This window comes from Amycolatopsis lexingtonensis (genome assembly GCF_014873755.1).
GTDB lineage: Bacteria > Actinomycetota > Actinomycetes > Mycobacteriales > Pseudonocardiaceae > Amycolatopsis > Amycolatopsis lexingtonensis.
Window position 1 is genome coordinate 7,226,376 of sequence record NZ_JADBEG010000001.1, and the last position, 55,686, is coordinate 7,282,061.

55 protein-coding genes and 1 tRNA gene (2 of these 56 running past the window's edge) are annotated in these 55,686 nt (G+C 70.6%); 26 read left to right on the plus strand and 30 right to left on the minus strand.

Features of this window, described 5'->3' with window-relative positions:
* Window positions 1-210: the final stretch of an SDR family NAD(P)-dependent oxidoreductase gene (locus H4696_RS33250; RefSeq protein WP_086857314.1), read on the plus strand. The gene continues 549 nt to the left of window position 1, outside the view; 210 of the gene's 759 nt are visible here — the last part of the coding sequence; its start codon lies beyond the left edge, outside the window; the stop codon is at window positions 208-210.
* A gap of 47 nt (window positions 211-257) precedes the next feature.
* On the opposite strand, the gene H4696_RS33255 is transcribed toward H4696_RS33250, so the two are convergent.
* From H4696_RS33255 to H4696_RS33265, 3 genes are all read right to left on the minus strand, one after another.
* Window positions 258-911, minus strand: coding sequence for a class I SAM-dependent methyltransferase (locus tag H4696_RS33255; protein ID WP_086857313.1), 654 nt, complete (start codon window positions 909-911; stop codon window positions 258-260).
* Window positions 912-1,042: 131 nt separating this feature from the next.
* Complete coding sequence (locus tag H4696_RS33260) at window positions 1,043-1,675, minus strand: PadR family transcriptional regulator (RefSeq protein ID WP_192782668.1); 633 nt, start codon at window positions 1,673-1,675, stop codon at window positions 1,043-1,045.
* 82 nt (window positions 1,676-1,757) lie between these two features.
* On the minus strand, window positions 1,758-3,398 hold the full coding sequence (locus tag H4696_RS33265; RefSeq protein ID WP_169734861.1) for a TM0106 family RecB-like putative nuclease: 1,641 nt from the start codon (window positions 3,396-3,398) through the stop codon (window positions 1,758-1,760).
* Window positions 3,399-3,489: 91 nt separating this feature from the next.
* On the opposite strand from H4696_RS33265, the gene H4696_RS33270 reads away from it, so the two are divergent.
* Window positions 3,490-3,951, plus strand: coding sequence for a DUF6474 family protein (locus H4696_RS33270; protein WP_086857311.1), 462 nt, complete (start codon window positions 3,490-3,492; stop codon window positions 3,949-3,951).
* Window positions 3,952-4,003: 52 nt separating this feature from the next.
* Here H4696_RS33270 and H4696_RS33275 read toward each other — a convergent pair whose 3' ends face one another.
* Genes H4696_RS33275 through H4696_RS33290 form a run of 4 tightly spaced genes read right to left on the minus strand, consistent with a single transcriptional unit; the run spans window position 4,004 to window position 7,551 of the window.
* On the minus strand, window positions 4,004-4,972 hold the full coding sequence (locus H4696_RS33275) for a glycine betaine ABC transporter substrate-binding protein (RefSeq protein WP_086857310.1): 969 nt from the start codon (window positions 4,970-4,972) through the stop codon (window positions 4,004-4,006).
* Entirely contained in the window at window positions 4,969-5,748 is a 780-nt protein-coding gene (locus H4696_RS33280; protein ID WP_192782669.1) for an ABC transporter permease, read from the minus strand. The genes H4696_RS33275 and H4696_RS33280 overlap by 4 nt, the downstream gene beginning before the upstream one ends.
* Window positions 5,745-6,911: an ATP-binding cassette domain-containing protein gene (locus H4696_RS33285; RefSeq protein ID WP_192782670.1), complete on the minus strand. Its 1,167-nt coding sequence runs from the start codon at window positions 6,909-6,911 to the stop codon at window positions 5,745-5,747. Before H4696_RS33285 ends, H4696_RS33280 begins: the two co-directional genes overlap by 4 nt.
* Complete coding sequence (locus tag H4696_RS33290) at window positions 6,904-7,551, minus strand: ABC transporter permease (protein ID WP_086864436.1); 648 nt, start codon at window positions 7,549-7,551, stop codon at window positions 6,904-6,906. Before H4696_RS33290 ends, H4696_RS33285 begins: the two co-directional genes overlap by 8 nt.
* 304 nt (window positions 7,552-7,855) lie before the next feature.
* Between H4696_RS33290 and H4696_RS33295 the strand changes: the two genes are divergently transcribed.
* From H4696_RS33295 to H4696_RS33310, 4 genes are all read left to right on the plus strand, one after another.
* Window positions 7,856-8,350, plus strand: a complete 495-nt coding sequence (locus H4696_RS33295; protein WP_086864437.1) for a hypothetical protein — start codon at window positions 7,856-7,858, stop codon at window positions 8,348-8,350.
* A 74-nt stretch (window positions 8,351-8,424) separates the two neighbouring features.
* A complete protein-coding gene (locus H4696_RS33300; RefSeq protein ID WP_192782671.1) occupies window positions 8,425-9,186 on the plus strand; it encodes a YcnI family copper-binding membrane protein in 762 nt (253 codons plus the stop codon).
* Window positions 9,187-9,738, plus strand: coding sequence for a copper resistance CopC family protein (locus H4696_RS33305; protein ID WP_169734989.1), 552 nt, complete (start codon window positions 9,187-9,189; stop codon window positions 9,736-9,738).
* On the plus strand, window positions 9,738-10,766 hold the full coding sequence (locus H4696_RS33310) for a copper resistance D family protein (protein WP_086860442.1): 1,029 nt from the start codon (window positions 9,738-9,740) through the stop codon (window positions 10,764-10,766). The genes H4696_RS33305 and H4696_RS33310 overlap by 1 nt, the downstream gene beginning before the upstream one ends.
* A 211-nt stretch (window positions 10,767-10,977) precedes the next feature.
* On the opposite strand, the gene H4696_RS33315 is transcribed toward H4696_RS33310, so the two are convergent.
* The gene (locus H4696_RS33315) at window positions 10,978-11,865 is read right to left on the minus strand and encodes a phosphotransferase family protein (RefSeq protein WP_086860444.1); all 888 of its coding nucleotides are present in this window, start codon (window positions 11,863-11,865) and stop codon (window positions 10,978-10,980) included.
* 31 nt (window positions 11,866-11,896) lie between these two features.
* Window positions 11,897-13,282: a helix-turn-helix transcriptional regulator gene (locus H4696_RS33320; RefSeq protein ID WP_086860445.1), complete on the minus strand. Its 1,386-nt coding sequence runs from the start codon at window positions 13,280-13,282 to the stop codon at window positions 11,897-11,899.
* A gap of 306 nt (window positions 13,283-13,588) precedes the next feature.
* Here H4696_RS33320 and H4696_RS33325 point away from each other — a divergent pair, with 306 nt between their 5' ends.
* Together H4696_RS33325 and H4696_RS33330 are read left to right on the plus strand one after the other, a co-directional pair.
* Complete coding sequence (locus H4696_RS33325; RefSeq protein ID WP_086860447.1) at window positions 13,589-13,933, plus strand: hypothetical protein; 345 nt, start codon at window positions 13,589-13,591, stop codon at window positions 13,931-13,933.
* Window positions 13,934-13,946: 13 nt separating this feature from the next.
* Complete coding sequence (locus H4696_RS33330; protein WP_086860450.1) at window positions 13,947-14,360, plus strand: hypothetical protein; 414 nt, start codon at window positions 13,947-13,949, stop codon at window positions 14,358-14,360.
* A gap of 428 nt (window positions 14,361-14,788) precedes the next feature.
* Here the strand turns inward: H4696_RS33330 and H4696_RS33335 are convergent, their stop codons facing one another.
* Together H4696_RS33335 and H4696_RS33340 are read right to left on the minus strand one after the other, a co-directional pair.
* Complete coding sequence (locus H4696_RS33335; protein ID WP_086860452.1) at window positions 14,789-16,048, minus strand: MFS transporter; 1,260 nt, start codon at window positions 16,046-16,048, stop codon at window positions 14,789-14,791.
* Window positions 16,041-17,363 carry a GH1 family beta-glucosidase gene (locus H4696_RS33340; protein WP_086860454.1) on the minus strand — a complete coding sequence of 441 codons (1,323 nt, stop codon included), beginning with the start codon at window positions 17,361-17,363 and terminating at the stop codon, window positions 16,041-16,043. Before H4696_RS33340 ends, H4696_RS33335 begins: the two co-directional genes overlap by 8 nt.
* A 130-nt stretch (window positions 17,364-17,493) precedes the next feature.
* Between H4696_RS33340 and H4696_RS33345 the strand changes: the two genes are divergently transcribed.
* The gene (locus H4696_RS33345; RefSeq protein WP_086860456.1) at window positions 17,494-18,141 is read left to right on the plus strand and encodes a TetR/AcrR family transcriptional regulator; all 648 of its coding nucleotides are present in this window, start codon (window positions 17,494-17,496) and stop codon (window positions 18,139-18,141) included.
* 592 nt (window positions 18,142-18,733) lie between these two features.
* Here the strand turns inward: H4696_RS33345 and H4696_RS33350 are convergent.
* On the minus strand, window positions 18,734-19,918 hold the full coding sequence (locus H4696_RS33350; protein WP_086856161.1) for an amino acid deaminase/aldolase: 1,185 nt from the start codon (window positions 19,916-19,918) through the stop codon (window positions 18,734-18,736).
* Window positions 19,919-20,003: 85 nt separating this feature from the next.
* On the opposite strand from H4696_RS33350, the gene H4696_RS33355 reads away from it, so the two are divergent.
* Entirely contained in the window at window positions 20,004-21,299 is a 1,296-nt protein-coding gene (locus H4696_RS33355) for a D-arabinono-1,4-lactone oxidase (protein ID WP_086856201.1), read from the plus strand.
* Here the strand turns inward: H4696_RS33355 and H4696_RS33360 are convergent.
* The 3 genes from H4696_RS33360 to H4696_RS33370 are packed head-to-tail and all read right to left on the minus strand — an operon-like array spanning window position 21,296 to window position 23,554.
* Complete coding sequence (locus H4696_RS33360; RefSeq protein ID WP_086856162.1) at window positions 21,296-22,246, minus strand: ribose-phosphate diphosphokinase; 951 nt, start codon at window positions 22,244-22,246, stop codon at window positions 21,296-21,298. The genes H4696_RS33355 and H4696_RS33360 overlap by 4 nt on opposite strands.
* On the minus strand, window positions 22,243-22,893 hold the full coding sequence (locus H4696_RS33365) for an NAD(P)H-binding protein (RefSeq protein WP_086856163.1): 651 nt from the start codon (window positions 22,891-22,893) through the stop codon (window positions 22,243-22,245). Before H4696_RS33365 ends, H4696_RS33360 begins: the two co-directional genes overlap by 4 nt.
* Before the next feature lie 10 nt (window positions 22,894-22,903).
* Complete coding sequence (locus H4696_RS33370; protein ID WP_086856164.1) at window positions 22,904-23,554, minus strand: hypothetical protein; 651 nt, start codon at window positions 23,552-23,554, stop codon at window positions 22,904-22,906.
* 421 nt (window positions 23,555-23,975) lie between these two features.
* Here H4696_RS33370 and H4696_RS33375 point away from each other — a divergent pair, with 421 nt between their 5' ends.
* Window positions 23,976-25,046, plus strand: coding sequence for an HpcH/HpaI aldolase/citrate lyase family protein (locus tag H4696_RS33375; protein ID WP_086856165.1), 1,071 nt, complete (start codon window positions 23,976-23,978; stop codon window positions 25,044-25,046).
* Window positions 25,043-25,894, plus strand: a complete 852-nt coding sequence (locus tag H4696_RS33380) for an HpcH/HpaI aldolase/citrate lyase family protein (RefSeq protein ID WP_086856166.1) — start codon at window positions 25,043-25,045, stop codon at window positions 25,892-25,894. Before H4696_RS33375 ends, H4696_RS33380 begins: the two co-directional genes overlap by 4 nt.
* A 15-nt stretch (window positions 25,895-25,909) precedes the next feature.
* On the opposite strand, the gene H4696_RS33385 is transcribed toward H4696_RS33380, so the two are convergent.
* The 10 genes from H4696_RS33385 to H4696_RS33430 form a co-directional block, all read right to left on the minus strand.
* The gene (locus H4696_RS33385) at window positions 25,910-26,746 is read right to left on the minus strand and encodes a CU044_5270 family protein (RefSeq protein ID WP_086856167.1); all 837 of its coding nucleotides are present in this window, start codon (window positions 26,744-26,746) and stop codon (window positions 25,910-25,912) included.
* A complete protein-coding gene (locus tag H4696_RS33390; protein ID WP_086856168.1) occupies window positions 26,739-27,254 on the minus strand; it encodes an RNA polymerase sigma factor in 516 nt (171 codons plus the stop codon). The genes H4696_RS33385 and H4696_RS33390 overlap by 8 nt, the downstream gene beginning before the upstream one ends.
* A 62-nt stretch (window positions 27,255-27,316) precedes the next feature.
* Entirely contained in the window at window positions 27,317-28,702 is a 1,386-nt protein-coding gene (locus tag H4696_RS33395; protein ID WP_086856169.1) for an amidase, read from the minus strand.
* A gap of 9 nt (window positions 28,703-28,711) precedes the next feature.
* A complete protein-coding gene (locus H4696_RS33400) occupies window positions 28,712-29,467 on the minus strand; it encodes an SDR family NAD(P)-dependent oxidoreductase (protein ID WP_086856170.1) in 756 nt (251 codons plus the stop codon).
* Window positions 29,464-30,876 carry an aldehyde dehydrogenase family protein gene (locus tag H4696_RS33405; RefSeq protein WP_086856171.1) on the minus strand — a complete coding sequence of 471 codons (1,413 nt, stop codon included), beginning with the start codon at window positions 30,874-30,876 and terminating at the stop codon, window positions 29,464-29,466. Before H4696_RS33405 ends, H4696_RS33400 begins: the two co-directional genes overlap by 4 nt.
* Window positions 30,869-31,642, minus strand: a complete 774-nt coding sequence (locus H4696_RS33410) for an ABC transporter ATP-binding protein (protein WP_086856172.1) — start codon at window positions 31,640-31,642, stop codon at window positions 30,869-30,871. The genes H4696_RS33405 and H4696_RS33410 overlap by 8 nt, the downstream gene beginning before the upstream one ends.
* Entirely contained in the window at window positions 31,639-32,370 is a 732-nt protein-coding gene (locus H4696_RS33415; RefSeq protein WP_086856173.1) for an ABC transporter ATP-binding protein, read from the minus strand. The genes H4696_RS33410 and H4696_RS33415 overlap by 4 nt, the downstream gene beginning before the upstream one ends.
* Entirely contained in the window at window positions 32,367-33,173 is an 807-nt protein-coding gene (locus H4696_RS33420; protein WP_169734803.1) for an ABC transporter permease, read from the minus strand. The genes H4696_RS33415 and H4696_RS33420 overlap by 4 nt, the downstream gene beginning before the upstream one ends.
* A complete protein-coding gene (locus H4696_RS33425; protein ID WP_086856175.1) occupies window positions 33,173-34,117 on the minus strand; it encodes an ABC transporter permease in 945 nt (314 codons plus the stop codon). The genes H4696_RS33420 and H4696_RS33425 overlap by 1 nt, the downstream gene beginning before the upstream one ends.
* On the minus strand, window positions 34,114-35,604 hold the full coding sequence (locus tag H4696_RS33430) for an ABC transporter substrate-binding protein (RefSeq protein ID WP_192782672.1): 1,491 nt from the start codon (window positions 35,602-35,604) through the stop codon (window positions 34,114-34,116). Before H4696_RS33430 ends, H4696_RS33425 begins: the two co-directional genes overlap by 4 nt.
* Window positions 35,605-35,669: 65 nt before the next feature.
* Here H4696_RS33430 and H4696_RS33435 point away from each other — a divergent pair, with 65 nt between their 5' ends.
* Both H4696_RS33435 and H4696_RS33440 read left to right on the plus strand, forming a co-directional pair.
* Window positions 35,670-36,416 carry a FadR/GntR family transcriptional regulator gene (locus H4696_RS33435; RefSeq protein ID WP_086856176.1) on the plus strand — a complete coding sequence of 249 codons (747 nt, stop codon included), beginning with the start codon at window positions 35,670-35,672 and terminating at the stop codon, window positions 36,414-36,416.
* A 10-nt stretch (window positions 36,417-36,426) separates the two neighbouring features.
* Window positions 36,427-37,467, plus strand: coding sequence for a patatin-like phospholipase family protein (locus H4696_RS33440; RefSeq protein WP_086856177.1), 1,041 nt, complete (start codon window positions 36,427-36,429; stop codon window positions 37,465-37,467).
* On the opposite strand, the gene H4696_RS33445 is transcribed toward H4696_RS33440, so the two are convergent.
* The 4 genes from H4696_RS33445 to H4696_RS33460 form a co-directional block, all read right to left on the minus strand.
* A complete protein-coding gene (locus H4696_RS33445; protein ID WP_086856178.1) occupies window positions 37,453-38,028 on the minus strand; it encodes a class F sortase in 576 nt (191 codons plus the stop codon). The two genes, H4696_RS33440 and H4696_RS33445, sit on opposite strands and share 15 nt — an antisense overlap.
* Window positions 38,025-38,756, minus strand: a complete 732-nt coding sequence (locus H4696_RS33450) for a hypothetical protein (protein WP_249026827.1) — start codon at window positions 38,754-38,756, stop codon at window positions 38,025-38,027. Before H4696_RS33450 ends, H4696_RS33445 begins: the two co-directional genes overlap by 4 nt.
* 60 nt (window positions 38,757-38,816) lie before the next feature.
* On the minus strand, window positions 38,817-39,857 hold the full coding sequence (locus H4696_RS33455; protein ID WP_086856179.1) for a trans-sulfuration enzyme family protein: 1,041 nt from the start codon (window positions 39,855-39,857) through the stop codon (window positions 38,817-38,819).
* Window positions 39,858-39,930: 73 nt separating this feature from the next.
* Window positions 39,931-43,149 carry a penicillin acylase family protein gene (locus tag H4696_RS33460; RefSeq protein WP_192782673.1) on the minus strand — a complete coding sequence of 1,073 codons (3,219 nt, stop codon included), beginning with the start codon at window positions 43,147-43,149 and terminating at the stop codon, window positions 39,931-39,933.
* A gap of 140 nt (window positions 43,150-43,289) precedes the next feature.
* Here H4696_RS33460 and H4696_RS33465 point away from each other — a divergent pair, with 140 nt between their 5' ends.
* From H4696_RS33465 to H4696_RS33485, 5 genes are all read left to right on the plus strand, one after another.
* On the plus strand, window positions 43,290-43,664 hold the full coding sequence (locus tag H4696_RS33465; RefSeq protein ID WP_086856180.1) for an FKBP-type peptidyl-prolyl cis-trans isomerase: 375 nt from the start codon (window positions 43,290-43,292) through the stop codon (window positions 43,662-43,664).
* Between the two features lie 146 nt (window positions 43,665-43,810).
* On the plus strand, window positions 43,811-44,563 hold the full coding sequence (locus H4696_RS33470; protein WP_086856181.1) for a S1 family peptidase: 753 nt from the start codon (window positions 43,811-43,813) through the stop codon (window positions 44,561-44,563).
* Window positions 44,564-44,670: 107 nt separating this feature from the next.
* Entirely contained in the window at window positions 44,671-45,402 is a 732-nt protein-coding gene (locus H4696_RS33475; RefSeq protein ID WP_086856182.1) for a S1 family peptidase, read from the plus strand.
* 67 nt (window positions 45,403-45,469) lie between these two features.
* Window positions 45,470-45,820: a type II toxin-antitoxin system RelE/ParE family toxin gene (locus tag H4696_RS33480; protein WP_086856205.1), complete on the plus strand. Its 351-nt coding sequence runs from the start codon at window positions 45,470-45,472 to the stop codon at window positions 45,818-45,820.
* Window positions 45,817-46,101, plus strand: coding sequence for a helix-turn-helix domain-containing protein (locus H4696_RS33485; protein ID WP_086856183.1), 285 nt, complete (start codon window positions 45,817-45,819; stop codon window positions 46,099-46,101). Before H4696_RS33480 ends, H4696_RS33485 begins: the two co-directional genes overlap by 4 nt.
* A 185-nt stretch (window positions 46,102-46,286) precedes the next feature.
* Here H4696_RS33485 and H4696_RS33490 read toward each other — a convergent pair.
* Window positions 46,287-46,369 (minus strand) — tRNA-Leu (locus tag H4696_RS33490).
* Between the two features lie 130 nt (window positions 46,370-46,499).
* On the opposite strand from H4696_RS33490, the gene H4696_RS33495 reads away from it, so the two are divergent.
* The 7 genes from H4696_RS33495 to pknB form a co-directional block, all read left to right on the plus strand.
* Window positions 46,500-47,729, plus strand: a complete 1,230-nt coding sequence (locus tag H4696_RS33495; protein ID WP_086856184.1) for an FhaA domain-containing protein — start codon at window positions 46,500-46,502, stop codon at window positions 47,727-47,729.
* Between the two features lie 100 nt (window positions 47,730-47,829).
* On the plus strand, window positions 47,830-48,291 hold the full coding sequence (locus H4696_RS33500; RefSeq protein WP_003079002.1) for an FHA domain-containing protein FhaB/FipA: 462 nt from the start codon (window positions 47,830-47,832) through the stop codon (window positions 48,289-48,291).
* Window positions 48,288-49,685 carry a PP2C family protein-serine/threonine phosphatase gene (locus H4696_RS33505; RefSeq protein WP_086856185.1) on the plus strand — a complete coding sequence of 466 codons (1,398 nt, stop codon included), beginning with the start codon at window positions 48,288-48,290 and terminating at the stop codon, window positions 49,683-49,685. The genes H4696_RS33500 and H4696_RS33505 overlap by 4 nt, the downstream gene beginning before the upstream one ends.
* Entirely contained in the window at window positions 49,685-51,172 is a 1,488-nt protein-coding gene (locus H4696_RS33510; protein WP_086856186.1) for an FtsW/RodA/SpoVE family cell cycle protein, read from the plus strand. The genes H4696_RS33505 and H4696_RS33510 overlap by 1 nt, the downstream gene beginning before the upstream one ends.
* Window positions 51,169-52,638 carry a peptidoglycan D,D-transpeptidase FtsI family protein gene (locus H4696_RS33515; protein ID WP_086856187.1) on the plus strand — a complete coding sequence of 490 codons (1,470 nt, stop codon included), beginning with the start codon at window positions 51,169-51,171 and terminating at the stop codon, window positions 52,636-52,638. The genes H4696_RS33510 and H4696_RS33515 overlap by 4 nt, the downstream gene beginning before the upstream one ends.
* A gap of 3 nt (window positions 52,639-52,641) precedes the next feature.
* Complete coding sequence (locus tag H4696_RS33520; RefSeq protein ID WP_086856188.1) at window positions 52,642-53,964, plus strand: serine/threonine-protein kinase; 1,323 nt, start codon at window positions 52,642-52,644, stop codon at window positions 53,962-53,964.
* Window positions 53,961-55,686, plus strand: partial view of a Stk1 family PASTA domain-containing Ser/Thr kinase gene (gene pknB / locus H4696_RS33530; protein WP_086856189.1) — the 5' portion only. It continues 248 nt past the right edge of the window; the window shows 1,726 of its 1,974 coding nt (coding positions 1-1,726); its start codon is at window positions 53,961-53,963; the stop codon falls past the right edge of the window. The genes H4696_RS33520 and pknB overlap by 4 nt, the downstream gene beginning before the upstream one ends.

The following is a 55,686-nucleotide window of genomic DNA, read 5'->3' on the forward strand; positions in this document are numbered from 1 at the left end:
CTGACCATCGCGCCGGGCATCGTGGACACCCCGATGCTGGCCACGGTCAGCGACGAGTTCCGCGCGGCGCTCGCCGCCGGCATCCCGTTCCCGAAGCGCCTCGCGCGGCCGGACGAGTACGCGCAGCTCGCGCTCTCGCTGATCGACCACGACTACCTGAACGGCGAGGTCGTCCGCATGGACGGCTCGCTCCGCATGGCCCCGCGCTGACCCGCGAAGGGCGGCACTTTCCCTACGAAAGTGCCGCCCTGGGGCGGTCAGCGGGCGAGGCGGACTTCCAGGCCGATGCCGTTCGTGGTGACCGAGCAGCCGCCGAACGCGCTTTGCGCGGCCAGCTCCTCGAACTGCGCCGGGGTGAACGCGCGGCGCCGCAGCCAGCCGAGCGTCTGCCGGACGGTGAAGCCGCTGACCACGCCGACGTTCATCGACGCGACCTCGCGGCCGATGTCCGCGCCGGTGGCCTCGTGGTTGAGGTCGTGGATCACCGCGTGCCCGCCCAGGCGCAGCACCCGGTGCATTTCGTTCAACGCGGCCACCGGCTGCCGGAAGTTCTTGAACGCGGCCTGGCAGACCACGAAGTCGAACGACTCGTCGGCGAAGGGCGCGTGCGTGATGTCCCCCTGGCGGAAGTCGATCTCCAGGCCGGCGCCGGTTTCCCGGGCGATCTCGACCATCGTGTGGCTGATGTCCAGCCCGGTGACGCGGAAGCCGCGCTTCGCCAGCTCGACGGCGAAGAAGCCGGGCCCGGGCGCCACCTCCAGGATCTCGGCGCCGTCCGCCAGCCCGGCCGTCGTCTCGGCCGCCTGCCGCCGGTACTGCGCGAGCTGCGCCTCGGTGCCGCGGTTCTTGGCGTACCAGCGCGCCTGCCGGCCTTCCATCTCGGGCACTTTGTGCTTGCGGGTCGTCTCCATGGATCTCTCCTCTTCGGTGTGCCGAACCGAAGAGCCGCCCGGTTATCCTTTTCGTGCCACCTCGGGGCCGGGCGTGCTCGGTTCGGGGTCGAGGACCCCGGGCGGTGTGCCAGCACCACCCGGGGTCCGTGCTATCTCTCTTCCACGAACTCCCCCAGGTCAGCCGGGAGTTCGCCGGTCTCGTACCAGCGCCGCCAGGCCTGCGTGCCGGGCAGGGAGCCGCTGGTCAGTTCGTCGAGGAAGCCGCGCACCCAGCGCGCCTCGGCCTCCGTCATCGCGATGTCGTATTCGACCTCGATCAGGAACACCCGCGGCATCAGCGGACGCAGCCGGTCGAGCGCGGCCCGTTGCTTCCCGGCCCGGTCCTCGAGCCGGCCGAGCCGCCGCCGGAGCTCGTTGATCGCCTGGTCCGGGCCGAGGACGCCCATCATCGACAGCCCGGACCGGAACCGCGGGGGTTCCGGGTCGAGCGTGCCGACGAGCTCGCGGACCCAGTCCTCGAACTCGGCACGGCCGGCCGGGGTGATCCGGTAGACGGTCCGCTCGGGCCGCCCGCCGTCCTTGACGCTCTCGACGGCCTCGATGAACCCGTGCTTTTCGAGGTTCGCGACGACCGTGTAGAGCGAGCCCCACTTGATCGGCAGGTCGGCGTCCTTGCCGCGCCGCTTGAGCAGGGCCGCCATCTCGTACGGGTGCATGGGGCGTTCGAGCACGACGGACAGCACGGCCAAGCCGAGCATGTTGCCGACCTTCCGCCGCTTCATCACCACTCCTCGTCCACGAGTACTCGTCGACGAGTATACGCAGGACGTGTCAGCGGACAAGTGTCTTAGTCGACAAAGCACCTCAGAGGTCGAACATGTACGGGACCTCGGTCTGGGCCCGCGCGCTGATCCACTCGCGCAGCGCCCGCGTCGCGAGGACGTCGTCCTCGTTGTAGCGCAGGAGCCGCTCGCGCTGCTCGTCGTCCGGCTTCTCGCCGTCCATGCCCACGGCGTCGCGGTACCACCGCATCGACGCCTCGCCGCCCGCCTCCGGGTCGCGCCACGAGAACCCGGCCACCGGGGCGATCACCTTCAGGCCCTTGCCGTGGGAGCACAGGAACTGGTCGGTGACGCTGCGGAAGAGGTCGACCCACTCCGCGGAGTCCACAAAGGACTGGATGTCCTTCTTCACGGGGATGCCGGGGTGGTCGCCGAAGCGCTCGACGGAGCCGAAGAGCCAGCGGTTCTCGGCGAGCGCGTTGTAGCAGTAGGCGCGGAAGGTCAGCCCGGCCGCTTCGGTGCGCTCCCGGACGTCGGTGAGCCAGGCCCAGAACTCGGCGAACGAGCGGGCCTCGTCGTCGGTCGGCAGCGGATCCCACGTCGCGAAGGCGCGGTAGCCCTGCGGCACGCCGATGTCGGCGCCGGTCAGCAGGCAGCCCCAGAGGTACGCGCCGGCGTCGCCGAAGCTCTCCATGTCGACGTCGACCTCGACGTCACCGCGCGGCACGTCGACCGCCTCGACGCGGCGCACCAGGGTGAGGTCGGCCAGCCAGGCGCGGGCGAGCACGACCGCGTCCGGGAAGGTGACGCCCGTCCAGTTCACCGCCGGCGGCTCGCCCGCCGGGTCGAGCGCGGCCAGCTTGTCCACAGTGGACACGCCGGCGCGGCGCAGCTCCACGGCGTCCTCGCCGCGGACGACGAGGCTGACGTCCCGGCTCTCGGTGAGCACCACCTCGCACGTCGGCCACCACGGGCAGCGGCGGCACTCCAGCACGCGCGACGGCTCGGCCAGCGGCTCCTCGCCGTTCGCGGCCGCGCTGGCGATGGCGAGCCGGTCGGCGAACCGGACCTGGTACTCGGTCAGCGCGCTGCGGCCGCCGGGCCAGGTGCCCGCGGCGAGGTCGTGCCAGACGACGACGTCGGCGTCGAGGCCGATCACGCCGCCGGTGGCGAGGCCCTCGTCGGCCTGCCCGAGCGTCTGCAGCATGCGGCGGATGTGCACGAGCCGGAGCTGGTCACGCGGCTGCGAGCGGACCTTGCGGCCGTCGTCGGCCTTGCGGTGCCCCGGATCGAGGTCGGTCAGCTCGGTGACGATCGCGCCGGTGCCGCGGTCGGTGATGCGGTGGCGCACGACGAGCACCGGGACGTAGCCGCGGCCGGTGCGCACGAGCAGGTCGATGCCGCCGCGGCGGTGCCCGGCCGGGTCCACCGGCAGCAGCGCGCCCCAGATGTACTGGGCTTCGGCGGCGAAGGCCCGCTCGGTGCGTTCGACGCGTTCGTGGGCGGGCAGGTCGCGGCCGATCTTCACCCAGTGGCCGGGGTTCGCGGCCATCAGCCTGCTGACGATGTCCTCGCGGTGCGCGGTGGCGTCGTCGATCCGCTGCTGCGCGGTCGGGTCCGGCGGGGAAAGCGGTACCTCGCGCATCGCCGGGTCGTGTTCGAGGTGCACACGGCGACGGCAGCGGCTGACCGCGCCCGCGTCGAGTACCACCTCACCTTGCATGGAGATCACTCTAGTTTCCCACCGCCGAGCCGACATGCCCGCCACCCTGGCTACCAGTAAGTTCGACGTCGACACGTCGCAGGGAGGTGCCATGGCGCGCAAGGCCAAGGTCGAGGGTGAAGCCAGGTTCACCCCCAAGAAGGCGAAGAACGCGGTCGCGGTGGCGAAGGTGCTCGGCCCGGTCGTGATCCCGGTGGTCGCGCCGTTCGCCGTGCGCGCGGCGGGCGCCGCGCGAGAGGCGTACGACCGCTACCAGGCGCGCAAGCTGGGGGTCTCGGTCGACAAGCTGGGCGAGTACACCGGCCGCGGCGCGGCCCTGCACGCCCGCATCGCCGGCGTCGCCGAGGGCTGCCGAGAACTGCAGAAGTCCGAGAAGGCTTCGAACGCGGACCAGGAGTTCGCGAAGGACTCGCTGGGCACGCTGGAGCAGCTGTCGGCGTCGGTCCGCGCGGCGGAGCGGATGCCGGCGGCGCGGCGCAAGTCCGTGCACCGCGCGGTGGCGGGCGAGCTGGAGCGGCTGGAAGGTCAGCTGCTGCACCGGCTGGGCCTCTGACCCGAGACAGCGAGAAGCCCCCGGCGCCGCGCACCGGGGGCTTCTCGTCGTCCTACTTGATGAAGCCCTTCTTGACCATCCAGTCGTGGGCCACCTTGCCCGCGTCCTGGCCGTCGACGTCGACCCGCTTGCACAGCTCGACCATCTGCTCGTTGTCGATCGCCGCGCTCACCTTCTCCAGCGGCCCGCGCAGCTCCGGGTGGGCCTTGATGAACTCCGTGCGCAGCGTCGCCACCGCGTTGTACTGGGGGAACGCTTTCTTGTCGTCCTCCAGCACCCGCAGGTTGAGCCCCGAGATCCGGCCGTCGGTCGTGAAGACCTCGCCCACCGGGCACGTGCCGCTCGCCACCGCCGAGTAGATCGTGCCGATGCCGAAGTTCTTCACCGTCGGCTTCTGGAAGCCGTACGCCTTGACCGCGGCCGGGAAGCCGTCCTGACGGCTGGTGAACTCCGTCTCCAGGCAGAACACGGCCTGGTCCGGCTTCTGCTTGATGAACGCCGCCAGGTCGGACGTCGTCTTCAGGTTGTTCTGCGCGCCGTACGCCTCGGTGACGGCGAAGGCGTACTGGTCGTTGAGCGGCGAGTAGTTCAGCCACGTGACGCCGAACTTCTCTTCGTCCGCCTTGGCCGTCGCCTCGTACTGGGCCTTTTCGCCGCCGGGCACCGGGAGCTCGTTGCCCTGGTAGTTGATCCAGCCGGTGCCGGTGTACTCCCACGTGACGTCGGTCTGGCCGGACAGCAGGGCCTGCCGCGACGAGTTGGAGCCCTTGATGTCGGACAGGTCGACGACGTCGGCGCCCGCCGCGGTCAGGGCCATCTCGGCCATGTACGCCAGGATGATGTTCTCGGTGAAGTCCTTCGACCCCACCGTCACCTTCAGCCCCTGCAGCGCCGGGATCGGCTCGATCGTGCCCGGCCGGATGTCGTAGGGCACCGCCTGGTTGACGGTCAGGCCGCACGCCGAGAGCGTCGCGCCGAGCACGGCCGCGCCGAGGACTGCCGTAATGTGCCGGAGTTTCATCGCAGCCCCTTCGGTCCGAAGAACTGTTCGGCGACCGCGCCCAGCCAGTCCACCAGCAGCGCCAGCGCGACCGCCAGCACCGAACCGGTGACCAGCACCGACGTCAGGTTCAGCTTGTAGCCGGTGTCGATGAGCAGGCCGAACCCGCCGGCGTTGACGAACATGCCGAACGTCGCCGTGCCGACCGCCAGCACCAGCGACGTGCGCAGGCCGGCCAGGATCAGCGGCACGGCGAGCGGCAGCTCGACCCGCCAGAGCACCGCGGCCGCCGACATCCCGATGCCGCGGCCGGCGTCGATCAGCGACTCGTCGACCTGCTGGATGCCGACCATCGTGTTCCGCAGCACCGGCAGCAGCGAGTAGAAGGCCAGCGGCAGCGCCGCCACCCACAGCCCGCCGACCGCGCCGGTGACGATGAACCACAGCACCAGCACGCCGAGCGCGGGCGCGGCCTGGCCGATGTTGGCGATCGCCAGGAAGACCGGCGCGAGGAAACGGGCCCACGGCCGCGTCACGATCACGCCGAGCGGCACGGCGACCAGCACGACGATCGCGGTCACCACGATCGTCATCAGCAGGTGGTCCCACAACGCCGTGAACAGCGAAGACGCGTTGAGCGTCTCCTTCTCGGTCGCGGTCAGCCCGCTGGAGAACACCCAGATCAGCGTGACGGCGACGATCACCAGGACCGCGACGGGCTGGGCGAACAGCCGGACGCGTTCCGCGCGTTTCGAACCGGACTCGGTGCTGAAACCGGTGTCGACGGCAGCCGTCATGCGGACACCTCTTCACCGTTCGTGTGCTCGTCCCGCAGCTGCTGGATGGTCCCGATCACGGTGTCGAGCTGGATGGTGCCCGCGTACTCGCCGCGCGCGCCGGTCACCGGCACCGAGCCGCCTTCGGCGAGCATCGCCTCGAGCGCGTCCTGCAGCGTCGACTGCAGACTGACGATGTCCCGCAGCGGCTTGCCCAGGTTGGCCAGCGAAGCCGCCGAAGTGAGCTCGCGGACGTGCACCCACCGGGTCGGCCGGCGGCGCGCGTCCAGCACGAGCGCGAAGTGCTTGCGGGACTTTTCGAGCTTCTCCCGGACCGCCGCGGGCGTCTCGTCGACGGTCACGGTGAGCGCGTCCTGTGCCAGCTCTACGTCTCGGACCCGCAGCAGGGTCAGCTGCTTCAGCGACGCGCCCGCGCCGACGAACCCGGCGACCGTGTCGTTGGCCGGGTTGGCCAGGATCGCCTCGGGGGTGTCGTACTGCATGATCGACGACTGGTTGCCGAGCACCGCGATCTTGTCGCCGAGCTTCACGGCCTCGTCGAAGTCGTGCGTGACGAACACGATCGTCTTCTTGAGTTCGTCCTGCAGTCGCAGCAGCTCGTCCTGCAGGTTGCCGCGGGTGATCGGGTCGACCGCGCCGAACGGCTCGTCCATCAGCAGCACCGGCGGGTCGGCGGCGAGCGCCCGCGCGACGCCGACGCGCTGCTGCTGCCCGCCGGACAGCTGGCGCGGGAAGCGGTCGCGGAAGTCGGCCGGGTCGAGCCCGACCAGGTCCATCATCTCCTCGACCCGGTCGTTGACCTTCTTCTTGTCCCAGCCGAGCAGGCCGGGCACCACGCCGATGTTCTGCGCGACGGTGAAGTGCGGGAACAGCCCGGCCTGCTGGATCGCGTAGCCGATCCGGCGGCGCAGGGTGTCGACGTCGAGCTTCAGCGCGTCTTCGCCGCCGATGGTGATCTTGCCGGAGGTCGGCTGCACCAGCCGGTTGATCATCCGCATCGTCGTCGTCTTGCCGCAGCCGGACGGGCCGACGAACACGACGATCTTGCCGGCGGGCACGACCATGGAGAAGTCGTCGACCGCCGCTTCACGGGTGCCGGGGTACCGCTTCGTCACGTGCTCCAGCTCGATCTCGACGCCGGAGACTTCCTCGTTCTCAGCCACGGACACCCCTAGATACGGTGAAGCGCTTGATCAGGACGTAGATGCCGTCGAGGATCAGGGCGAGGATGACCACCCCGACCGTGCCCGTGACGGCTTGGTTCAGGGAGTTCGTGCTCCCCGCGTTGGTGAGCCCGGAGAAGACCTCGGCGCCGAAGCCCGGACCCTTCGCGTAGGCGGCGATCACCGCGATGCCCATCAGCATCTGCGTCGCCACCCGCATGCCGGTGAGGATCGCCGGCCACGCCAGCCGCAGCTCGACCCGCGTGAGCACGCCGAAGCGGCTCATCCCGATCCCGCGCGCGGCGTCGGTGATGGCCGGGTCGACGCCGTCGAGCCCGACGATGGTGTTCCGGACGATCGGCAGGAGGCCGTAGAGCACCAGCGCGATCACGGCCGTCGTCGGTCCGAGCCCCGAAAGCGGGATCAGCAGCCCGAGGAGGGCGAACGACGGGACCGTCAAGATCGTGCTCGCCAGCGCCGTGGCCACCGCCGAACCGATCGGGCTGCGGTAGACCGCGATCCCGATCAGCACGCCGAGGACCGCGGCGAGGATCGTGCACTGCACGACCATGCTGGTGTGCAGGTAGGCCTCCAACCAGAGCTTGCTCGCCCGGTCGGAGATGTAGTCGAAGAGGTTCATCCGTGTCCGCTCTCCCGCCCTTCACGCCGGCCTTCACCCGAACGGGCTAGTTGCTGACCGACGGCTCAGTACCCAGCGCGCAGCCGGTCCAAACCCCCGTCATCGGCTACCGGTTCCGCCCACCGTGGCCCAACCGGCGCAGATCGGCAAGAAATGATCTGAACCACGGCGTGGCGTGGGACGTGCTCTCGGTGTGTGCTCACCGCACGAGATCACACGCTCACCCCGGGGCAGGTCCCTTAAGCTGCTGCTCATGAGCGTTCCGGCACGGCGACCCGCTGTGCTCGGCGCCACCCGGGGTGTATTGCTCGCCGTGAGCACTGCGGCACTTTCCGTCACCGCGCACCGGCTCGCCGACGGCGGCCTGCCCGACCCGGCGATGACTCTGCTGCTCACCGGCCTGTTCGGCTGGACGGCCACCGCGCTGGCCCGCAAGGCCCGCGGCCCGGTCGCCACGATCACCCTGCTCGGGGCCGCCCAGCTGGTGATGCACCTGCTGCTCACCACGCTCGCCGGGCACGACGACATGTACGCGATGCCCGGTCGCGGCGGAGCCGGCATGCTCGCCGCGCACACGGTCGCGACCCTGCTCACCGCCCTCCTGCTCGCCCACGCGGACGCGACGCTGCTCACGGTGCTGGCCGTGCTGCGCGCGATCCTGCCCCGGCTGCTCACCCCGCTGCCGGTACCGGCCGCGGCTCCCGCGCTCGTCCCCGCCCGCGTAGGCGGACCGGACCACCTCGTCGGCGTCGACCTGCGCCGGATCCACGGGCGGCGCGGCCCGCCCGGCCACTCCTGAAACCCCAGCTCACCCCCGACACAGCGGACCCCCGGGTCCGCTGCCCTTTCCTTGAGTTCATCAGGAGTGAACCCATGTCCCAGCACGTCTTCAAGCGCGCCGGTTTCCTCGCCGCCACCGTCGGTGCCGCCGGCCTCCTCGGCGCGGGCGTCGCGTCCGCGCACGTCACCGCCAACGTCTACGGCCCGCAGCCCACGAAGGGCGGCTACGCGGCCGTCGTCTTCCGCGTGCCGAGCGAGGAGAAGGACCCCGTCAAGACCACGAAGGTCGTCGTCGACTTCAAGGCGGACTACGGCATCGGCTCGGTGCGGACGAAGCCGGTCCCCGGCTGGACCGCCGAGGTCACCAAGTCGAAGCTGCCGGCCCCGATCACCAAGGACAACGGCACACAGGTCACCGAAGCCGTCACCGCGGTGACGTGGACCGCGCAGCCGGGCAGCGAGCTGAAGGCCACCGACTACCAGGAGTTCTCCGTCAGCTTCGGCCCGCTGCCCACCAACGTGGACCAGGTGGAGTTCCCGGCGCACCAGACCTACAGCGACGGCAAGGTCGTCGACTGGACCCAGCCGACCCCGGCGGGCGGCGAGGAGCCGGAGCACCCGGCGCCGACCGTGAAGCTGGCCGCGAAGGCGGCCGAGGGTGACGACCACGCCGCGATGGGCGCGAACACCGCGGCCACCACCGGCGAGCAGACTGAAGCCGCGGCGACGTCCGACAGCACGGCCCGCTGGCTCGGTGGAGCCGGCCTGCTCGTCGGCGCCATCGGCCTCGGGGTCGGGGCCGGCGCGACCATCCGGGCCCGCAAGGCCACGGCCAAGTCGGGAGGCAACAGCTAAATGCGGAAGGCGCTCGTCGCGCTGGCGTTGACGGTGGTGGCCGTGCTCGGCACGGCCACCCCGGCGCTGGCGCACAACGTGCTGATCTCCTCGGACCCGGCGAACGGCTCGTCCGTGGCCGCCGGCCCGCAGAAGATCAGCCTGACGTTCGACCAGTACGTGCAGGGCGCGGACGTCAACCAGATCGCGGTGACCGGACCGGGCGGCGGCCAGTGGGCCGAGGGGCCGATCAGCGTCGTGAACAACGTCATCAGCGCGCCGCTGCGGCCGCTCGGCCCGGCGGGCAAGTACACCGTCGGCTACCGGGTGCTGTCCGCGGACGGCCACCCGGTGACCGGTGAGCTCACCTTCACCCTGACCGCGGCGGGCACCGGCACACCGGCGACCGTCGACGCGGCCCGCTCGCCGGGCGGCGCGTCGTCGGCGTCCCCGCAGCAGTCGTCGTCCACCGGGGTACCGATCTGGGTCTGGATCGCCGGCGCCGTCGTGCTGCTGGCCATCGGGCTGACCGTCGCCCTGCGCTCGGGCGGCAAGATCGAAGAGAAGAACTGATGACGCAGGCCGAGACCACCACGAACGTCCGCTATTCGACGCTGCTGTGCGTCGTGACGGCGGGACTGCTCGGCGCCCTCATCGGCGTCGCGCTCACCGCCACCGCGCCGGTCCCCGGCGTGGTGCAGCCCGACGCGGTGGTCTCGGCCGGCATCCCGGTCGTGCGGGTCCTGCTCGACCTGGCCGCGGTCACGACCATCGGGCTCGCGCTGCTGTCCGTGCTCGTCGGCTACGACCGGCCGAAGCTCACCGAGCCGATCATGCGGCTGGCCCGCCCGGGCGCCGTCGCCGCCGCGCTCGTCTGGGCGACGACGGCGGTCGTCGCGCTGATCCTGCAGACCGCGGAGTACAAGCCGGGCTCGTCGACGCTCTCGCCGTCGGACATCGGGCAGTACATCGCCGACGTCGGCGCCGGGAAGGCGCTCGTCATCGTCGCCGTGCTCGCGCTCGCCCACGCCGGGATCGGCGCGCTGGCGCTGCGGTTCGGCGAGAAGGTGCCCGCCGAGGTGCGCGTCGGGCTGGGCCTGTTCGCGCTGCTGCCGCTGCCGGTCACCGGGCACGCGTCGAACTGGAACTACCACGACTACACGATGATCTCGATGGAGCTGCACGTCATGAGCGCCGTCGCCTGGACCGGCGGCCTCGGCGCGATGGCCGTGCTCCTCGTGGCGAACCGGACGCTGCTGGCGCACGCGCTGCCCCGGTTCTCGAAGCTCGCGACGCTCTGCCTGGCCATCTCCGCGGCGACCGGCCTGTTCAACGGGCTGGTCGAGGTCTCGCTCAACCCGACCATCGGGTTCTGGGCGGCGATCTTCACGACGCCGTACGGGCAGCTGCTCATCCTGAAGGCGGTGTGCACCGGCGTCATCGCGCTGCTGGGCGCGCACGTCCGCTGGCGGCTGCTGCCGCGGATCGTCCGGCACCAGCGGACCGCGCTCGCCGCGTGGGCGACGCTGGAGCTGACGGTGATGGGACTGGCCTTCGGGTTCGCCGTCGTGCTGACGCGGGCGCCGGTCGTCGCGTCCTGAAAGCCCTTCCCCGCAGGTGAGACCGGTGCGGAGTCACGGCGAGTAGCTGCAACTTGCGCATTGGGATGACGGGTAGACCATTGGGGGCGACCGGTCGGACCGAACTTTCTACCCTGAGCGGACCGCATTTCCGAAGCGACGAACGGTCATTTGCAGTCGGCGAATGCACGTGCAGATTGTGGCCCCGGTCACATGATGTGACAGTCCCGGCTCAGCGGTAACGCGTCCAGCGCACGTCCGTCCGGCCGCTCCGAAGATCGGCCAACCGGCGGAACAGCTCGGGCCGCACCTGCGGCCGGCTGCGCAGGATGGGCAGCACGCTCGTCGTCAGCTTCAGCTCGCGGATGCCGCGGAGCACCGCGAACCCGGACCACGACGTCACGTCGAAGCCGTACGCCGCGGCGAACGTCCGGTAGTGCACCGGCGGGTCCCCGAACCGCTCGCGGCCGACGGCCAGCGGCGTCAGGTCCCACTCCGGCGGGCCGACGCACGAGGAATCGAAGTCACAGAGCACCGGGCCGTCCGGGCCGGGGATGACGTTGCCGGGGTACGCGTCGCCGTGGACCAGGCCCCTGGGCAGCGGGAAGTCCAGCCCGGCCAGCCGGTCTTCGAGCTCGGCGCAGCGCTCGAGCAGGAATTCGCGGTCGGCGTCGCTGATCTCTTCGGCGTCGGACACCCGGGCCCGCACCGCGGCGAACGGCGCCCACTCGGCGAGGCCGTCGGGCGCGGGGAGCGCGTGCACCTGGCGCAGCAGCCGGGCCAGGTCGGTGGCCGTCGCCGGGCGGCCGATGCTCGGCACCTGGTGCCACGCGGTCACCAGGTGCCCGCCGACTTCCAGGGGCTGCTCGATGCCGCCGAGGAGCCGGATCGCGGGGACGCCGTGGCGTTCGAAGTGCCGGGCCACGCGCACGACGGTCCCGACGCGGTGCCGCAGCTGCGTCGAGCCGACGATCCGGATCACGAGCGGGGCGCTGACCAGCGCGTACACCGCGTTGTTGGTGAACCGCAGCAGCCGCGCGCCCGCCGGGTCGACCCCCAGCAGGGCGCACGTCTCCGCCAGCACGCCGCGCAGCTTCCCGGCTGTGAACCGGCCGGCCAAGACGGCCCCGGTGTCCCCGCCGCCCCCGGCGTTATGCGGCGTAGAAAGCGTGGAGGCGATCGGCGAGGTCACGCGCGTCGGCGTTGTTGCGGCGGCGCTCCGCCTCTTCCTGCAGCGGCCGCATCCGGTCCTTGACCCGCTCGGACTTGATGCCCTCGGCGCAGTCGATGGCCTTGCCGCCGACCTTGGCCCCGTGGTCGAGGTCGCCGTCGAGCAGGTGGTTGGTGGCCAGCGCACTCAGCATGAACGTCTTGGACCGGGCCATTTCGTCGTCGTAGGAGTCGACGGCCCTGGTCAGCGCCGGGATCGCGTACTTGGTGTGCTCGGCGTTCTTCTGCGCGAGGACCGTGTGGACGGTGCCGACCATGGCGTAGACGTCGGTCTCGGTGAAGAACTTCACCCAGGACTCGGCCTCGGCCAGGTTGGCGCGCTCGAACTCGTCCTTGCTCCGGCCGAGCAGCTTCACCGCCTGCTCTTCGTTGCCCATCATCGCGTAGGCCCACGCCTCGTTGGCGCACAGCACGGAGACCGCCAGCTCGGAACCGCTTTCCTGGGCGGCGATCTGGCCGAGCTGGAACAGCTTCAGCGCGTCGTTCGGGGCGTCCTGGTGCAGGTAGACGCGGCCCATCCGGTAGAGGACGTTGGCGACCAGCGGGTGGTTCTCGCCCTGCTTGGCCAGGTCCAGCGCGTTCGCGAAGTGCCCGCGGGCGGAGTCCATCAGGCCGGTGTCGAAGGAGGTCCAGCCGGCCAGCGAGTGGAGGTCGGCCAGCGCCACGTACAGGCGGTTCTTGACGATTTCCGTGCCGTGCGCCTCGAGCATCTGCTGCCCCCAGGACAGCTGCGCCACGACGGCGTCGCGGCAGAACCCGCCGCCGTACTGGTAGTCCAGCGCCCGGAGCGCGCGCGTCGCGGCCTCCACCTGGCGCACGTCGGTCATGCCGATGCGACCGGGCGCCGGCGTGCGCGCCGGTCCCGCCGACCAGGTGCCCGATTCCGGACCGAACACCGCCGCACCCATCGTGACCTGGGCGGCGTGCGCGAGGAACCTCCGTCGCTTCACGGACTCGTCCTCCTCAGCCTGCTGGCCGTCGGCGGAGCCGACGACGCGTATCGCCGTGGCCTCGTCGTAGGCGAGGCCCATGTATCCACGCGGGACACCCAGGCCGTCGGCGATCCTCGTGAGGACGTCGTAGGCCATGACCTGGCGACCCTTGAGGATCTCCGACACCTCGGACTGGGACTGTCCGGTCATCGCGGCGATCTGGCGCTGCGAGACACCGTGCTTGCGCAAGAGGCGGTAGACGCCGCTGATCTCGCGCGTTGCGAGAGCAGCTCTCATCTCCGGCTGCTCCCACGCGTCAGCGGGAACCGTGTGGCTCTGCCGGGCTTCGGCACTGCCACCGTTACTGGCGTCCATCGCGCCCCCTCCACTGTCCGGTCGGGCGTCTGTGAAACAGCGTAGGCAAACCTGGTGAACCGTGTGAACTGCCGAACTGGCGGCCTGATCGGTCCGGCCGAAGTCCGTTGACCGCTTACCGTGGAACCGAGTCCGGTCACCGCTATGACGCCATTTCGACCTTCTATCGCAGCCGGTTGCACCTCACTGTAGTTGTCAGATCTCCGTCACCGCCCGGACACCGGCAGCGATCACGGAGAGCTACGAAAACCGCAGGGATGTTGCAGAAGGCATCTTCGAAGGACTTTCGACAGAGCGGAGAAGGGCGTGGAGTTCGTGGACTCGTTCGCAGGAGGACATGCCGGCACGGCCACCCGCGCCGTGCGGCCGGCGATCGCGACGGTCTCTCCCGTCTCCGCCGTCCGTCCCGTCACCCCGGCCGCCGCGGTGGACCCCCGCACCGCGAGCGTCCGCCACTACGAGGGCGGTCAGCTCGTGTGGCGGGTGCAGTGCGGCGACCTGATCAGCCGGGAACGCGCGGTGACGGTGTTCGTCGAAGACAACCAGGTGGTACTGGTCTCGCCCCCCGGCGAGACCGCGCGGCTGACGTCCGGACAGCTCGGCCAGCTGCGCGCCGCGCTCAACGAAGCCGCCAAGATGGCGGAAAGGTAACGGTGAGCTGAACATGGATCAGGTACTCGGGCAGGTCCTCCGCAATGCGGTCTGGGAGCGCCTCGACATGCTGACCGACCTGGCGAACCGCGCCGACGCCCAGTCGCTCGTCTCGGTCGCGCGCTCCGAACTGCCCCGGTTGACGGAGGCCTGGCGCGCGATGCTGAAGATGCACGAGCCCGACGAGCGCGGCGACTGCCCGACCTGCTCGACCCGGTGGCACCGCTGCAAGGCGCCGTGCTCGGTCTGGCAGGTCGCGCACGAACACTTGGTAGCCGGCGGGCTGGCCCCGCAGCAGCAGGCTCCGTCGGACCGGCGCCTGCAGGGCCGCCGCAAGAGCCCGGTTCCGGTCCACCCGGCCCCCACCGCGGCGGAGACCACCGGTCGCCACGCGCTCGTGAACCCGCGCCGAGCGGTCACCGCCTGACCCCGTCAAGTGAAGACCGCGTGAGGACGCGCATCTTTCCTAGGGAAAGTGACGTCCTCCCCGGCAGGAAGCGCAACTTTCCTGGAGAAAGTGGCATCCTCCCCTGATCCGGCGAGCGCGGCCGGCCGATCGCCCCATCGGACCCGCGCCGGCACTCGCCCCGGCCGAGGGCTGTTTCGCCCGCACCCCCGAGCAGTGCGAACCAGCCCTCGGCCATCATCCCGGTCCCCACCGCGATTAATCGAAAAAATTACGCGTTAGCCCTAGCCGGGGCCGTAATCCCCCGCTAGATTGATCATCAAGCCCCGGTATGGACCACTGGTTCGACCGTGGCGATCCGCTCCGCTGAGCGGTCCCCGAATTCCGCGGGCCGGTGCCGTTGCACTCCCCTCCCCCGACCGGCACCGGCCCGCGGTTCCAAACTTCGTTCAGCGAACCGCCTTCACGCGCAGCACGAGCACCGCGGCCAGCAGCGTCGCGACGGCCGAAGCCGCGAACAGGCCCGGGTAGCCGCCCAGGTAGGACAGCACCAGCGGCGTCACCAGCGGAGCCACCACCTGCGGCAGCGAGTTCGCGATGTTGATGACGCCCAGGTCCTTCGCCCGGTCCTGCGCCGTCGGCAGCACCTGCGTCAGCATCGCCAAGGCGACCGCCATGTACGCGCCGAACCCGACCCCCAGCAGCGGGGACGCGGCGAGCGCCACCGGCCAGCTCTGCCACACCACGAGCAGCAAGGCGGCCAGCGCCATCACGCCGGAGGCCGCCAGGACGTACGGCTTGCGCCGGCCGGACCGGTCGGAGAAGTGGCCGGCGAGCACGGCACCGATCACGAGCGCGACGCCGTACAGCGCCATCATGATGAGCAGCCCGGTGTCGGGGTCCGGGTAGTGCACCGCGTCCTTGAGGAAGAACAGCAGGTAGAGCGTCCCGAACGCGTTGCCGAGGTTGATCATGAAGTGGCACGACCACGCCCACGCGAAGTCCGGGTGCCGCCGCGGCGAGACCCAGAGGTTGCGCAGGACCTCGCCGGCTTTCGACGATGGCCGGAACTCGACCGGCAGGCGCGCGTCCGGCGTCCGGAGCACGAAGAACGCGGCCCCCACCAGGACGATCCCCGCGCAGGCCGCGTACGCCAGCGGCAGGCCGGCGATGCCGAGCATCACGACGACCACGACCGCGCCCAGCACGGTGCCGAGCATCTGCGCGATGCCGACGAGCCCGCCGACCTGCGCGCGCTGGCCGACCGGGACGCGGTCGGCGATGGCGGACATCAGGGTGGCGAGCATGCCGTTGAGCCCGGCCTGCACCAGGCACCAGCCGGTGATCATCAGGGCGACGTCGGGCGCGAACGCCAGCACCAGCAGCCCGACGGCGGCGACCGCGGCCCCGATCACCGTCCACGGGTGACGGCGGCCGAACCGCGAGCACGTCCGGTCCGACAGCAGCCCGACCGCCGGGTTGACGACCAGCGCCACGATCGCGCCGACGCCCATCACCAGGCCGAGCACGAACTCCTTGTTCACCTGGTCGAGCAGCTCGGCCTGCTGCGGCAGCAGCACCTGGATCGGCGCGTAGATCCCCAGCCAGAGCGCGATGTTCGCGAAGAACAGCAGGCTCATCCAGCCGGGCCGCACCCGCACGACGGGTTCGGCGAGCGCCTCCGGGACGGCTTGGGTCGTTTCACTCATGGCGCACCAGCTTCCGGTACCAGTGGAACGAGTCCTTCGGCGTCCGCCGCAGGGTCTCGTAGTCGACGTGCACCAGGCCGAAGCGCGGCGCGTAGCCCTTGGACCACTCGAAATTGTCCAGCAGGGACCAGCAGAAGTAGCCACGGACGTCGACGCCGGCGTCCATCGCCTCGCGTAGCGCGACCAGGTGACTGTGCAGGAAGTCGATCCGCTCAGGGTCGTGCACCCCGCCGTCTTCGGCGACTTCGTCGGCGAAACTGCACCCGTTCTCGGTGATGTGGATCGGCGGCAGCTTGTCGCGGTAGCGGGCGTGGAAATCGAGCAGCAGCTCGCGCAGGGCGTGCGGGACGATCGGCGAGTCGTTCGTCGTCATCGGGTAGCCCTCGATCGGGCGAAGGTCGAACGGCAGCGGGTTCCCCGGGCTGGGCTTCGCAACCCCCTGCGGCTCGTAGTAGTTGACGCCGTAGAAGTCGAGCGGCTGCGCGATCGTCGGCAGGTCGTCGGCGAACCCGGCGGGCAGGTGCGGGTGGAGCTGCTCGGGATAGCTGCCGAGCAGCACGGGATCAGCGTAGAGCCGGTTGATGAGCGCGTCGAGCCACTCGCCGGCGGCGTCGTCTTCGGGGGTGTCGTCGCCGGGCCAGATGGGAGAGTGGTTGTTGGCGGTGCCGATGTTCGTGGCCCCGGCCGCCCGCAGGGCCTGGACGGCGAGGCCGTGGGCGAGGTTCTGGTGGTGCGCGGTCGGAATGGCGTCGAGGAGCAGCGTCTGCCCGGGCGCGTACTCGCCGATGCCGTAGCCGTAGATCGACATGACCATGGGCTCGTTGAGCGGAATCCACAGTTTCACCCGATCGGCGAAGCGCTCTCCGAGGATGCCGGCGTATTCGGCGAAGCGCTCAGCGGTAGCCCGGGAGAGCCAGCCGCCCTCGTCTTCGACCGCCTGCGGGGTGTCCCAGTGGTAGAGCGTGACGGCGGGGGCGATGCCCGCCTCGCACAGGGCGTCCAGGAGCTTGTCGTAGAAGCCGAGCCCTTCGGGGTTGGGCGCGCCCTTCCCGTCCGGCTGGATCCGGGGCCAGGCGATGGACATCCGGTACGCGCCGACACCGAGTTCCGCCATCAGCGCGATGTCTTCGGGGTAGCGGTGGTAGTGGTCGGCGGCTACGTTGGCGGTCTCATCGCGGGCGATCTTGCCCGCGGTGGCGGTGAAAGTGTCCCAGATGGACGGTCCGCGCCCACCTTCGCTGGTGGCGCCCTCGATCTGGAACGCCGAGGTCGAAACGCCCCAGAGGAAGTCGGGCGGGAAGTTCGGGTTCTGCACCGGCTGCTGACCCCTTCGTCAGGACACCCGTACGGGTGAACATGAAAAGTTCTCATATACTAGGTCTTCACTCGTCCGTGGGGAACCCCGTCGGCACGATAAAGTCCCAGATCAGACGAGGAGGAGCGCCGTGTCCGACATCCAGGCCGCGAAGGTGCCGGCAGAAGCCACCCCCTTACGCCGCCAGCCGGTTCAGCAACGCAGCGCCAAGCGCGTCGAGCAGATGCTCGACGCGAGCGCGGCGTTGATCGACGAGCTCGGTTACGACGCGCTGACGACCACCCTGATCGCGAAGCGCGCCGGGGTCGCCGTGGGGTCGCTGTACCAGTTCTTCCCCGACAAGCGCGCGGTGGTGCAAGCGCTTACCGCCCGCAACCTGGAACGGTTCGTGGGCGCGGTGAACGAGCGCCTGAAGCAGCTCGGCCCGGAACACTGGTGGGACGTCGTCGACTCGATCCTCGACATCTACCTCGAGATGCACCGCACGGTCCCGGGTTTCTCGAAGGTCCACTTCGGCGACATCATCGACCGCCAGCTGCTGGACGAGACCCGCGACAACAACGCGGTGATCGTGGATTCGCTGACGGACCTGGTGGCCACGCAGGTGGACCGCCCGGTGGAGGACCTGCGGTTCGCGATCGGCATCGCCAACGAGGTGGCCGACGCGCTGCTGAAGCTGGCGTTCCGGAAGGAGCCGAGGGGGGACGAGAAGATCGTCGCCGAGGCCAAGTACGTGGTGAAGGGGTATTTGGCGGCTCGGTTCGGGGAACAGTCGTAGTTGTCCACAGAAGTTGTCCACAGGTATGCACAGCTGTGGACAACCCTGTGGTTCGGGCCCGGGTCGTCGGTGGGCGCCGATAGACTGGAAGCGGGGGTTCCCCCAGGGAAGGGCGGGGTGCGCGCGGGGGCCGATTGCCGGGGAAGGACGCTCGAGCGGACCGGATTACCTCCGCGCCGACGCCGTGAACGACTCCTTTATGTGGCCACGACAGGAGCCCCGGCGAAGTCGGGTCAGTACGGCCGATCCGGCCGCGCGCACGTCATGAACGGGTCGTTCACCTCACCAGACGACATGAACGAGTCGTTCACGACATCACGGCCGGGATCCCGACAAAGTCACCGGCGGCCGCGCCACTCTGCCGCCGGTCAACCGCTCGCCCCACGTCCTGAATGACTCATTCAGGTCTTCGGAGGTCCTGAATGAGTCATTCAAGACGCTGGCGCAACCCTGCGGGCTGCACTGACGCGACTTTGCCGGGACCATGACATCCGAGCCGATTCGCGCGCGAACTCACCTGTCCGGGGGCTGGGACAAACACGGCGCTCGCGCGCCCAGGCCGGTGTTCTGCCGCGCGGACGCGGTACCGGCGTCAGCCGAAGTTCTGGTGCTCGCCCCGGTAAGTCGGGACCGTGCGCTCCACCCGGTCGCCCTGCACCAGGTGGTAGTGCGTGAACCGCTCCGCCAGCTCGCCCGCCTTCGCGTGGCGCAGCCAGACCCGGTCGCCCAGCTTCAGGGTGCGGGCGGCGCGGCCGGTCACCGGGGTCTGGACCTCGCCCGCGCCTTCGAAGCCCAGCAGCTTCAGGCCCGTCGGCAGGTACGGCTGCGGGACTCGCGAAGCGCCCGCGGGCCCGGAAGCGATGTAGCCGCCCGAAAAGAGGGTGGCGATGGTGCGGGTCGGGCGGCGGACCACCGGCAGGGCGAACAGCGCCGCCGGGCGGGGCTTGAACTTCGTGTAGCCGTCGAACAGCGTGGGGCCGATCAGGCCCGAGCCCGCCGCGATCTCCGTGACGACCGCGTCCGCGCCCGTGGACTCGATGCTGCCGGTGCCGCCGCCGTTGACGAACTCCAACGGCGTCACGGCCTCGACCGCCCGGATCGCTTCGCCGCGGCGGCGGTTCAGCTCGGCCGCCGAACGGCGTTGCATCCAGCCGATCACCGCTCGCTTGAGGCGGGCGCCCGCCGCGTCGCCGAGGCCGGCGATCTGGCCTTCGTACGCCATCGCGCCCACCAGGCGGAAGCCCGGGCGGGCGAGGATCTGGCGGGCCAGCGTCGACGCCTGCTTCGGGGTGAACACCGGTGAGCGACGCGTGCCGACGTGGACGCCCGGCACCGGGCGCCAGGACGCGTCGAGTTCCAGGCACACGCGGATTTCCGGGTGGCTGTGCCCGAGGGCCGCGTCCACCAGGTCCAGGTGCTCCGGCGAGTCGACCATGATCGCGATCGCGGCCCGCGCCGCATCGGACGCGGCCAGGCGGCGGAGAGCTTCGTGGTCGGCCGTCGGGTAGGCGACGACGATGTCATCGGTCGTGCCCTGCTCGACGTGCCAGACGGCTTCGGCGAGCGAGTAGCACATCAGGCCTTCGAAGCCCGGCATCGCGAGCACGCGCTCCAGCAACGCCCGGCAGCGGACCGACTTGCTGACCACGCGGATCGGCTTGCCCGCCGCGCGGCGGCGGAGGTCGTCCGCGTTCGCGTCGAAGGCCGCCAAGTCGACGACGGCCAAGGGCGGATCGAGGTCCTTGGTCGCCAAGTCGTACACCGTCGCACTGGTCACGAGGTCTAAAGTACGACACGAAGGCTTGAAACGCGAATACTATTCACTTACTGTTTCGGGCACTCGACCGATGGAGGGCGCGCGGATGACCCGGTGGACCAACTGGGCGGGCACGGCGTCCGCCTCGCCGCGGCACGTTCACCAGCCGCGCAGCGCGGCCGAGATCGCGGCGGCCGTCGAACGCGTCGCCGCGGCCGGCCGGACCGTGCGGCCGTGGGGCAGCGGGCACTCCTTCACCGCGATCGCCGTCGCCGACTCCGACGCGCTCGACCTGCGGTACTGGACCGGCATCGAGCGCGTCGACCTCGAAACCGGGCTCGTCACCGTCCGCTCCGGCACCACGATCAAGCAGCTCAACGCGGCCCTCGACGCGGTCGGGCTGGCCATGACCAACCTCGGTGACATCGACGCGCAGACCATCGCCGGCGCGATTTCCACCGGCACCCACGGCACCGGCGCGAAGCTCGGCGGCATCGCCACCCAGATTGCCGCGCTCGAGCTCGTCCTCGCCGACGGCTCGGTCGTCACCTGCTCGGCGGACGAGCGGCCCGACCTCTTCGCCGCCGCCCGCGTCGGCCTCGGCGCGCTCGGCGTCATCACCACCGTCACGCTCCAGTGCGAACCGTCGTTCGTGCTGCGCGCGCAGGAACGGCCGGAGCCGCTGGAGCAGGTCCTCGAGGGCTTCCACGACTTTGCCGAGGAGAACGAGCACTTCGAGTTCTACTGGTTCCCCTACGGCAAGAACGCACTGGTCAAGCGCAACAACCGGTGCGAGACGGCGGAACCGCTGAGCAAAGTTCGCGAGTTCGTCGACTACCAGATCATGGAGAACGTCGCCTTCGGCGGGCTCTGCCGGACCGGACGGCTGATGCCGCGGCTCGTGCGCCCGCTGAACAGCTTCGCGTCGAACATGCTCTCCGCGCGCGAGTACAGCGACACCTCGCACCGCGTCTTCGTCACCGCGCGCAACGTCCGTTTCACCGAAACGGAATACGCTGTTCCACGTGAATCAGTGCTCGACGTGCTCGCCGAGCTACGGTCCGTGGTGCCGAAGCTGAAGGACCCGGTGATGTTCCCGGTCGAGGTGCGGGTCGCCGCGGCCGACGACATCTGGCTGTCGACCGCGCAGGGCCGCGACTCCGCCTACATCGCCATCCACCAGTTCGTCGGCATGCCGTACCGCGAGTACTTCAGCGCGTTCGAGAAGATCGCCGGCGCGGTCGGCGGCCGCCCGCACTGGGGCAAGATGCACGACCTCGACGCCGGCATCCTCCGCTCGCGCTACCCGCACTTCGACGACTTCCTGCGCGTGCGCAAGGAAACCGACCCGAACCGCGTCTTCACGAACACCTATCTGGACCGGGTACTGGGCACGGCCTAGAACAGGGCCGACACCGATTCGCCGTTGTGGATCCGGCGGATCGCCTCGGCCATGGCCGGCGCGATCGACAGGATCTTCAGCTTCTCGGTGCGCTCCTCTTCGGGCACCGGGACCGTGTTGGTGCAGACGATCTCCAGCACCTCCGGCCGGCCGCCGATGCGCTCGATCGCCTTCGCCGCGAACAACCCGTGCGTGCAGGCGACTCGGATCGACCGCGGCTTCAGCTCGGCGAGCTTGTCCAGCAGCTCCAGCACCGTGCTGCCCTTGGCGATCTCGTCGTCGAGCACGATGACGTCGCGGCCGGTGATCTCGCCGATGACCGACGTGATCTGGACGCGGTCGTCCGGGAAGCGCTCCTTCGCGCCGGCCGCGACCTCGACGCCGAGGAGCCGCGCGAAGTGCGACGCCTCCTTCGCGTTCCCCAGGTCGGGCGAGACGACGGTGGTGCGGGACAGGTCGTACTGCCGGAAGTGCTTCGCCAGCTCCTGCAGCGCGTGCAGGTGGTCGACCGGGACGCTGAAGAAGCCGTGCACCTGCGGCGAGTGCAACGTCATCGCGAGCACGCGGTTGGCGCCGGCCGTGGTCAGCAGGTCGGCGACCAGGCGGCCGCCGATGGAGATGCGCGGCGCGTCCTTCTTGTCCGAGCGCGCGTACGAGTAGTGCGGCATCACGGCGGTGATCCGCGACGCCGACGCGCCCCGCGCCGCGTCGAGCATCAGCAGCAGCTCGACCAGGTGCTCCTGCACCGGCTTGACCAGCGGCTGGATGATGAAGACGTCCCGCTCGCGGCAGTTCGCCTGCAGCTGCACCTCGAGGCAGTCGTTCGCGAACCGCCGGACCTCGGCGGGGCGCAGCGGGATGCCGAGGTGGGCGCAGATCTCTTCGGCCAGTTCGGGGTGCGCGCTGCCGCTGAAGACGGCGATCTCTCGCGAAGCCTGGTTGATCACAGCGCGGCGATCGCTTCGGCGATCGCGAGCTCACCGGAGATCAGCGTCAGGGTGCGCCGCGCGGTCTCGGGCGCGTCGAGCAGAGCGACGAGCACCGCGGCGACGTCGTCACGCGGGATCGGGCCGCGGTCGGTCCGTTCGGCGAGCAGCACGAGGCCGGTGCCCGGGTCGTCGGTGAGCGCGCCCGGCCGGAGGATCGTCCAGTCGAGGTCGCGGGCCTTGAGGTCGTCTTCCGCCGCGCGCTTGGCACGGAGGTAGTGCCGGAATTCCTCGGTGACGTCGGGGTTCTCCGGGTTGTCGGCACCGATCGAACCGACCTGGATGTGCCGCCGGACCCCGGCCCGCTCGGCCGCTTCGGCGAACAGCGCCGCGGCGCCGCGGTCCACAGTGTCCTTGCGGGCGGTACCGCTGCCCGGGCCGGCACCCGCCGCGAAGATCGCGGCGTCGGCGCCCTTCAGGACCTCGGCGACGGCGTCCACATCGGAGTTTTCGAGGTCGAGCACGACGGCTTGGGCGCCGGCGGCTTCGAGGTCCGCCGTGTGGGCGGGATTCCGGATGATCCCGACCCCTTCGTCCCCGCGCGCGGCGAGCAGCCGCTCCAGCCGCAGCGCGATCTGACCGTGTCCACCAGCAATGACGACTCGCATGGAGCCGACCCTAGTGCGAAGCGGGCGCCTCTGCGGTCCGGAGCAGGTGGTCGTAGACCAGCTCGTTCACCAGCCGGGAGACCGGGTCCTCGGCCAGCAGCACGCGCTCGGTGCGGCCCTCGAGGTCGAGGTCGACGACCGCGTTCGGGTCGGCGGTCACGACGGCGAGGCCGTACGCGCGGGCGCGCGGGAGACAGTTGCCGACGTAGTCCTCGGTGAGGACCGCCGGCGACGGGAGCACCATCGCGGCCTCGCCGTAGCGGGCGAACGGAACCGCGGAGGCCATCGCGGTGCGCCAGTGGCGCGCGACGGCCAGGACGCCGATGATCTCGGCGGCCGGGGCGGGGGCGGTTCCGGCCAGCTCCGGCCAGGTCCAGGTGTCGACGGTGGCACGGTCGGCCACCGGGCCGGCACCCATCGCGATGCGCTCGGCGTGCACGTCGGTGCGAAGCTTGGCGACCACGCAGACCTTGCGGCCGAGGATCGTGGTCTCGGGCAGGACGATGCCGTTCCAGCCCAGCTGGGCCGCGGCGGCGGTGGCGAGCTCGTCGACGCCCGCGGGGAGCTCGATCGGCGGCACCACGCGGCTCGGCATCGACCGGCTGCGCTTCGCGCCACCGGCGACCGTCGAGCGCTCGGTGTTCTGAGGTGTAGCCGCCACGAGTCCGCCTCCTTCTTACCTGCACCGCTTCGTGACCGGTGAAAACCGGCACCTCACTTGTCTAACAGCGCGGCGGCGCGGCGTCGCCGGGTAAGGCGCGTGGCTGCGATCGGCGGCGCTCAGCGATCGATGACCGGTCGGTAGGCGGTCATCCGACTTCGGTCGAACGGTGCGGCCAACCGAGTGATCGCGAGGTGAGTGGCACTACCGTCCGCCCGCGGCCGACTACCGCGGGCAGCACACCCCCACCCGGCCCGACTAGCCCGTTCGGCGCAACCACGCCAAAATCCACAGTGGACGCGGGGCGCTGAGCTGCGGTTGTCCGCCGTCACCCGGCCGGCGGTGAGCTACGCCGCAGCGGTGACGGGCGCCCGCGACTAAAGTTACCGATCAGTCACTTAGTCGTCGCCGTGGAGGACCGATGCGCTCCCCGAAGGACTTCTTCGCCCCGCTCGCCCTGGGCGCGCCCGCACCGGTGCGCGAAATCCCGGTGACGCCGTCCCGGATGATCCACTTCTTCGACCCCGGCAACGAGAAGATGGCCGCGAAGGTGCCGGACATCGCCAAGAAGGTCGACGTCCTGCTCGGGAACCTCGAGGACGCCGTTCGCGCCGACCGCAAGGAGGCCGCGCGCGCCGGGCTGGTGTCGATCGCCAAGGCGAACGACTTCGGCAAGACGCAGCTGTGGACGCGGGTCAACAGCCTGGACTCGCCGTGGGTCCTCGACGACCTGGTCACCCTGGTCACCGAGATCGGCGACAAGCTCGACGTGATCATGGTGCCGAAGGTCGAGGGCGCGCAGGACATCCACTACGTCGACCGGCTGCTGGCCCAGCTCGAAGCCCGGGCCGGCCTGACGAAGCCGTTGCTGGTGCACGCCATCCTCGAAACGGCGAGCGGCGTGGCCAATGTGGAGGAGATCGCCGGCGCGAGCCCGCGCATGCAGGGCATCTCCCTCGGCCCGGCCGACCTGGCCGCGAGCCGACGGATGAAGACGACCCGCGTCGGCGGCGGCCACCCGGGCTACCTGGTGCGCACCGACCCGACCGGCGAGGACCTCAACGCGGGCCGGACGACCTACCAGCAGGACCTCTGGCACTACACGGTCGCGCGGATGGTCGACGCCTGCGCGACGCACGGGATCCTGCCGTACTACGGGCCCTTCGGGGACATCCGCGACGTCGTCGCGTGCGAGGACCAGTTCCGCAACGCGTTCCTGCTCGGCTGCGTCGGCGCGTGGAGCCTGCACCCGGTGCAGATCGACATCGCGAAGAAGGTGTTCTCGCCTTCGCCGTCCGATGTGGCGTGGGCGCGGCGCGTCATCGCGGAGATGGGCGACGGCACGGGCGCGGTGATGATCGACGGGAAGATGCAGGACGACGCGTCGGTGAAGCAGTGCCGCGTGGTCGCCGAACTGGCCGACGCCCTCGCGGCGGACGACCCCGAACTCGCCGCGGCCTACGACGCGGCCACCAAGGAGATCCTCGGATGACCACGCCCCGACGCTCTGTCCTCTACATGCCCGGCGCGAACGAAAGAGCGCTGGAGAAGGCCAAGACGATCCCCGCCGACGCGCTGATCCTCGACCTCGAGGACGCCGTCTCCCCCGACGTCAAGGAAGCCGCGCGCGAACGCGTCTGCGCGGCGGTGGGCAACTACGGCGACCGCGAAGTGACGATCCGGGTCAACGGCCTGGACACCGAGTGGCACGACGCCGACCTGCGCGCGGCCGCGTCGGCGGGCCCGGCCGCGGTCGTCGTCCCGAAGGTGAACTCCGCGGCCGAGGTGCACAACATCGAGCGCGCGCTGGAGCTCGGCGGGGCGCCGGAGCACACGAAGATCTGGGCGATGGTCGAGACGCCGGTCGCGATGCTGCACGCGGAGGAGATCGCGGCGGCGTCCGAGCGGCTGACCGTGCTGGTGATGGGCACGAACGACCTGGCCAAGGAGCTGCACGCGGAGTTCGTCCCGGGCCGCGGCCCGCTGCTGGGCGGGCTTTCGCTGTGCCTGCTGGCCGCGCGCGCGACCGGCAAGGTGATCCTCGACGGCGTCTACAACGACGTGAAGGACCTCGAGGGCTTCGAGGCCGAGTGCGAGCAGGGGCGGCAGTACGGGTTCGACGGGAAGACGCTGATCCACCCGGCGCAGGTCGAGCCGTGCAACCGGATCTTCGCGCCCTCCGAGGAGGAGATCGACCGGTCGCGGCGGATCATCGAGGCGTTCGAGGAGGCCAAGGCGTCCGGCAAGGGCGTGGTCACCGTGGACGGCCGGATGATCGAGAACCTGCACGTCGACAACGCGCGGCGGGTGCTGGCGCTGGCCGAGGCCGTCAAGGGCTGACGGCCCCGGCCGGGCTCACTTCGGCAGGTCGTCCGTCCACTCGGCACTGACTGCGTACGTGGCACCGTGCGCGTCCGTGGCCGGTTTGCCGTCCGGGCCCAGGAACACCGATGAGCCGTCGACCTGGCCGGTCGCCGGGTCGACGACCAGGCGGCCGCCGCCGGGGAGGTGGACGCTCCGGCTGTCCAGTGCGTGCACGCCCGGGTACGCGGCGATCGCGCGGAACGCCGCCGCGCGCACCGGCGGGGGTGACGGGACGGTCGACACCAGGTCGATCAGGGACTGGAGGACCGCCGTGTCCCCCTGGTTCGCGGGGATCCCGTGCCGCGTCAGGCCTTGCGCGAGCCAGTCGCGCAGGGCCCCGGGGTCGGCGGGGAGCGTCAGGATCCGGCTCAGGGTGACGTCGTCGTCGCCGTTCAGCCGGATGGGCCGCGGGCGGGGCATGAGCACGGCCTTGCCGTGGGTGTTCTCGCCGCGGTACCACTCCTGCCCGTCGGTGGTGGTCCAGTACTCCCAGGTCTCCTTGCCGACCTTCGTCGTCGAGTGCCAGTACTTGCCGGTGCCGACCTGGGCGTGCTCGGCGACCGTGGCGGCGGCCAGCAGGACCGCCGGGCGGGTGTCGACCGGCACCACCGCCTGGGGAGGCAACGGCGGGACCGGGGTGGCGGGCAGGGTCGCGACCACGACGGCGGCCGCGGCCGCGACGAGCCCGGCGCCGATCACGAACGGGCGGACGCGCCGGCGTCGGGCGCCGAGCGCGTGGTTCTGCAGCCGGTGGCGGCTGCGGTCGACGACGTCCTGGGCCGGCTCGTCGGGCAGGAGCGCCGTGCGCAGGGTCTCGAGGTCATTCATCGGTGGCCTCCGGGGCGAGAACAGGGGCGAGCTTCTTGCGGGCGCGCGTCAGCCGGGAGCCGACCGTGCCCGGGGAGATGCCGAGCGCCTCGGCGACTTCCGCGTAGCCGAGGTCGGCGAGGGCCACCAGCAGCAGGACGTCGCGTTCGCCCGCGGTCAGCCGCGACAGCGCTTTTCCCAGCTGGCCCGCCACGGCGACGCGGTTTTCGTGCCCCTCGACGGGCCGGGGCACCTCGATCCGGGCGAGCGCGCGGTAGTGGCGGGCTTCCTTGCGGCGGTGCCTCGACACCAGGTTCGTCGCGATGCCGAACAACCAGGCACGCAGGTCGCCGCGGGTGCGGTCGAACGTCGCGCGGCGGTCGAACGCCACCAGGAAGGTCTCGGCGGCGACGTCCTCCGCGGCCTGCGTGCCGAGCCGGCCGGCGACGTAGCGGTAGACCTCGGCGAAGTGGCGGTCGTGCACCTCGGTGAACTGCTCGACGCCGGTCGCCGGGGCGGCCTCTGTCATGGGGTTCCTTCCCTTCGGCGACAGCTTCACCACCACTTCGCCGCAGGGCCGGATTTTCTTCCCTACCCGATCGGCCAGGGCCGTTGCGGGCCGCGGAGCCGTTCGTATGCCGCTGCCGCGCGGAGGACACCGACGTCGTCGAAGCGGCGGCCCGCGATCTGGAGGCCGATCGGGCGGCCGTCGTCGGTGTAGCCGCAGTTCACGGACACCGCCGGCTGGCCGGACATGTTGTACGGGACGGTGAACGCGATGTGCTCGAACGGGCGGGCCGGGTCGTTCGTCGGGGACGCCCACTCCGCGGGCGGGGCCGCGACCGGGCAGGCCGGGGACAGGACGAAGTCGAACGCCGAGGTCGCGCGCAGGGCCGCGACGCTGATCGCGTCGATCTGGGCGAAGCCGCAGTACGCGTCCACTCCGGACACCTCCGCGCCGCCCGCGGCCCAGTCCGCGATGTACGGGAGGACCTTCGCACGCCGCTCCGCCGGCAGCGCCGCCATGTCCGACCACGCGCGCGTGCGCCAGAAGACGTCGAGGCCGTCGAGCATTTCGCGGGTCAGGAACGGCTCGACCGGCTCGACGATCGCGCCCGCGGCCTCAAAGGCACGGGCCGCGGCGGTGACGGCGTCGCGCGTGGCCGGGTCGACCGGGAGGCCGACGCCGGGGTCGAGGTGCAGGCCGATGCGCAGGCCGTCCGGGGACGAGTCCAGGGAAGACCAGTCCAGGTCCGCCGGGGGCAGGCTCAGGTGGTCGCGCTCGTCGGGCGCCGACAGGACGCTCATCAGCAACGCCGTGTCCGCGACCGTCCGCGTCATCGGGCCCGCCACCCGGCCGAGGAACGGCGGGTCGACCGGGACGCGGCCGAAGCTCGGCTTCAGGCCGGTCAGGCCGCACCAGCCCGCGGGCAGCCGGATCGAGCCGCCGATGTCGGTGCCGACGTGGAGGGGTCCGTAGCCCGCCGCGGCCGCCGCGCCCGCGCCCGCGCTCGAACCGCCCGGCGACGCCGAGGTCAGCCACGGGTTCCGGGCCGTCTCGTGGAAGCTCGACAGCCCGGACGTCAGCATCCCGTAGTCCGGCATGGTGGTCTTGGCCAGCAGGACGCCGCCGGACTCGCGGACCCGCGCCGCCGCCGGGGCGTCTTCGGCCGCCGGGGTCAGCGCGGTCGCCGCCGTGCCCAGCGGGACCGGGGTGCCGCGGGTCGCGATGTTCTCCTTGAGGGTCAGCGGGACGCCGTCGATCGGGCCGAGCGGTTCGCCGGACGCCCAGCGCCCTTCGGACGCCTTCGCTTCGTCGAGAGCGCCTGAAGGGTCGTATGCGTACAACGCGTGCAGTTCCGGCTCTCGCGCCTCGATGCGGTGCAGCACCGCTTCGGTCACCTCGACCGGCGAGAGCGTCTTCGCGCGGTAGTGCGCGACGAGTTCGACGGCGGTCAGATCGGGCAACTCGGTCATGCGCGCTCCTTACGAGGCAGGCGGTTCGAAGCGGCCGTCGACGGCGGTCCAGCCGCCGTCCACCGCGAGCACGGAGCCGGTGACGAACGACGAAGCGTCCGAAGCGAGGTAGACGACCGCGCCGGCGAGCTCGTCCGGACGCGCCCAGCGCCCCAACGCGCCCTTCGCCGCGTATGCGTCGTACCACTCGGGGTTCGCTTTGATCTGCGCGGTCAGCGGCGTCTCGACGACGCCGGGCGCGATCGCGTTGACCCGCACGCCGGCCGGGCCGAACTCCGCCGCCGCGGTCCGGAACAGCTGGACCAGCCCGGCCTTCGTGGCCGCGTACGGGCCCTGACCGGGTTCGACGGTCGTGCCGCGAATCGACGAGAAGCCGATGATGCTCCCCCGCCCGCGCGCGACCATGTCGGCGCCGAAGACGCGTACGACCTCGAACGTCACGCCGAGGTTCAGCGCGATGACGCGGTCGAACTCCTCCCGCGTGTAGTCCAGCAGCCGCTTGCGGACGTTCGTCGCGGCGGTCAGCACGACGATGTCGAGCGGCCCGAGGTCGCTCGCGGCCTTGTCGACCGAGCCGGGCGCGAGCAGGTCGATCTCGTACACCTCGCCGACGCCGGCCTCGCGCGCGGCTTCGAGGTCACGGTCCGCGCACACCACGTCGGCGCCGTGCGCGGCCAGCGCGCGGGCGGCTTCGCGGCCGATACCCCCGGCGCCGAGCACGAGCGCGCGGCGGCCGTCCAGGCGGAACAACGTCGAGTAGTTCACGGGCGCAGCACCGCCATCCTCGTCACGGTCAGCTCTTCGACGGCGAACCGCGGCCCCTCGCGGCCGATGCCGGAGTCCTTCACCCCGCCGTAGGGCATGGTGTCCGAGCGGAAGCCGGGCACCTCGTTGACCACGACGCCACCGACCTCCAGCTCGTCGAGCGCGCGGAACGCGGTCTTCAGCGACCGGCTGTAGACGCTGGCGTGGAGGCCGTAGCGGGACGCGTTGACCGCGGCGAACGCTTCGTCCACATCGGACACCGTGCGCAGGCAGACGACCGGGCCGAAGATCTCCTCGTCCCACGCCTCGACACCGTCCGGGACGTCGAGCAGGACGGTCGGCCGCAGCACTGTTCCTTCGACACCCCCGCCGACCTGGCGGGCGCCGGACTTCTCGATCCACGCGGCGACGCGGGCGGTGGACGCCGGGTCGATCAGCGCGGACACCCGCGTCTTCTCGTCCCGCGGATCGCCGACGACGACCTCGCCGAGCCGCGCCAGCAGCCGTTCGGTGAACTCCTCGGCGACCGAAGCGACGACCAGCACGCGCTGCACCGAGATGCAGGCCTGGCCGGACGCGTAGAAGCCGCCGCGCAGGACGGCGTCGGCGGCGGCGTCCAGATCGGCGTCCCCGGCGACGACCAAGGCCGCGTTCGAACCCAGCTCCAGCAGCGTCTTCGTGGGCGCCGCGTCGCGGGCGATCCGGTGGCCGACGGCGGCCGAGCCGGTGAAGGACACCGCGCCGATCCGCTGGTCGGTCGTCAGCGCCGCGCCGACGGCCGCGTCGCCGCTGACCAGCTGGACCATGGCGGGCAGTGGCGCGAGCGTCCGGACCAGGTGCACCAGCCACAGCGTGGCCAGCGGCGTCTGGGGCGCCGGCTTGACGATCACCGGGCAGCCCGCGGCGATCGCGGGGGCGATCTTGTGCGACGCCAGCAGCAGCGGGTAGTTGAACCCCGCGATGCCGACGACGACCCCGATCGGCTTGCGCTTCCAGAACCCGACCAGGCCGTCTCCGGACGGGAGGAGGTCCAGCGGCACGGTCTCGCCGTGCAGCCGCGACACCTCTTCGGCGGCGGCTTCCCACGTGACGATCGTGCGCGCGACCTCGACGCGGCAGTCGACCAGCGGCTTGCCGGTCTCCAGCACGAGCAGGTTCTCGAACTCCTCGCGCCGATTCCGCACCGCCGAAGCGACGTCGTTGAGCAGCGAACGCCGGACCCGAGAAGGCAGCGAAGCCACTTGACGCGCAATGGCGACAGCTTCGTCGACGGCCTGCCGAGCCAGCTCCGGCGTGCCGACGGGCGCCGCGCCGATGACGCTCCCGTCGTACGGGAAAACGATTTCTTCGACGTCCACAGTGGACACCCAGCCCGCTCCGACCGGCAGGCCGCCGGGGTACTCAGCCATCGTCGCCTCCGCTCAGCCGGGCCAGCTCGGCGCGCAGGTTCGGCGCGGCGGCCAGCAACTCCCGCGTGTATTCGTGCTGCGGCGCTTCGTAAACCTGGCCGACGTCGCCGAGCTCGACGATTTCGCCGCGGCGCATCACGGCGACGCGGTCGCAGACGTGCCGGACGACTCCGAGGTCGTGGGACACGAAGATCAGCGTCAGCGCGAACTGCTCGACCAGCGACGCGAGGAGGTCGAGGATCTGCCCGCGCACGGAGACGTCGAGCGCGCTGACCGGCTCGTCGGCGATCAGGACGCTCGGGTTCGGCGCCAGCGCGCGGGCGATGGAGATGCGCTGCCGCTGACCGCCGGAGAACTGGTGCGGGAAGCGCTGGGCGGCGTCGACCGGCAGGCCGACGGCGGCGAGCAGCTCGGCGACGCGATCGGGTTCGCGACGGCCCAGCGGCTCGGAAACGATGTCCAGCACGCGCATCCGGGGATCGAGCGATCCCATCGGGTCCTGGAAGACGATCTGCAGGTCCGACCGCAGGAACCCGAGCTTGCGTTCCGGCAGGTTGTCGACGCGCTTGCCCTGGAACGTCACCGTGCCCGCGGTCGGCTTGTCGAGCGCGGCCAGCAGCCGGACCAGCGTCGACTTGCCGGAGCCGGACTCGCCGACGATGCCGAACCGCTGCCCGGCCTCGACGGCGAAGCTGACTCCGCGCAGCGCGTGCACGTCCCGGCGGGCGTACCGGCGTTCGAGGTCACGGACTTCGACGATGCTCATCGGCGGGCCTCCAGGTCCGAAGCGGCCAGGAGCTTGCGGGTGTACTCGTGCTTCGGCGCCGTCAGGACTTCGCGCGTCGAGCCCGCTTCGACGATCTCGCCGTCGAGCATCACGAGCACGCGCTCGCACACCGACGCCACCACCGCGAGGTCGTGCGTGATGAAGAGGAGCGCACTTTCACGTGAAAGTGCGGCTTTGATGAGGGCGAGGATCTGGGCCTGCACGGTGACGTCGAGCGCCGTGGTCGGCTCGTCGCAGATCAGCAGCGACGGCTCGTTGGCCAGCGCCATCGCCAGCACCACCCGCTGCCGCTGCCCGCCGGAGAGCTGGTGCGGGTACGCGCGCGCAGTGCCGGCCAGGCCGACCGCGCCGAGGAGGTCTTCCGCGCGGTGGCGGCGGCCGTGGATCCGGCCGGGCTCGGTGACCTGACGGCCGACACGCATGGCCGGGTTCAACGCCGTCATCGGCTCTTGGAACACCATCGCCAGCTCGTCGCCGCGCAACCGGGACAGGTCCTTTTCGGACATTCCGAGCAGCTCGCGGTCACCCAGCCGGATCGAGCCCGACGCGCGGAGTTCGTCCGGGAGCAGGCCCATGACCGACAACGCGGTCAGCGACTTCCCGGACCCGGACTCGCCGATCAGGCCGACCCGCTCGCCCGCGCCGATCTCGAAGGACACGTCCCGGACGAGGGAAGAAACGCTGAGGCCACGCACCGAGAGCGTCATACGCGAGCCGCCAATCGGGGGTCCAGCCGGTCGCGCAAGCCGTCGCCGAGGAGGTTGAAGCCGAGGACCGCGACGGCGATCGCGATGCCAGGCACCAGCGCCAGCCGCGGGTGCACGGTCAAAAGTTCCTGGGACTCCTGCAGCATCCGGCCCCACGACGGCGTCGGCGGCCGCGTGCCGAAGCCCAGGAACGACAACGCGGCTTCGGCGAGCACGGCGATCGCGAACGACACCGAAGACTGGACGATCAGCAGGCCGGAGATGTTCGGCAGCACGTGCCGCACGGCGATGTCCGGCCGCGACCGGCCGCCTGCCCGCGCGGCGAGCACGAACTCGGTGCTCATCACCTGCAGCGTCCCGGACCGGGCGATCCGCGCGAACGACGGGATCGTGGCGATGCCGATCGCGACCATCGCGGTCAGCGTGTCCGCCCCGAACACCGCGCCGAACATGATCGCCAGCAGCAGCGCGGGGAACGCGAGCACGAGGTCGTTGACGCGCATGACGAACTCGCCGAGCCACCGCGGCGACATCCCGGCGAGGATGCCCAGCGGCGTGCCGATCACGGCGGCGATGCCGACCGCGACCACACCGACGTACAACGTCGTCCGCGCGCCGACCATGATCTGGCTCAGCAGGTCCCGGCCGAACTTGTCGGTGCCGAACCAGTGCGCCGCGCCCGAGCCGAGCAGCCGGTTCGCCGCGTCGACCTTCACCGGGTCGAACGGCGTCCAGACGAACGACAGCAGCGCGGCGAGCACGACCAGCCCGACGAGGACCCCGCCGATCACGAGATTGCGCATCACGAACCCCGCAATCGCGGATCGAGCACGGTGTAGAGGACGTCGACGACGAAGTTGACCAGAAGCACGCCGACCACCAGGACCAGCACGATCCCCTGCACGGTCAGCAGGTCGCGGGCGGCGACGGCGTCCAGCAGCATCGAGCCCAGGCCCGGCAGCACGAACACGCGCTCGACGACGACCGCGCCGATGAGCAGCGTCGCCAGCTGCAGGCCGAGCACGGTGACCACGGGCACCGACGCGTTGCGCAAGCCGTGGCGCACCAAGGCCTGTCCCGGCCGCAGCCCCTTGGACCGCGCGGTGCGCAGGTAGTCCTGGCCGAGCGTGTCGAGCACCGCGGACCGCACGTACCGCGTGAGCACCGCGCCCTGCACCAGGCCCAGCGACAACGCCGGCAGCACGAGCCCGCGGAAGAACTCGCCGAAGTCCTGGTCCGGCGGCGTCCACCCGCCCGACGGCAGCCAGCGCAGCTGCACGGCGAAAATCTGCACCAGGATGATCCCGGCGAGGAACGCGGGGATCGCGACACCGATCTGCGACAGCCCGGAAACGCCCGCACCGGACGCCTTCCGGTGCTTCACCGCGGCGAACGTCCCGGCCGGCACCGCGATCACCAGCGCCACCAGCATTCCCGCGCCGACGAGCCAGAGCGTGACGCCGAGGCGGTCGAGCAGCTGCGGGCCGATGGTGTCGCGCGTGACGTACGACCGGCCGAAGTCGCCGTGCAGCACGCCGCCTATCCAGTCGAAGTACTGCGTGACCAGCGGCCGGTCGATGCCGAACTCCGTGCGCGTCTTGGCGAGCAGCTCCGGCGTCGCGTTGACGCCGAGCGCGACCTGCGCCGGATCGCCCGGCAGCACGGCCATGAACAGGAACACCACGATCGACGCGACGAGCACGCTGACCACGAAGATCGCCAGCCGGCGCAGCACCTTGGCGGTCATCGCGGCGCCAATCCGGTGAGGTCGAAGGACTCGCTGACCTGGTTCTGGACGAACCCGCCGACCTTGGCCTTCGCGACGATGACGTTGGGGAACAGGAACAGCCAGTCGGCGGCGGCGTCGGTGCTCAGCTGCCGCGCCACCTGCTTCATGTCCGCGACCTGCTCCTCGGGCGTCCCGCTGTCGGCGGCGGCGAGCAGCTGCTGGACGCGCTTGCTGTCGTAACCCCAGTAGTACTTGGGCTTCCCGAACGTCGTGATGTCGCGGGCTTCGACGTGCTGGATGATCGACAGGTCGTAGTCGTGGTCGGTGAACACCTGCTTCAGCCACACGGCCGGGAAGTCGAGCGGCTCGATCGTGGTCCGCACGCCGACGTCGGCGAGCTGCGACTGGACGACCTGCGCGGCCGACACCGCGTACGGCAGGTTCGGGATCCGCAGGCGCAGGTTCAGGTTCGTCGCGCCGGCCTCGGTCAGCATCGCCTTGGCCCGGCCGGGATCGAACGGGTAGGCCTTCGACAGGTCCTCGTACCAGGGATCGGTCGGCGGGACCATGCTGCCGATCAGCGTGCCGCGCCCGGCCCACGCCGTGTCCAGCAGCGCCTTCCGGTCGATCGCGTACGTCAGGGCCTGCCGCACGCGGACGTCGTTCAGCGGCGCCCGCGCGTTGTTCATGGCGAGCGTGACCTCGGAGTTCGAGGTGCCCTGAACGACCTGGAACCGGTCGTCGGCCTGGAACTGCGGGATCGAGTCGGGCGCGGTGATCGCCGAGATGACGTCGATGCCGTTGCTGGACAATGCGTTGTTCAGCGCGGTCGGGTCCTTGATGTACTTGAGGACCACCGTCGAGTACGCCGGTTTCCGGCCCCAGTACGCGGGATTCGCCTTCAGCACCACTGAGTCGCCGCGCTTGCGCGCCGCCACGACGTACGGCCCGGTGCCGATCGGCTTGTTCGCCAGGTCCGCGACGCCGGTCGGGCTGAACATCGCGCCGAGCCGGCTGGTGAGGCTGAACAGCCAGCCGTTGGACGGCTTCGAGAGCACGACCCGAGCGTGGTCCGGCGCCACGACGTCGACGTGGTCGACGACGTCCATCGTGGACTTGATCGAGATCGTCCAGTCGGTCTTCACGCGCAGCAGCGAGAACTTGACGTCCTCGGCGGTGAAGGGCGCGCCGTTGCTGAACCTCACACCCGGCTGCAGCTGGAAGTCGTAGGTCTTGCGGTCCGGGCTGATCGTCCACGACTTCGCGAGCAGCGGCACCACGCGACCCTGCGCGTCGAGCTTCACCAGGCCTTCGTAGACGTTGTAAAGCAGGGCCTGCGGGATCGCGGCGCCGTCCGTGCGCGTGAAGTCGAAGTTCGCCGGCTCCGCCGTGAAACCCACCGAAAGGGTGTCCGGACCAGCGGAAACGCTGGCCGACGAGCCGGCCGAGCAGCCGGACACCACGAGCAGCAGCGCCGCTGCCAGCACGTGAAGTCGGGCTTTCATTCGGCCTCCAGGTCAGTACACTGGTCTGACCAGTAGCCTGACATTGCGGGGACGACGAGGTCAAGATGCGGTTCGAACCGGTGGCTCCGGTCCGCGCGTACGAGCGGGTCGTCGAGCAGATCGAGCAGGCCGTGATCAGCGGCGAGCTCAAACCGGGCGAACGGCTGCCGAGCGAACGCGAGCTGATGACGCAGTTCGGCGTCGGCCGCTCGACGATCCGGGAAGCCCTGCGCGTGCTGCAGGCCGCCGAAATGATCCGTTCGCGGCCCGGTGACCCGCGTGGCCCGGAGGTGCTCGCCGCGTCCCCCGCCGCGCTGCACCGCTCGATGCACCGGCTCGCGCGGGCGAACCACGTCGGGCTCGCCGAACTCCTGCAGTTCCGGATGATCCTCGACGGCTCGGCCCACCTGCTCGCGGCGGAGCTGCGCACCGACGACGACCTGGCCGGCCTCGACACGGCGCTGGAGTCCATGCGCGAAGGCGTCTCGCGCGGGTACGCGGAGTTCAGCCGCGCCGACGTCGCGTTCCACGAAGTCATCGCGCGCATCTCGCGCAACCCGTTGCTGGTGGTCAGCGAAGAAGTCGTCCGCGGCGTCGTGCTGGAGCTCATCGAGGACAAGCTCGAGCACGCCAGCAACCGGAAGTCACTGATGCGCACCTGGCTCGCCCACCACGCCGAGGTGCTCGACGCGATCCGGTCCGCCGACGGCGCCGGTGCCGCGCACCTGGCCAAGCAGGCGTTGTACGACAACTACGCCGAATACGTCCCCGCACCGCAACGCCCGCTGCTCGCGCCCTTGCTGCGGCCCTAGACTCGGCCGGGTGGACGCGGCGAAACGGGACGGTGTCGGACTCGCGCTCTCCGGGGGTGGTTACCGGGCGATGCTCTTCCACGCCGGCGCGCTCTGGCGGCTCAACGAACTCGGCTGGCTGCCGAAGCTGAACACCGTCTCCAGTGTTTCCGGCGGGTCGATCGCGGCCGGGGTGCTCGCGCACGCGTGGCACAAGCTGTACTTCGGCGACGACGGCGTCGCGGAGAACTTCGGCAAGGAAGTCGTGCAGCCGCTGCGGAAGTTGGCCCGCACGAACCTCGACATCCCGGTGACGCTGAAGGCCCTGCTGATGCCGTGGCGCAGCGCGGGCGAAGAGCTGGCCCGCCGCTACGCGAAGCACCTCTTCGGCGACTGCTGCCTGGCGGACCTCGACCCGGCCGGGCCGAACTTCGTCTTCACCGCGACGAGCCTGCAGGACGGCTCGCTGTGGTGGTTCTTCCGCCAGCCCGGCCCGCACGGGCAGATCCCCCTCGCGACGGCGGTGGCCGCGTCGTCGGCGTTCCCGCCGATGCTTTCGCCGGTCGTGATCCCGGATCCGCACCAGCCCGGCCGCAAGATCGTGCTCAGCGACGCGGGCGTGTACGACAACCTCGGCCTGGACCCGATCGAGAACCAGCGGGCGACCGTCCTGGTCAGCGACGCAGGCAAGAAGATGAAGCACGAGGAAAAGCCGAACCGCACCTGGCCCATGCAGCTGCTCCGCGTGCTGACCGTGATGGACAACCAGGTCCGGGAGCTGCGCACCGGCTCGCTGCTTAAGGCCTACCAGGACAAGCAGTTCGCCGGGACGTACTGGGCGACTTACAGCGACATCGCGCACTTCGACCTACCCGACGCCTTGCCGGCGCCGGTCGAGCAGACCCGCGCGTTGGCGGTGACGAAGACGCGGCTCGCCAGGACGTCCGAGCTGACGCAGGACCGGCTGATCAACTGGGGCTATGCCGCATGTGACGCCGGGATGCGGCGCTGGGTGTGCCCGGAAACCACGCTGAAGCCGGAGTTTCCGTACCCGGGCTCAGGCGTCGGCTAGCTTCGCGTAGACGACGATGTTGTCCTGGTAGCTGTGCTCGGCGTGGTCGAACGCGCCACCGCAGGTGATCAGCCGCAGTTCCGGCCGGTCGCTGTTGCCGTACACGGCATCGCGCGGGAACGTGTCCTTCGGAACCTGCGTGACGCGGTCGACGACGAACTTCAGCTTCCGGCCGTCGCTGCGGTCGACGTCCACCTCGTCGCCGGGCGCGAGGTCTTTGAGCTTGTAGAAGATGCCGGGCTTCTTGTCGCCGTCGACGTGCCCGAGCACGATCGCCGGGCCGACGTCCCCGGGCACCGGCGAGAGCTTGTACCAGGCCGCCTGCATCGGCGTGTGCACCGACGGGACGGAGATCGAGCCGTCGGGCTTGACCGCCACCGCGAGCAGGCTGGACTCCGCGCCGATCTTGGGGATTTTCACCGACGTCGGCCGGAGGCCCTTGAACGGGACGGTCACCGGTGCCGAAGGGGGCACCGCGGTGGCTTTCGGCTGCTCCGGGGTACTGCAGGCGGCGAGCGCCAGCACGAGGGCGAGTGCGGCACCCGCCCGCCGGACGCTCACCAGGCCGTGCCGCCGAAGCCCGTCTCGACCCCGCCCTTGGGCGCGACCTTGACCTGGGCCTTCGGCGCGCTGTTGCCCGGCGCGGCCGACGTCGTCGTCGCGGACGTCGCCGTGGTGACCGGCGCGGTGCTGGACGGCGACGCGCTGGTGCTCGTGGCCGGCGGCTGCTCCTGCTCGAACTCGACCAGGCCGTTGCCCTCGACGCCGGCGCAGGTCCAGCTGAACTTCGCGGTCGTGGTGCCGGCCGGGGCGTCGACCACGCGCACGGAGTAGTTCCAGTAGCGGCCGTCGGACTCGTCCTGGTCCGGGCCGCCGGTGAGGCTCAGGTACTGCGTCGCCACGTTCCCCGGCGCGCCGGCCGCGCAGGCGATGACCAGGACGCCTTCGCCGCCGAGGCCGACGAACCCGTGGCCGACGTTGTCCTGGTAGTCGTCCTTCGGCGGCTCGATCGTCACCGTGGTGGTGGTCGTGCCGGGGGCGTCGGTCTTCACCGGGCCGGTCACCGACGGCGTCGTGGTGGTCCCCGCGGTCTCCGACGTGCTCGGCGCGGTGGTCGTGCTGGTCTCGGTCGTGCTCGGCGCCGTGGTGGTCGTCGCTTCCGACGACGTCGTCGTGGTCGTCTCCGGCGTGGTGGTGTCCGTCTGGGCCAGTGCGGCCGGTGCCGTGGCGGCGGTGATCAGCGCGCCCGCGGCGGCGATGCCCGCGACCCGGCTCAGCGTTCTACCCACGTGGACTCCTAAACGGCGAGGACCTGCGATGCCGGAGTATCGAGGTGTCACCCGTCCGCGTTACTCCGGGAGGGCGAAGCGCAGGTCCCGCCAAAGGTCCTCGGGATCCTCCAAACCGACGCTGAACCGGACCAGCCCGGGCGGCACGCGCTCTTCGCCGGCGAGCCACGCCCGCCGCTCGACCAGGCTTTCGACGCCGCCGAGGCTGGTCGCCGACCGGATCAGCCGGACCGCGGCGCAGAACGCGTCGGCCGTCTCGGCGTCGGCCAGCTCGAACGCGACCATCATCCCGAAGCCCGGGTACCGCACCCGGTGGACCGCGGGGTGCCCGGCCAGGCGTTCGGCGAGCAGCGCGGCGGTGCAGGACTGCTCCGCCAGCCGGACCGGCATGGTCCGCAGCCCGCGCAGGGCGAGCCAGGCTTCGAGGGCGCCCGGCGTCGACCCGACACGGGTCCGCGCGCCCTTCAGCTCGGCCGCCACCTCGGGATCCTTGGCGACGGTGATGCCGAGCAGCAGGTCGCTGTGCCCGCCGATGAGCTTGGTCGCGCTGTGCACGACGACGTCCGCGCCCAGTTCGAGGGGCCGCTGCTGCAACGGCGTCGCGAAGGTGTTGTCGACGACGACCCGCCCCCGCGCGGCGGCGGCGATGGTCTCGATCGCCATCACGTCGAGAGTGGGGTTGGTCGGCGACTCGATCCAGACCAGGTCCGCGGTCGCGGCCTCGGCCACCCAGGCGTCGGTGTCGGCCGGCTCGAGCTCGGTGACGGCGAGCTTGCCGAGCTTCTGCGCGTGGGCCAGCACCCCGCGCGTCACGGCGTAGCTGAACGTCGGCACGACCACCCGCGACCCGACCGGCAGCAGGTCCAGCACGGCGGAGAGGGTGGCGACCCCGGACGCGAACGCCGTCGCGTACCCGCCTTCGAGCGCCCCGACGGCTTCTTCGAGGGCCAGCCAGGTCGGCGTGCCGTCCCCGCGCGCGTAGGCGAAATCGCCACCGGCCTCGTACGTGCTGGTGGCGACGAGCGGGGTGTTGAGGGGCTCGCCGGGGCCGTGCGGGCGGCCGGCCGCGATGGCCTTGGTGCGGGGCGTCCAGTCGTCCATGCGATCACGGTAACCCGCGCCCCGGCGGGGTAGGCCGGGCCGCCCGCGCGTCCGCGAGCGGTCCGGCCTGGTCTCAGTGCGCGTACACCTCGAACTCGTACAGCGAGTAGCCGTACTTCGTGCCGCGCTGGACGCCCTGCAGCTTGACGAACCGGGCCTGGGTCGCGGCGAAGGAGACGTTGTCCTGCCCGCCGTCGCCGTCGGTGACCGAAGCCGCGTCCGTCCAGTGCACCGCGTCCGAGGAGAGCTGGATCTTGTAGCTCTTCCCGTACGCGGCTTCCCAGCTCAGCAGCACCCGGCTGACCTGCTGGACCGAGCCCAGGTCGACGGTGATCGCCTGGTCGTCGCTCCAGTCGCTGGCCCAGCGGGTCGAGGCGTTGCCGTCGATCGCGTTCGACGCCGGCGAGTTGTAGAAGCCGGTCTCGGCGCTGGTGGCGCTGACCGTCTTCCCCGGCGCGAGGTTGGCGATGTTGTCGCCGCGGTGCGCCGCGTACTCGACGACCTGCTGGAACGTCGGGCGGTTCTGCCAGCTGATCTTGTCCTGCGTGATGCCGCCCAGCGGGTTGTGGACGATCGTGTCGGCGCACCACTGGTCGCCGGCCGAGCAGGACGCGTCACCGGGGTAGACGGTGTTCGCGGCCTGGCCGGCGGCAGTGGTCAGCGAGTCCACGAGCGCCTGGCGGCACGTCGTGACGTTGCCGCCGCCGCAGAACGTCTGGCCGAGCGGGCCGGCCACCGGCTGGCCGAGCACCTGCCGGATGTCCTTGCTGACGTAACCCCACCAGCCGAACTGGAACGACGAGCCCTTGTGCGGCTGCCCGGTGTGCTGGCCGTTGCCGTTCTGCCAGCCGGACGGGCTTTCGTTGATGCCCAGCACGCCGGTCATCGCGTTGTAGGCGTCGTCGCCCATGCCCGGCTTGAACTCGGCCTGGACGAGCAGCGGCCACCAGGCGTCGAAGATGCGGATCGCGTCGGCGTCCGCGTACGCCTTGCTGCCCGGCGAAGTCTCCTTGCGCAGGTGGCCGTTCGCCAGCCACGTCTTGAGCTTCGCCTCGGCGTCCGCGGCCGCGCCGGTGGTCGGCGTCTTGTCGAGCACCTGCAGCAGCAGCGGCAGGACGCGCTCGGCGCGCAGGTCCGCGAGCGCGGCGTCCGCCATCGCCTGGGTCAGGTTGACCCGGGTGACCTTGGTGCCGCTGGAGATCAGCTGCTTGACGCGCGAGTCGAGCAGGTCGACACGGTGCACGGCGGACTTGTCCGCGCCCGCGGCCGCGTAACCGTTGGCCTGCGCGTTGTTCCAGCTGACGTAGTAGTCCTGGTTGACCGACTGCGGGTGCTGCGACGCCGGCGTGTAGGTCGCGACGTTGCCCGCCGGGTTCCAGCCGACCCAGTCGTGGCCCTGGTCGCCCCACACCGGCATGTTCGGGTCCACATCGGACTGTCGGGAGGGGTTGCTGCCCGAGTTGAAGTAGGCGATGTCCTTGGAGTCGGCGTAGAACCAGTTGAACGTGTAGTTGATGTCGGCCGCGGCCTTCTGGAAGTCCGCCGCGGACTTAACGAAGCCCGGGTCGTTCAGCTCCTGGAAGCCGATCAGCGAGTCGACCTCGTGGAAGTAGGACGAGCGCAGCGCCGCGTACGCCACCGGCTTGCCGCCGACGGTCGCCCGGCTCTGCACCGGCCCGTACTTCGTCCGGTAGCTGCGCAGGGTGTACGAACCCGCCGCGGTCCCGTCGGCCACGGTCGGCTTCCAGGCGTTCTTGACCTCTACGGTGTCCATCGGGATGCACTGGCCTTGCCAGGTGTAGTAGTTCGAGTCCTTCGTCGGCGCCTTGCCGCTCGGGTCGCACAGCGTCAGCGCGTAGGTGTCGATGATGTCCTGCGCCGACGTCGTCGCGCTCCACGAGTAGTCCTGGCCGCGGCCCAGCAGCGTGTACATGCTCAGGCCGGCGAAGGCCGCGCCGCGCGAGCTGATGCCCGGGCCCTGCAGTTCCTGCAACAGCAGCAGCTGCGGGGCGAAGTAGCCGGTCTGCGGGCCGAACACGGCGACCGGGTGGCCGCTGGCGGTCTTCGCGCCGGAGACGAGCAGCGCGTTGGACATGCCGTGCTTCTCGCTCAGCATGTTGCCGGGCAGCACGCCGTTCTCGAACATGCCGCGGGCGGGCTCCTGCTCGGCGGGCGCGGCGACGTCCACAGTGGACGGGGTGGCGGTCGAGGCCGAGCCGGTCTGGTCGAACACCAGCTGCTGCCCGGTCACCGACCCCTTGTCCGGCAAGGCGCGCCCGACCGCGTTGGCCGGTGTCTTGCCGTACGGGAAGGTCTGGCCGTCGTGCAGCGTCTTGACGGCTTCGGGGTCGTCCTCCGAGCGCAGGCTCTGCCACACCTTCTCGCCCTGCACGACGCCGTACTTCTCCTGCATCGCGAGCTTCGCGATGGCGTTCTGCACCTCGCCGCCGCCGCCCGCGCCGAACTCGGCGCCGACCAGCGAGGCGAGCGCGACCAGGTCGGTCAGCTTGAACGGGTCGATCGACCCGGCGTTGGTGATCGAGTCGACGTGCCCGGTCAGCACGTACTCGCCCGGGAAGTACCGGCCGTTGTAGGAGTCGCTGATGTACTTGTTGATGCCGTCGACGTAGGCCTGCGCGTCGGCGAGGCCCTGCGCGCCGCGCGGGCCGCTGCTCGCGACGTGGTCGATCTGCTGCTGCAGCTCGGCTTCGGTGTACGGCGCGTTCGAGAAGAACTGCTGCTCCAGCTCGCGGTTGGCTTCCGCGCCGCCGGCGAACGGGGTGACCTGCCCGCGCGCGGCGTGGCGCAGGACGTCCATCAGCCACAGCCGGTCCTGCGCGGCGGCGTACCCGGCGCCGAACTCGGTGCCGGCGCGGGTGGTGCCGGTGATGTGCGGGACGCCGAGGGCCTTGTCCCGCACGATCGTCACGTCCGAGCGCGGCTTGGTCGTGCTCGCGACCTGGTCGGCGGCGACGCCGAACGACGAGTCGTTGAAGTACTGGTTGATCGCGCTCGTGGTCAGCGTCTTGTACCCGTTCGCCAGCGAGGCGTACTTCCCGAGCTGGTCGGCGGCGTGCGCGGGGCGGGTGCCGAGCACCTTGTGCGCGAGGATGTCCGCGAGGGTGGCGTTGCCGTTCTCGCCGGGCGGCAGGATGTCGCTGCACTGCCCGCCGCAGTAGTCGTCGGGCGACCCGGCCGCCTGCGCGGCCGGCGCGGTGACGGCGACTTGGGTCAGCCCGGCCACGAGGGCCCCCAGTGCCGTGAAGGTCAAGGCTCGGATGCCTCGTCGCATGCCGGGCTCCCCTCAGCTCAGAAGAGTGACGAAGCGCACGCTACCGAGCAGTAGGACAAGTGTGAAGAGTTTTCGCGTTTTTCCCTCCTTGGGCGTAGGCCGATCGGCGCAGCCCCTCACGCGTGGGTACGGTGAGGCCCATGACCTTGGAAAAGCCCCAAATCGACCGCCCGGACGGACCTGCGCCGGCCGACCTGGAGATCACCGACCTCACCGTCGGTGACGGCGCCGAAGCCACGGCCGGCAAGACCGTCACCGTGCACTACGTCGGCGTCTCGCACTCGTCGGGCGAGCAGTTCGACGCTTCGTGGGACCGCGGTGAGCCGCTGCGCTTCGGCCTCGGCGCCGGCCAGGTCATCTCCGGCTGGGACCAGGGCGTCGCGGGCATGAAGATCGGTGGCCGCCGCAAGCTCGTCATCCCGCCGCACCTGGCCTACGGCGACCGCGGCGCGGGCGGCGTGATCAAGCCCGGCGAAACCCTGATCTTCGTCGTCGACCTGGTCGGCGTGAACTAGCGCATACCCGGCGAAACCGGCCCCGGCGTACCGCGCCGGGGCCGGTTTTTGCTCCAAGCAGCGCCTTTCCGCGCGGCGTGGCGTCACTACCCTCGAAAGTGATCACCGGCCTTCGACTGCCGGTGCAGGACAAGGGGGATCCACCGATGCGCGTCCGCGCTGTGTTCTCTGCTGCCCTTTTGACGCTGGCCGCCGGTCTCGCCACCGCGGGACCGGCGGCGGCCGTGGCCAACGGCTCCGACGTCCCGGCCGGGACGTACCAGTTCGCCGCGAAGCTCACCATGACGAACATCCCGAGGCCCGACGGCACGAAGTACAACAGCGCGTGTTCCGGCGCGCTGATCGCCGCGAAGTGGATCATCACCGCGGGCCACTGCTTCCACGACGCCAACCGCAACCGCGTCTCCGGGCCGGTGCCCTACCCGACGTCGGTGCTGCTCGGCACGGTCAACCAGAGCACGCCGGGCGTGACGCGCAACGTCGTCACGGTCTACCAGGCGAGCGCCAACGACATCGCGATCGCGACCCTGGACGCGGACGTCACCGGCATCACGCCGCTCACCGTCAACCGCGTCACGCCGTCGGTCGGGCAGCTGCTGACGCTCGCCGGCTGGGGCAGCCTCACCGCCACCAACCCCACGCCGTCGACGAAGCTGCAGCAGGGGACGGTGAAGGTCGGCCAGGTCGCCGCCTCGACGCTCGGCGTGCAGGGCGTCGCGCCGACGAGCACCACCAGTGCCTGCGTCTACGACTCGGGCGCGCCGTACTTCGTCGCGGCCGGGACGGGCGGCCAGCTCGTGTCCGTCGAGTCGACCGGGCCGGACTGCCCGCACAACCAGCTCGAAACCACTTCCCGCGTGGACGTCGTCGCGGACTGGATCGCTTCGCACACCGGGTGACCGCCTGGCCGGGCGTCACCCCTGAGTGACGCCCGGCCAGGGAATTCCCAGCACGCCGCGGCGGCAATAGCCTCGAACGTCGACCATCCGCTCGACGAAGGGGAAGAATGCGCCTGCGCGCCCTGCTCGCCGCCGCCGTCCTGACCATCACCGCCGCGCCGACGGCCTGGGCCGTCGCCCACGGCTCCGACGTCCCACCGGGGCAGTTCGGGTTCGTCGCGAAGCTTTCGATGACGAAGATCCCGCGCCCGGACGGCTCCACGTACGCCAGCTACTGCACCGGCGCCCTGATCGCGCCCGGCTGGGTGCTGACGACCGGGCACTGCTTCCACGACGCCCACCGCAACCGCGTCTCGGGCAAGGTCCCGTACCCGACGACGGTGACGCTCGGCCTGGTCGACGAAGCCACCGAATCGGGCGTGGCCCGCAAGGCGACCGAGGTCCTCCAGGCGAAGGAGAACGACGTCGCGCTGATCCGCCTGGACACCCCGGTGACGACGGTGACCCCGCTGGCGGTGAACCGCACGCTCCCGAAGGTCGGCCAGCAGCTGACCCTGGCCGGCTGGGGCAGCCTGACGGCCGCGAACCCGGTCCCGGCCCAGCGGCTGCAGCAGGGCACGGTCGCGGTGGCGAAGGTCGACCCGACGACGCTGGGCGTCCGCGGCGCGGCCCCGGAGATCACGACCAGCGCGTGCACGTACGACTCGGGAGCGCCTTACTTCACGGGCGGCAAACTCGTCGCGGTGGAGGCGACGGGACCCGGGTGCCCCCACGCGGGCATCGAAACCACGAGCCGGGCGGACGTGATCGCGGACTGGATCACCACCCACACGGCGTAGACACGTTCCGTAGCTCGAACACGCCCCAATGTTACTCAGCGTAGGTTTCGGCTATAGCATCATCGCTATGGATTGGGGTACCATCGAGTTGGAGCCGGAGATCCGCGACCGGCTGAGAGGTCTCGACGAGAACGCGATCAACCGCGTCGCCTTCTACATAGATCTCCTGGCCGAACGTGGACCTCTGCTCGGCGAGCCGTACACGAGACAGCTGGACGGGAAGCTCCGCGAACTCCGCTTCTGGCTCGACGAGCAAGCCATACGGATCAGCTACTGGATCGCGCCGGAACGGCGGATCATTCTGATGACGGTATGGCGGAAGACGAAGATGCGCGAAGCCGCCGAAGTCGAGCGAGCCAGACGAGCAGTGCGCCGCTGCCAGGACGAGCGGCACACCCTGGACGAGGAGGAGTCATGACCGATCGCACCTCGTGGAGCGAGCTACGCGAGGAACTTGGCGTCGACCGGACCCACCACGCCTACGAGGCAGCTCGAATTGCTTTCGAACTGGGCGCGGAGGTGCGAACGCTGCGAGAGGAGCGCGGCTGGACGCAGACCGAACTGGCCGAGCGGGCCGGAATGACGCAGTCGGCGATGGCGAGGTTCGAAGCCGGCGGCACGATCCCGACCCTGCCGGTCCTGGAACGCGTCGCGACGGCCCTCCAGATGCGGCTGTCGATCGCGCTCAGCCCCGCCTGATCACCACCCACACGGCGTAACTTCGCCCAGGGCGAACAGGGCCTCCGGACCCGTGACATTCCCCACCGGACCACGCTGGGTGGCGAGGTGCGGCACCGTGGGGGTCCGGGGGCTCGGCCCCCGGGAAAGACCAGGCCAACGGGAAAGGGCCCCGATCGCGCCAGCGATCGGGGCCCTGAACAGCGTGGGCGAGGAGGGAGTTGAACCCTCACGTCCTTTCGGACACACGGACCTGAACCGTGCGCGTCTGCCATTCCGCCACTCGCCCGAGTGCTTCTCTGTGACAGCGAGGAGAAGACTAGCAGGTGGTTTGAACGGGTTTCACCGGGGGCCGTGTAGAGGCTCGCTCACCCGGATAGGATCGATGCGGAAGCACGAGCGTGAGGAGGTTTTCCCCGGTGGGCCGCGCCGAAAGATTCGACAGGCGACTCGAGAACCTGGTGGGGAACACTTTCGCGCGCATGTTCGGTGGCAACGTCGTCACGCAGGAAGTGGCGATCGCCCTGGAACGGGAGAGTGAGGAGAACGTTCGTGAGCTGGCAGGCGGTCGGCAGCTCGCCCCGAATCACTACATCGTGTCCTTGGGGACAGCTGACCACGAGCGCATGGCCGGTGACGAGCAACGGGTCACCCAGGTACTGGCCAAGGCGGTGGCGGAACACCTCGCCGCCGAGGGCCTGGACACCTATGGTGACGTCGTCGTATCACTCGAGCGCAACGAGGCGCTGCATACTGGACAGTTCAAGACCCGTTCGTCCGTCGATCCCGACGCCCGCCCCTCAGGCGCCGGTTCACCGCGGTCGGCACGACCCAGCAACGCAGGAGACCCAGCAATGAGCCAGCCCCCCGGCTACGGCCAATACGACCAGGGTGACCCGTACGGCCAGCAGGGCCAGTACGGCTACGGACAGCAGGGTGGCCAGCAGCCCGGGTACGACCAGGGTTACGGCCAGCAGCAGGGTGGTTACGACCAAGGCGGCTACGCCCAGCCCCAGCAAGGCGGCGGCTACGACCAGGGCGGCTACCAGCAGGGCGGTTACGACCAGGGCGGCTACGCCCAGCCCCAGCAGGGCGGCTACGAGCAAGGTGGCTACCAGCAGGGCGGTTACGACCAGGGCGGCTACGCCCAGCCCCAGCAGGGCGGCTACGACCAGGGCGGCTACCAGCAGGGCGGTTACGACCAGTACGGCGGCCAGCAGCAGGCCGGGTACGACCAGTACGGCGGCCAGCAGCAGGCCGGCTACGACCAGTACGGCCAGCAGCAGGCGTACGGCGCACCGGCCGGCGACCCGTACGCGCAGCAGCAGGGCGGCTACGCCCCGCCCGCGCCGGGACGCCAGCTCGCGGCGAGCCTGCAGCTCGACGACGGCTCGAACCGCACGTACTCGCTGAAGCAGGGCGGGAACGTCGTGGGCCGCGGCCAGGACGCGGACTTCCGCCTCCCGGACACCGGCGTCTCCCGACGGCACCTGGAGATCACCTGGGACGGCCAGAGCGCGACGCTCGCCGACATCGGTTCGACCAACGGCACGACCGTGAACGGCACGCCGGTGCAGACCTGGCAGCTCGCCGACGGCGACGTCATCCGGGTGGGGCATTCGTCCCTCGTGTTCCGTACACAGGGCTGACTCGGGGCACGGAATACTGTTCCCGCAGAATTGACGTGCGGGGGGACCGCGGCGTACCCGCGTCGCGGCTGCACGGACGAGTCGGGAGCGGACACACCAAGTGCCAGAGCTGGTCGTACAACTCACCAGGGTGGGCTTCCTCGTGCTGCTCTGGCTCTTCGTGTTCGCCGCGCTCAGAGTCGTCCGGTCGGACCTCTACGCGGCGTCCGGTATGCGCGTCCAGGTGCCGACCTTCGGGCGCAAGAAAGAGAAGAAGCCGCGTAACAGCAAGTCCCCGCAGCAGCTGCTGGTCACCCACGGCGCACTGGCGGGGACACGCATCGCGCTGGACGGGCGGCCGATCCTGATCGGCCGCGCCGACGACTCCACGCTCGTGCTCGACGACGACTACGCGTCGACCCGGCACGCCCGGATCGCCCAGCGCGGTGAGGACTGGTACGTGGAAGATCTGGGCTCGACGAACGGGACTTACCTGGACCGGGCTAAGGTCACTGCACCCCTCCGGGTCCCGCTCGGAGTCCCCATCCGGATCGGCAAGACGGTGATCGAGCTTCGCCCATGACTCTCGTCCTCCGCTACGCAGCCCGCAGCGACCGGGGCCTGGTGCGTTCGAGCAACCAGGACTCCGTGTACGCCGGCCCTCGCCTGCTCGCGCTCGCCGACGGTATGGGTGGCCACGCGGCGGGTGAGGTGGCCAGCAAGGTCGTCATCGCCTCGCTCGCCCCGCTCGACGACGACGAACCGCGCGACGACCTCCTCGCCCAGCTGCGGGAGGCGGTGGCCAACGGCAACGCCGCCATCGCCGAACTCGTCTCGCAGGACCCCGATCTCGACGGGATGGGCACGACGCTCACCGCGGTGCTGTTCGCGGGCACGCGCCTGGGGCTGGTGCACGTCGGCGACTCGCGGGCGTACCTGCTGCGCGGCGGCCAGTTCGCGCAGATCACGCGCGACGACAGCTTCGTCAACGAACTCCTCGAGCAGGGCCGCATCACGCCGGAAGAGGCCGCGGTGCACCCGCAGCGGTCGCTGCTGCTCAAGGCCCTCACCGGGCACGAGGTCGAGCCGAGCCTGACCGTGCGCGAAGCCCGCGCCGGCGACCGGTACCTGATCTGCTCGGACGGGCTGTCCGGCATGGTCAGCGACGAGACGCTGACCGAGGCCGTGCAGATCCCGGACCCGCAGCAGTGCGCGGACCGGATGATCGAGCTGGCGCTCAAGGGCGGCGGCACGGACAACGTCACGGTGATCATCGCCGACGTGGTCGACGTCGACTTCGGCGAGGACGCGCCCATCGTGGGCGGCGCCGCCGGGGACGGCAGTGACGAGCTGCACCAGGGCGATTCGCCCGCGGCGCGGGCCAGGGCGCTGACCCAGCCGCCACCGCAGCAGCGCCCGGAACTGCCGCAGCCGACCGAAGACCCGAAGGCCAAGCGCCGGAAGCGGTTCCGCTGGCTGGCCGGGGCGCTGGTGGTCCTCGTGGTGCTCGCCGCGGCCGCCATCGCCACCCGGTACTTCGTGCTGAGTCAGTACTATGTCGGCGAAGGTGCGGACGAGGAAGTCGTCATCTACCGCGGCGTCCCCGGCAGCATCCTCGGCATCGACCTGCACACCTACGAGCAGGGCTCCTGCCCGCCCAACCAGGTGTGCACGGACAAGCTGCGCGTCACCCAGCTCCAGGAGGACGCGCGGCTGGCCGTGCAGAACGGCGTCAAGAAGGACAGCCTCGACGACGCCCGGAAGTACATCGACGACTTCCTGCAGCTGCACAAGCGCCTGAACAACTGCGCGCCGACGGGCGGTCAGACCTCGCCGACGCCGACCAACCCGGTCACGCCGACGACGACGCCGACGGCCCCGGCCGGTTCCACCGCTCCATCGTCGGCGAACCAGCCAGCGGGGAGGGACTGCTCGACGCCGAGTTCGACGGCACCGACGACGGGAGGCGGTAACTGATGGGCCAGCCCGTCGCGCGTTCCGCCGAACCGCTCGCCGCCCAGTTCCAGACGAACCCGCCGCGCGAAGTCCCGACCCGCCGCAACACCGAACTCGTCCTCCTGGGCTTCGCGGCGTTCATCGTCACGATCGCGCTGGTGCTCGTCGAAGCGAACCAGGAGCAGGAGCTCACCGCGTCGATCCTCTGGCTCGGGCTGGCCTACCTCGGCATCTTCGCCGCCGCGCACCTCGCCGTCCGCAAGTGGGCGCCGTACGCGGACCCGGTGCTGCTCCCCTGCGTCGCGCTGCTCAACGGCATCGGCCTGGTGATGATCCACCGGATCGACCTGGCGCTGGCCGAGCGGGCCCTGCAGAACGGCAAGGACTACACGCCCGCCGTCACCGCGCAGGTGCTGTTCACGGTGATCTCGCTGGTGTTCTTCGTCGTCGTGCTGATCGTGGTCAACGACCACCGCACGCTGACCCGCTACGGCTACACCGCCGGCCTGGTCGGGATCATCGCGCTGGCGCTGCCCGCGCTGCTGCCGTCGAGCCTCTCCGAAGTCAACGGCGCCAAGGTGTGGCTGAAGCTGCCGTTCTTCTCGATCCAGCCGGGCGAGTTCGCGAAGATCCTGCTGATGATCTTCTTCGCTTCGTTCCTGGTGTCGAAGCGGGACCTGTTCATGGTGGCGGGCAAGAAGCTCGTCGGCGTCGAGCTGCCGCGCGCCCGCGACCTCGGCCCGATCCTGATCGCCGCGTTCGTCTGCATCGGCATCCTGGTGTTCGAGAAGGACCTCGGCACCTCGCTGCTGTTCTTCAGCGTCATCCTGGTGATGCTGTACGTCGCGACCGAGCGGGCCATCTGGGTCGTCCTCGGCCTGAGCTTCTTCGCGGTCGGCTGCGTCATCGCCTACAACCTCTTCGGGCACGTCCAGCAGCGCGTCGCGAACTGGCTGGACCCGCTGGCCACCTACGACCAGGCGGGCGGCGGTTACCAGCTCGCCCAGGGCCTGTTCGGGCTCGGCACCGGCGGCGTCGGCGGCACCGGGCTCGGCGCCGGCCGGCCGGACATGGTGCCCGAGGCCAACACCGACTTCATCACCGCGTCGATCGGCGAAGAGCTCGGCTTCATCGGGCTGGCCGCCGTCCTGATGCTGTACTTGCTGGTCGCGATGCGCGGCATGCGCAGCGCGCTCGCCGTGCGCGACACGTTCGGCAAGCTGCTCGGCGGCGGGCTCGCGTTCACCATGGTCATGCAGATCTTCGTCGTCGTCGGCGGGGTCACGAAACTCATCCCGGAGACCGGTATCACCGCGCCGTTCCTGTCGAAGGGCGGCTCGTCGCTGCTCGCGAACTACATCCTGGTCGCGCTGCTGCTCCGGATCTCCGACGCCGCCCGCAAGCCGGCCGCCCGCCCGAAGCCGCAACCGCAGGCCCAGGCGCCGATCGCGGAAGCGCACACCGTGCTCGTGCAGCGCCCGCCGGCGGACGGGAGCGCGCAGGCATGAACACCCCGCTCCGCAAGGTCGGCATGGCGATGCTCGTCATGGTCGTCCTGCTGCTGGCCAACGCCACCTACATCCAGGTGGTGAAGGCCGACGACTACCGCACCGACTCGCGCAACGCCCGCGTGCTCTACGACGAGTTCGCCCGCCAGCGCGGCAAGATCGTGTCGCAGGCCAACGGCGAGGTGCTGGCCAGCGTCAACCCGTCCAACGACAAGTACAAGTACATCCGGACCTACGCCGACGGCCCGATGTACGCGCCGGTCACCGGCTACTACTCGATCAACTACGGCGCCGGCGGGCTCGAGCGGTCCGAGGACGACGTCCTCAACGGCTCCGACCCGCGGCTGTTCGTGCGGCGGCTGTCGGACATGGTCACCGGCCGCGACCCCAGCGGCGGCAACGTCCGGCTGACCATCGACCCGGCCGTGCAGAAGGCCGCGTACGACCTGATGACGCAGAAGGGCTACACCGGCGCCGTCGTCGCGCTGGAGCCCAAGACCGGCCGGATCCTGGCGATGGTCTCGACGCCGTCGTACGACCCCAACCAGCTGGCTTCGCACACGTCGAAGGCGCAGACCGACGCCTGGAACGCGAACAACAAGGACCCGAAGAAGCCCATGCTGAACCGGGCGATCTCCGAGACCTACCCGCCGGGGTCGACGTTCAAGCTCGTCACCGCGTCGGCCGTGCTCGAGGACGGCAAGGGCCCGGACACCCCGGTCGACCCCGCGCCGAACACGAAGCTCCCCGGCACCAGCGTCACGCTGGAGAACTACGCCGGCGCCGCCTGCCCGGGCACCACGTTCAAGGACGCGCTCGCGCACTCCTGCAACGTGCCCTTCGCGCAGTTCGCCGGCCAGCTGGGCGCGGACAAGCTGAAGAAGACGGCGGCGAACTTCGGCATCGGGCAGACCGACCTGACCGTGCCGATGAAGGTCGCGCCGTCGACCGTCGGCCCGCTCGACTCGCAGGGCGCGCTCTACCAGAGCGGCATCGGCCAGCGCGACGTCCGGCTGACCCCCCTGCAGGACTGCCTGCTCGCGGCCACCGTGGCCAACGGCGGGATGGCGATGAAACCGCAGCTGGTGCAGTCGGTGCTGGCCCCGGACCTGTCGACCATCGAGGACTACAGCCCCACCGAGCTCACCGGCACGGCGGCACTTTCGTCGTCGAACGCCGCGATCCTCAAGGACATGATGATCGCTTCCGAGGGCTTCACCAAGGGCGGCGGCAAGCGCGCCGACATCCAGATCGCGTCGAAGACCGGCACCGCCGAGCACGGCACGGACTCCAAGAACACCGCACCGCACGCCTGGTACACCGCCTTCGCCCCGGCGAACGACCCGCAGATCGCGGTCGCCGTCATCGTCGAGGACGGCGGCAACCGCGGGCTCGCGGCCACCGGCGGCACCGTCGCGGCGGAGATCGGCCGTGCCGCGATCAACGCCAAGCTCGGGGGTGGATAGCGGATGCTGTCCTCGGGCCAGCTGCTGGCCGAGAGGTACAAGCTGACGAGCCGGATCGCCGTCGGCGGGATGGGCGAGGTCTGGCAGGCCAGCGACACTCGCCTCGACCGGACCGTGGCCGTCAAGATCCTCAAGGCCGAACTCTCCGGTGATGCCGAATTCCTCCACCGCTTCCGGACCGAAGCGCGGATGACGGCGTCGCTCAACCACCCCGGCATCGCCGCGGTGCACGACTACGGCGAGACCTTGTTCGACGGCGACCTGTCGATCGCGTACCTCGTGATGGAGCTCGTCGACGGCGACCCGCTGGCCGGCTTGCTGGCCAAGCACGGGCGGCTGTCGGCGGAGTTCACGCTCGACATGCTCGAGCAGGCGGGCAACGCGCTGCAGGCCGCGCACGAGCAAGGTCTGGTCCATCGCGACGTCAAGCCGGGCAACATCCTGGTGACGTCGACGGGCCAGGTCAAGATCACCGACTTCGGGGTGGCGAAGGCCGCGGACGCCGCCCCCGTCACCCGGTCCGGCATGGTCATGGGCACCGCGCACTACATCGCGCCGGAGCAGGCGCTCGGGCACCCGGCGGAGCCGGCGTCCGACGTCTACTCGCTCGCGGTGTGCGGGTACGAATGCCTCGCCGGGCACCGGCCGTTCCTCTCCGAGAACGCGGTCACGGTCGCGATGATGCACATCCGCGACATCGCGCCGCCGCTGCCACCCGACGTGCCGCCCGCGGCGCGCGCGGTGATCGAGGCGACGCTGGTCAAGGACCCGCGGCAGCGCTACAACAACGGCGGCGAGTTCGCGGCCGCCGTCGCCGCGGTCCGCGCCGGGCTGCCGCTGCCCACGCCGTCCGGGCTGGTCAACGCCGCCTACGCGACCGGGCAGCAACCGCAGCAACAGCAACCGCAGCAGCAGGTTCCGCCGCAGCCGGTCCCGCCGCAGCAGCAGCACATGCCGGTCGGCCCGCCGTCCCCGGCGGTGAACCCCATGGTCGTCATCGGCCCGCCGTCCCGCCCCGCGGTGCGGCCGGTCATGATGCCGGTCCCGAAGAAGAAGTCCCAGTGGGGCTGGTGGGCGCTCCTCGCGGCCATCCTGCTCGTTGTCCTGGTGGCGGGGATCGTGCTGATCGCCAAGATGATCGGCAGTTCCGGCTCCCCGCCGCACACCGGCCAGACGACGAGCCAGGTGGTCCCGGGCAGACAGCCGCCCACGGAAGAGCCGCCCGCGACGAGTGTCCTACCGGCGGATTCTCCCGGCACGACCGACGATGGCCAGCAAGGCATCATGACCACACCTTGGACGGAATGGAACGGCACCCAGAGATGAGCACACCCAGACTGCTCTCCAACCGGTACGAGCTGGGCGAAACGCTCGGCTACGGAGGCATGTCCGAGGTCCATCACGGCCACGACGTGCGCCTCGGCCGGGAAGTCGCGATCAAGATCCTCCGTGCCGACCTCGCCAGGGACCCGCAGTTCCAGGAGCGCTTCCGCCGCGAGGCGCAGAACGCCGCCGCGCTGAACCACCCGGCGATCGTCGCGGTCTACGACACGGGTGAGGCCAACACCGAGTTCGGGCCGCTGCCGTACATCGTCATGGAGTATGTCGAAGGCCGGACGCTGCGCGACATCGTCAAGACCGAAGGCCCGATGTCGCAGAAGCGCGCTATGGAGGTCATGGCCGACGTCTGCGCGGCGCTGGACTTCTCGCACCGCCACGGCATCGTGCACCGCGACGTCAAGCCGGCCAACGTGATGATCACGAAGAACGGCGCGGTCAAGGTGATGGACTTCGGCATCGCGCGCGCGATGCACGACGGCCAGTCCGCCATGACCCAGACCGCCGCGGTGATCGGCACGGCGCAGTACCTGTCGCCGGAGCAGGCGCGCGGCGAGTCCGTCGACGCCCGCTCCGACGTCTACGCCGCGGGCTGCGTGCTCTACGAGCTCATCACCGGCGAGCCGCCGTTCACCGGCGACTCCCCGGTCGCGGTCGCCTACCAGCACGTCCGGGAAGACCCGAACCCGCCGTCGTCGGTGAACCCGGCGGTGGCGCCGGAGCTCGACGCCGTCGTGCTGAAGGCGCTGGCCAAGGGCCCGGCGAACCGCTACCAGTCGGCGGCGGAGATGCGTTCGGACCTGGTGCGCACCCTGTCGGGCCAGCGCCCGGCCGCGCCGATGGTGATGTCCGAGGACGAGCGCACGCAGGTGATGAACGCCGACCGGCGGCAGCCGCAGCGCTACGAGGAGTACAGCGAGCCGGACGACGAGGACCCGAAGGCCAAGCGCCGCCGCCGGACGATCCTGGCCGCGCTCGCCGCGCTGTTCGTGCTGGGCGCGGTGCTGCTGATCATGTGGCTGTCGGGCTCGTTCAAGAGCAACGAAAACGCCACGGTGGCGATCCCGGACGTGCTGCACCAGCGGGTGCCGCAGGCCAAGGAAACGCTGATCGGCAAGGGTTTCAAGACCTTCGACACGAAGAACATCACCTGCGGCGTGCAGCCGACCGACGGCAGCCCGTCCTGCACCCAGGACGACATCAACAACGTCATCAAGATCGACCCAGGCGTCGGTACCCAGGTCGCGACCTCCACGAAGATCACGCTGTACGTCGGCGTAGCGCCCGGTAAGGCCAGCGTGCCGGACCTCAAGGGCAAGACGCGCGACCAGGCCGAGAAGCTGCTGACCGACGCGAAGCTGACGCTGAACCCGGACGTCCAGGAAATCGAGGTCGACGACCCGAACCAGGCCGGCCTGGTGCAGAACCAGACGCCGACGGCGTCGTCGGAGGTCGACGAGGGCACCAGCGTGCAGATCACGGTCGCGAAGTCCAAGGAGCTCAAGACGGTCCAGGACTTCACCGGCAAGCCGTACTCGCAGGCCGACTCGTCGCTGCGGGCGCTCGGTTTCAAGACCAAGAAGGTCGAGCAGGCTTCGGACTCGGTGCCGAAGGACAGCGTCATCACGCAGAACCCGAACGGCGGTTCGCTGGCCGTGGGTTCGACGATCACGCTGACGGTGTCGACCGGTCCGGAGAACAGCGACCAGA

Coding starts and splice junctions, on each gene's coding strand:
- H4696_RS33465 (WP_086856180.1), top strand. CDS start 43,290: ATGACCTTGGAAAAGCCCCAAATCGACCGCCCGGACGGACCTGCGCCG.
- H4696_RS33260 (WP_192782668.1), bottom strand. CDS start 1,675: ATGAAGCGGCGGAAGGTCGGCAACATGCTCGGCTTGGCCGTGCTGTCC.
- H4696_RS33310 (WP_086860442.1), top strand. CDS start 9,738: ATGACGCAGGCCGAGACCACCACGAACGTCCGCTATTCGACGCTGCTG.
- H4696_RS33330 (WP_086860450.1), top strand. CDS start 13,947: ATGGATCAGGTACTCGGGCAGGTCCTCCGCAATGCGGTCTGGGAGCGC.
- H4696_RS33420 (WP_169734803.1), bottom strand. CDS start 33,173: ATGCGCAATCTCGTGATCGGCGGGGTCCTCGTCGGGCTGGTCGTGCTC.
- H4696_RS33300 (WP_192782671.1), top strand. CDS start 8,425: ATGTCCCAGCACGTCTTCAAGCGCGCCGGTTTCCTCGCCGCCACCGTC.
- H4696_RS33335 (WP_086860452.1), bottom strand. CDS start 16,048: ATGAGTGAAACGACCCAAGCCGTCCCGGAGGCGCTCGCCGAACCCGTC.
- H4696_RS33505 (WP_086856185.1), top strand. CDS start 48,288: ATGACTCTCGTCCTCCGCTACGCAGCCCGCAGCGACCGGGGCCTGGTG.
- H4696_RS33365 (WP_086856163.1), bottom strand. CDS start 22,893: ATGCGAGTCGTCATTGCTGGTGGACACGGTCAGATCGCGCTGCGGCTG.
- H4696_RS33320 (WP_086860445.1), bottom strand. CDS start 13,282: ATGGACGCCAGTAACGGTGGCAGTGCCGAAGCCCGGCAGAGCCACACG.
- H4696_RS33405 (WP_086856171.1), bottom strand. CDS start 30,876: ATGGCTGAGTACCCCGGCGGCCTGCCGGTCGGAGCGGGCTGGGTGTCC.
- H4696_RS33305 (WP_169734989.1), top strand. CDS start 9,187: ATGCGGAAGGCGCTCGTCGCGCTGGCGTTGACGGTGGTGGCCGTGCTC.
- H4696_RS33455 (WP_086856179.1), bottom strand. CDS start 39,857: ATGGACGACTGGACGCCCCGCACCAAGGCCATCGCGGCCGGCCGCCCG.
- H4696_RS33515 (WP_086856187.1), top strand. CDS start 51,169: ATGAACACCCCGCTCCGCAAGGTCGGCATGGCGATGCTCGTCATGGTC.
- H4696_RS33355 (WP_086856201.1), top strand. CDS start 20,004: ATGACCCGGTGGACCAACTGGGCGGGCACGGCGTCCGCCTCGCCGCGG.
- H4696_RS33430 (WP_192782672.1), bottom strand. CDS start 35,604: ATGAAAGCCCGACTTCACGTGCTGGCAGCGGCGCTGCTGCTCGTGGTG.
- H4696_RS33375 (WP_086856165.1), top strand. CDS start 23,976: ATGCGCTCCCCGAAGGACTTCTTCGCCCCGCTCGCCCTGGGCGCGCCC.
- H4696_RS33510 (WP_086856186.1), top strand. CDS start 49,685: ATGGGCCAGCCCGTCGCGCGTTCCGCCGAACCGCTCGCCGCCCAGTTC.
- H4696_RS33435 (WP_086856176.1), top strand. CDS start 35,670: ATGCGGTTCGAACCGGTGGCTCCGGTCCGCGCGTACGAGCGGGTCGTC.
- H4696_RS33270 (WP_086857311.1), top strand. CDS start 3,490: ATGGCGCGCAAGGCCAAGGTCGAGGGTGAAGCCAGGTTCACCCCCAAG.
- H4696_RS33425 (WP_086856175.1), bottom strand. CDS start 34,117: ATGACCGCCAAGGTGCTGCGCCGGCTGGCGATCTTCGTGGTCAGCGTG.
- H4696_RS33475 (WP_086856182.1), top strand. CDS start 44,671: ATGCGCCTGCGCGCCCTGCTCGCCGCCGCCGTCCTGACCATCACCGCC.
- H4696_RS33470 (WP_086856181.1), top strand. CDS start 43,811: ATGCGCGTCCGCGCTGTGTTCTCTGCTGCCCTTTTGACGCTGGCCGCC.
- H4696_RS33380 (WP_086856166.1), top strand. CDS start 25,043: ATGACCACGCCCCGACGCTCTGTCCTCTACATGCCCGGCGCGAACGAA.
- H4696_RS33265 (WP_169734861.1), bottom strand. CDS start 3,398: ATGCAAGGTGAGGTGGTACTCGACGCGGGCGCGGTCAGCCGCTGCCGT.
- H4696_RS33520 (WP_086856188.1), top strand. CDS start 52,642: ATGCTGTCCTCGGGCCAGCTGCTGGCCGAGAGGTACAAGCTGACGAGC.
- H4696_RS33460 (WP_192782673.1), bottom strand. CDS start 43,149: ATGCGACGAGGCATCCGAGCCTTGACCTTCACGGCACTGGGGGCCCTC.
- H4696_RS33410 (WP_086856172.1), bottom strand. CDS start 31,642: ATGAGCATCGTCGAAGTCCGTGACCTCGAACGCCGGTACGCCCGCCGG.
- H4696_RS33290 (WP_086864436.1), bottom strand. CDS start 7,551: ATGAACCTCTTCGACTACATCTCCGACCGGGCGAGCAAGCTCTGGTTG.
- H4696_RS33275 (WP_086857310.1), bottom strand. CDS start 4,972: ATGAAACTCCGGCACATTACGGCAGTCCTCGGCGCGGCCGTGCTCGGC.
- H4696_RS33385 (WP_086856167.1), bottom strand. CDS start 26,746: ATGAATGACCTCGAGACCCTGCGCACGGCGCTCCTGCCCGACGAGCCG.
- H4696_RS33280 (WP_192782669.1), bottom strand. CDS start 5,748: ATGACGGCTGCCGTCGACACCGGTTTCAGCACCGAGTCCGGTTCGAAA.
- H4696_RS33480 (WP_086856205.1), top strand. CDS start 45,470: ATGGATTGGGGTACCATCGAGTTGGAGCCGGAGATCCGCGACCGGCTG.
- H4696_RS33415 (WP_086856173.1), bottom strand. CDS start 32,370: ATGACGCTCTCGGTGCGTGGCCTCAGCGTTTCTTCCCTCGTCCGGGAC.
- H4696_RS33485 (WP_086856183.1), top strand. CDS start 45,817: ATGACCGATCGCACCTCGTGGAGCGAGCTACGCGAGGAACTTGGCGTC.
- H4696_RS33255 (WP_086857313.1), bottom strand. CDS start 911: ATGGAGACGACCCGCAAGCACAAAGTGCCCGAGATGGAAGGCCGGCAG.
- H4696_RS33395 (WP_086856169.1), bottom strand. CDS start 28,702: ATGACCGAGTTGCCCGATCTGACCGCCGTCGAACTCGTCGCGCACTAC.
- H4696_RS33390 (WP_086856168.1), bottom strand. CDS start 27,254: ATGACAGAGGCCGCCCCGGCGACCGGCGTCGAGCAGTTCACCGAGGTG.